Annotated in this window: 43 protein-coding genes (1 of these 43 running past the window's edge); 28 read left to right on the plus strand and 15 right to left on the minus strand. The window is 67.3% G+C overall.

What is annotated here, in order from left to right; all coding sequences use genetic code 11:
• Positions 1-108: 108 nt before the first annotated feature.
• Positions 109-732: an arsenate reductase/protein-tyrosine-phosphatase family protein gene (locus ABD088_RS17275; RefSeq protein ID WP_372710394.1), complete on the minus strand. Its 624-nt coding sequence runs from the start codon at positions 730-732 to the stop codon at positions 109-111.
• Between the two features lie 138 nt (positions 733-870).
• On the opposite strand from ABD088_RS17275, the gene ABD088_RS13270 reads away from it, so the two are divergent.
• Entirely contained in the window at positions 871-2,031 is a 1,161-nt protein-coding gene (locus ABD088_RS13270) for a glycosyltransferase (protein WP_343902429.1), read from the plus strand.
• 3 nt (positions 2,032-2,034) lie between these two features.
• On the opposite strand, the gene ABD088_RS13275 is transcribed toward ABD088_RS13270, so the two are convergent.
• The 9 genes from ABD088_RS13275 to ABD088_RS13315 form a co-directional block, all read right to left on the minus strand.
• A complete protein-coding gene (locus ABD088_RS13275; RefSeq protein WP_343902430.1) occupies positions 2,035-2,349 on the minus strand; it encodes a winged helix-turn-helix domain-containing protein in 315 nt (104 codons plus the stop codon).
• Positions 2,346-3,032 carry a hypothetical protein gene (locus tag ABD088_RS13280; protein WP_343902431.1) on the minus strand — a complete coding sequence of 229 codons (687 nt, stop codon included), beginning with the start codon at positions 3,030-3,032 and terminating at the stop codon, positions 2,346-2,348. The genes ABD088_RS13275 and ABD088_RS13280 overlap by 4 nt, the downstream gene beginning before the upstream one ends.
• A 106-nt stretch (positions 3,033-3,138) precedes the next feature.
• The gene (locus ABD088_RS13285) at positions 3,139-3,783 is read right to left on the minus strand and encodes a Maf family protein (RefSeq protein ID WP_343902543.1); all 645 of its coding nucleotides are present in this window, start codon (positions 3,781-3,783) and stop codon (positions 3,139-3,141) included.
• A 73-nt stretch (positions 3,784-3,856) separates the two neighbouring features.
• The gene (locus ABD088_RS13290; protein ID WP_343902432.1) at positions 3,857-7,423 is read right to left on the minus strand and encodes an MMPL family transporter; all 3,567 of its coding nucleotides are present in this window, start codon (positions 7,421-7,423) and stop codon (positions 3,857-3,859) included.
• Positions 7,424-7,426: 3 nt separating this feature from the next.
• A complete protein-coding gene (locus ABD088_RS13295) occupies positions 7,427-8,092 on the minus strand; it encodes a TetR family transcriptional regulator (protein ID WP_343902433.1) in 666 nt (221 codons plus the stop codon).
• 135 nt (positions 8,093-8,227) lie between these two features.
• On the minus strand, positions 8,228-9,658 hold the full coding sequence (locus tag ABD088_RS13300; protein ID WP_343902434.1) for a dicarboxylate/amino acid:cation symporter: 1,431 nt from the start codon (positions 9,656-9,658) through the stop codon (positions 8,228-8,230).
• A gap of 254 nt (positions 9,659-9,912) precedes the next feature.
• Positions 9,913-11,604, minus strand: a complete 1,692-nt coding sequence (locus tag ABD088_RS13305) for a DUF885 domain-containing protein (RefSeq protein WP_343902435.1) — start codon at positions 11,602-11,604, stop codon at positions 9,913-9,915.
• A 65-nt stretch (positions 11,605-11,669) separates the two neighbouring features.
• Positions 11,670-11,936, minus strand: a complete 267-nt coding sequence (locus ABD088_RS13310; protein ID WP_343902436.1) for an acyl-CoA carboxylase subunit epsilon — start codon at positions 11,934-11,936, stop codon at positions 11,670-11,672.
• On the minus strand, positions 11,933-13,546 hold the full coding sequence (locus tag ABD088_RS13315; protein WP_343902437.1) for an acyl-CoA carboxylase subunit beta: 1,614 nt from the start codon (positions 13,544-13,546) through the stop codon (positions 11,933-11,935). Before ABD088_RS13315 ends, ABD088_RS13310 begins: the two co-directional genes overlap by 4 nt.
• Before the next feature lie 197 nt (positions 13,547-13,743).
• Here ABD088_RS13315 and ABD088_RS13320 point away from each other — a divergent pair, with 197 nt between their 5' ends.
• The 19 genes from ABD088_RS13320 to ABD088_RS13410 all read left to right on the plus strand — a co-directional run bounded on the left by ABD088_RS13320 (position 13,744) and on the right by ABD088_RS13410 (position 46,349).
• A complete protein-coding gene (locus ABD088_RS13320; RefSeq protein ID WP_343902438.1) occupies positions 13,744-14,619 on the plus strand; it encodes an SDR family oxidoreductase in 876 nt (291 codons plus the stop codon).
• Between the two features lie 66 nt (positions 14,620-14,685).
• Positions 14,686-15,564, plus strand: a complete 879-nt coding sequence (locus ABD088_RS13325; RefSeq protein WP_343902439.1) for a biotin--[acetyl-CoA-carboxylase] ligase — start codon at positions 14,686-14,688, stop codon at positions 15,562-15,564.
• Between the two features lie 38 nt (positions 15,565-15,602).
• On the plus strand, positions 15,603-16,187 hold the full coding sequence (locus ABD088_RS13330; protein ID WP_343902440.1) for a PH domain-containing protein: 585 nt from the start codon (positions 15,603-15,605) through the stop codon (positions 16,185-16,187).
• The gene (locus ABD088_RS13335) at positions 16,168-17,493 is read left to right on the plus strand and encodes an adenylate/guanylate cyclase domain-containing protein (protein WP_343902441.1); all 1,326 of its coding nucleotides are present in this window, start codon (positions 16,168-16,170) and stop codon (positions 17,491-17,493) included. Before ABD088_RS13330 ends, ABD088_RS13335 begins: the two co-directional genes overlap by 20 nt.
• A 117-nt stretch (positions 17,494-17,610) precedes the next feature.
• The gene (locus ABD088_RS13340) at positions 17,611-23,727 is read left to right on the plus strand and encodes an Ig-like domain-containing protein (RefSeq protein ID WP_343902442.1); all 6,117 of its coding nucleotides are present in this window, start codon (positions 17,611-17,613) and stop codon (positions 23,725-23,727) included.
• A 193-nt stretch (positions 23,728-23,920) separates the two neighbouring features.
• On the plus strand, positions 23,921-30,016 hold the full coding sequence (locus ABD088_RS13345) for an Ig-like domain-containing protein (protein ID WP_343902443.1): 6,096 nt from the start codon (positions 23,921-23,923) through the stop codon (positions 30,014-30,016).
• A gap of 54 nt (positions 30,017-30,070) precedes the next feature.
• Positions 30,071-31,054: an AAA family ATPase gene (locus tag ABD088_RS13350; RefSeq protein WP_343902444.1), complete on the plus strand. Its 984-nt coding sequence runs from the start codon at positions 30,071-30,073 to the stop codon at positions 31,052-31,054.
• Positions 31,055-31,081: 27 nt separating this feature from the next.
• Positions 31,082-32,485, plus strand: a complete 1,404-nt coding sequence (locus ABD088_RS13355) for a DUF58 domain-containing protein (RefSeq protein ID WP_343902445.1) — start codon at positions 31,082-31,084, stop codon at positions 32,483-32,485.
• Positions 32,482-34,878: a transglutaminase TgpA family protein gene (locus tag ABD088_RS13360; protein WP_343902446.1), complete on the plus strand. Its 2,397-nt coding sequence runs from the start codon at positions 32,482-32,484 to the stop codon at positions 34,876-34,878. Before ABD088_RS13355 ends, ABD088_RS13360 begins: the two co-directional genes overlap by 4 nt.
• A 3-nt stretch (positions 34,879-34,881) precedes the next feature.
• The gene (locus ABD088_RS13365) at positions 34,882-36,054 is read left to right on the plus strand and encodes an RDD family protein (RefSeq protein WP_343902447.1); all 1,173 of its coding nucleotides are present in this window, start codon (positions 34,882-34,884) and stop codon (positions 36,052-36,054) included.
• Entirely contained in the window at positions 36,051-36,887 is an 837-nt protein-coding gene (locus tag ABD088_RS13370; protein ID WP_343902448.1) for a PP2C family protein-serine/threonine phosphatase, read from the plus strand. The genes ABD088_RS13365 and ABD088_RS13370 overlap by 4 nt, the downstream gene beginning before the upstream one ends.
• Positions 36,884-38,683 carry an FHA domain-containing protein gene (locus tag ABD088_RS13375; protein ID WP_343902449.1) on the plus strand — a complete coding sequence of 600 codons (1,800 nt, stop codon included), beginning with the start codon at positions 36,884-36,886 and terminating at the stop codon, positions 38,681-38,683. Before ABD088_RS13370 ends, ABD088_RS13375 begins: the two co-directional genes overlap by 4 nt.
• A complete protein-coding gene (locus ABD088_RS13380; protein WP_343902450.1) occupies positions 38,680-40,389 on the plus strand; it encodes a serine/threonine-protein kinase in 1,710 nt (569 codons plus the stop codon). The genes ABD088_RS13375 and ABD088_RS13380 overlap by 4 nt, the downstream gene beginning before the upstream one ends.
• Before the next feature lie 56 nt (positions 40,390-40,445).
• On the plus strand, positions 40,446-41,147 hold the full coding sequence (locus ABD088_RS13385) for a hypothetical protein (RefSeq protein WP_343902451.1): 702 nt from the start codon (positions 40,446-40,448) through the stop codon (positions 41,145-41,147).
• A gap of 29 nt (positions 41,148-41,176) precedes the next feature.
• A complete protein-coding gene (locus tag ABD088_RS13390) occupies positions 41,177-41,812 on the plus strand; it encodes an HAD family hydrolase (protein ID WP_343902452.1) in 636 nt (211 codons plus the stop codon).
• A 68-nt stretch (positions 41,813-41,880) separates the two neighbouring features.
• A complete protein-coding gene (locus tag ABD088_RS13395) occupies positions 41,881-42,510 on the plus strand; it encodes a TetR/AcrR family transcriptional regulator (protein WP_343902453.1) in 630 nt (209 codons plus the stop codon).
• Positions 42,507-43,163: a VC0807 family protein gene (locus ABD088_RS13400; protein WP_343902454.1), complete on the plus strand. Its 657-nt coding sequence runs from the start codon at positions 42,507-42,509 to the stop codon at positions 43,161-43,163. Before ABD088_RS13395 ends, ABD088_RS13400 begins: the two co-directional genes overlap by 4 nt.
• Before the next feature lie 4 nt (positions 43,164-43,167).
• The gene (ligA, locus tag ABD088_RS13405) at positions 43,168-45,516 is read left to right on the plus strand and encodes an NAD-dependent DNA ligase LigA (RefSeq protein WP_372710402.1); all 2,349 of its coding nucleotides are present in this window, start codon (positions 43,168-43,170) and stop codon (positions 45,514-45,516) included.
• Complete coding sequence (locus ABD088_RS13410) at positions 45,513-46,349, plus strand: inositol monophosphatase family protein (protein ID WP_343902455.1); 837 nt, start codon at positions 45,513-45,515, stop codon at positions 46,347-46,349. The genes ligA and ABD088_RS13410 overlap by 4 nt, the downstream gene beginning before the upstream one ends.
• A gap of 27 nt (positions 46,350-46,376) precedes the next feature.
• Here the strand turns inward: ABD088_RS13410 and ABD088_RS13415 are convergent, their stop codons facing one another.
• Positions 46,377-47,192, minus strand: coding sequence for a sulfite exporter TauE/SafE family protein (locus ABD088_RS13415; protein WP_343902456.1), 816 nt, complete (start codon positions 47,190-47,192; stop codon positions 46,377-46,379).
• 119 nt (positions 47,193-47,311) lie between these two features.
• Here ABD088_RS13415 and ABD088_RS13420 point away from each other — a divergent pair, with 119 nt between their 5' ends.
• The 6 genes from ABD088_RS13420 to ABD088_RS13445 all read left to right on the plus strand — a co-directional run bounded on the left by ABD088_RS13420 (position 47,312) and on the right by ABD088_RS13445 (position 53,125).
• The gene (locus ABD088_RS13420; RefSeq protein ID WP_343902457.1) at positions 47,312-47,836 is read left to right on the plus strand and encodes a GNAT family N-acetyltransferase; all 525 of its coding nucleotides are present in this window, start codon (positions 47,312-47,314) and stop codon (positions 47,834-47,836) included.
• 86 nt (positions 47,837-47,922) lie between these two features.
• Positions 47,923-48,219 (plus strand): Asp-tRNA(Asn)/Glu-tRNA(Gln) amidotransferase subunit GatC, encoded by a 297-nt coding sequence (gatC, locus tag ABD088_RS13425; RefSeq protein ID WP_343902458.1) that lies wholly within the window; start codon positions 47,923-47,925, stop codon positions 48,217-48,219.
• Between the two features lie 3 nt (positions 48,220-48,222).
• Positions 48,223-49,770, plus strand: a complete 1,548-nt coding sequence (gene gatA / locus ABD088_RS13430) for an Asp-tRNA(Asn)/Glu-tRNA(Gln) amidotransferase subunit GatA (protein ID WP_343902459.1) — start codon at positions 48,223-48,225, stop codon at positions 49,768-49,770.
• A 1-nt stretch (position 49,771) separates the two neighbouring features.
• Positions 49,772-51,283: an Asp-tRNA(Asn)/Glu-tRNA(Gln) amidotransferase subunit GatB gene (gene gatB / locus ABD088_RS13435; RefSeq protein ID WP_343902460.1), complete on the plus strand. Its 1,512-nt coding sequence runs from the start codon at positions 49,772-49,774 to the stop codon at positions 51,281-51,283.
• A gap of 106 nt (positions 51,284-51,389) precedes the next feature.
• Complete coding sequence (locus ABD088_RS13440; RefSeq protein ID WP_343902461.1) at positions 51,390-52,298, plus strand: aminoglycoside phosphotransferase family protein; 909 nt, start codon at positions 51,390-51,392, stop codon at positions 52,296-52,298.
• A gap of 65 nt (positions 52,299-52,363) precedes the next feature.
• A complete protein-coding gene (locus ABD088_RS13445; RefSeq protein ID WP_343902462.1) occupies positions 52,364-53,125 on the plus strand; it encodes a type 1 glutamine amidotransferase domain-containing protein in 762 nt (253 codons plus the stop codon).
• Here the strand turns inward: ABD088_RS13445 and ABD088_RS13450 are convergent.
• A complete protein-coding gene (locus ABD088_RS13450; protein WP_343902463.1) occupies positions 53,122-54,033 on the minus strand; it encodes a LysR family transcriptional regulator in 912 nt (303 codons plus the stop codon). The two genes, ABD088_RS13445 and ABD088_RS13450, sit on opposite strands and share 4 nt — an antisense overlap.
• A gap of 129 nt (positions 54,034-54,162) precedes the next feature.
• On the opposite strand from ABD088_RS13450, the gene tdh reads away from it, so the two are divergent.
• The gene (gene tdh / locus ABD088_RS13455; protein WP_343902464.1) at positions 54,163-55,212 is read left to right on the plus strand and encodes an L-threonine 3-dehydrogenase; all 1,050 of its coding nucleotides are present in this window, start codon (positions 54,163-54,165) and stop codon (positions 55,210-55,212) included.
• Between the two features lie 23 nt (positions 55,213-55,235).
• Positions 55,236-56,435: a glycine C-acetyltransferase gene (locus ABD088_RS13460; protein WP_343902465.1), complete on the plus strand. Its 1,200-nt coding sequence runs from the start codon at positions 55,236-55,238 to the stop codon at positions 56,433-56,435.
• Positions 56,436-56,493: 58 nt separating this feature from the next.
• On the opposite strand, the gene ABD088_RS13465 is transcribed toward ABD088_RS13460, so the two are convergent.
• The 3 genes from ABD088_RS13465 to ABD088_RS13475 form a co-directional block, all read right to left on the minus strand.
• Positions 56,494-56,751, minus strand: a complete 258-nt coding sequence (locus ABD088_RS13465; protein ID WP_343902545.1) for a Txe/YoeB family addiction module toxin — start codon at positions 56,749-56,751, stop codon at positions 56,494-56,496.
• Positions 56,748-57,029: a type II toxin-antitoxin system Phd/YefM family antitoxin gene (locus ABD088_RS13470; protein ID WP_343902466.1), complete on the minus strand. Its 282-nt coding sequence runs from the start codon at positions 57,027-57,029 to the stop codon at positions 56,748-56,750. The genes ABD088_RS13465 and ABD088_RS13470 overlap by 4 nt, the downstream gene beginning before the upstream one ends.
• A gap of 115 nt (positions 57,030-57,144) precedes the next feature.
• Positions 57,145-57,671, minus strand: the end of a protein-coding gene (locus ABD088_RS13475) for an efflux RND transporter permease subunit (RefSeq protein WP_343902467.1). It continues 2,794 nt past the right edge of the window; only the last 527 of its 3,321 coding nucleotides appear in the window; its start codon lies off the right edge, out of view; it ends in the stop codon at positions 57,145-57,147.

The raw sequence follows: 57,671 nt of genomic DNA on the forward strand, positions 1-57,671 counted from the left end.
TATTTGGGCGGCGGGGCTGCTAACGGTCCAGTCGTGGTGAGCATCGATGACCTCAAAGTCCAATCTTGAAACTATCCACATGTCGTCTGCCACCCGAACCGGGATCGATCAGTCGTGCAGTAAGTTCCAATGTCCAAGACTTGTACCAAGCTGATTGCCGACGTCTAGCGCCTTGCTAACAGTGCCTGTGTGCCGGCGGGGGCGCTGGATGCCATGCGTATCGGCCAAGTCCATTGGCGGAGCATCCGTGCCGCCAAACCAGCGTTTTCGGGGGGCAGGGGTGGGAAGTGTTCCGCGCCGATGGCTGAGAACAGAACTTGGCCCGTCGTGAGTGAGGATTGAGGTTTCTTGATCTTCGAGGCGGCTCGCGGCGAGCAGCTTCGACTCGATGAGAGTGAACGTCCTATCCCGAATTTCGGGGTACTTCTGGACTAATGCTCCGCGGATAGAACTCGTGGCCGTCAAAATGAGTTCGAAGTCTGAGACATTGAAAAAATTTATGGGGCGGGAAACAAATGAATCAACATAGTCTGCACCGCCCGGGAAGTCGCGTATTCGAACTGCAGCTGACGAGCAGATTCCTTCTCCGCTTGATGCTCGGATCCCGGCGCTTTGTACACTGAGGAACGGGAACTGGGAGAGGGCGAAACCAGCCGTAGGAGAGCGGCAAATATTTGCCGTGCAGACGACTAGGGTAGATATAGGCCCTCGGCCAGATTGATGCCTGCTCACTTTTCGCCTCCACCAGCACTACCCCGATTGTATAGAGCTGTACCTACAGCCTATCTGGAGTCGTCGGCGCCGCACAGTGGGTGACATATTTCCAGGATGGGCTAAGCCCTCATACATGAGGACACCGCAAGGAGAACGATGAAGAAGCAAGACAACGCAATGAGGAAATGCCTGATCGTGCACCCTGGTGCGGAGCTCTACGGGTCTGACCGAGTTGTGTTGGAGAGTGCCATTGGCTTGCTGGAAGAGGGAGCAAGCGTTGTCGTGTGTATCCCCGCAAAGGGGCCGCTGCACCAACTCTTGAGAGCTGAAGGGGCAACGACAGTCCGTGGCCCGTCGTTAGTGCTTCGCAAGATGCTTCTGCGCCCGCGAAACTGGCCTTCATTGGTCCGAGACGCTGCTGTGGGTCTCGTAGCTGGTATCCGTGTCGTCTATCAGTACCGCCCGGACGTAATTCTGGTCAATACGATTACCTTGCCTATGTGGCCTTTGTTGGCACGGGTCCTTGGTATTCCCGTCGTGACTCATATCCATGAGGCGGAGGCATCTGCTAGTCGCAGGGTGCGTAAGGCCATATATGCTCCGCACCTCCTTTCGCACAAGGTGGTGCTCAACAGCGATTTCAGCACCCGAGTGCTAGCCGATTGTTTCCCGGCTTTGGCTGCTAGAAGTTCTGTCGTATACAACGGGGTGCCGGGGCCGGCCGAGCGAACCGCTCCGCGTCCAGACTTGAACGGTGAGCTTCGAGTGTTGTTCCTCGGCCGCCTGTCGGAGCGGAAGGGGCCTCACGTGGCGGTCCGGGCAATTCATGAGCTCAAGCAGCGAGGCATTCGCGCACACCTAACTATTGCCGGTGCAGCTTTTGAAGGCAAAGAGCAGTTTGCTGACGAATTGCGCAACCTGGTTAGTACCCTGGGCATACAAGGCGACGTATCTTTTACGGGATTTACGCCGGACATTTGGCCGCTATTGGACGACGCCGATGCTCTCGTAGTTCCTTCGACGGTGGACGAGCCCTTCGGCAATACCGCAGTCGAGGGAATCCTTGCGGGCCGGCCGGTCGTCGTCAGCAACACGAGTGGTCTCCGGGAGGCTGCTCGGGGGTATGAATCGGCCATTTATGTCGAGCCCAACGATGACCAGGGCATCGCCGACGCCCTGGAGCGGGTCTACCGGGAGTGGGAGTACTTCTCGACGCACGCAGCCACCGACGCGATTGCCGCTGAAGAAAAGCACTCGCTGGCGACCTACCGGAAGAAGATCGCGGATATCGTGCTCAACGCCGCTGATCAGCCATAGGGGTCAGGTTCCAGCGATCTCGCGAAGCGCCGCCAGGTGCTGCTCCCAGATTTCCCGGCCCGTTGGAGTCAGCGAGAACCAGGTCCGGGGACGCTTGCCGACGAAGCCCTTGCGGATCTTCACGATGCCGGCTTCCTCGAGCTGGGAGGCCTGGCGGCTTAATACCGAATCGCTGACCTGGAGATGGTCGCGGATGACCCCGAACTCGGATTCGTCAGTACCGGCAATCGCCGCGACCATCGAGAAGCGGACGGGGTGGGCCAGCTGGTCGGAGAGCTTGAGCCGGGGATGCTCATCGTGTGGCTCCGGGGCGCTCATGCGCGGGCCTCGAGCCAGGCGCCGACCACTGAATTGATGGTGATGGCCGTGGCGATCACGATGGCGAACCAGAGCTGCCCCGTGAGCAGGGTGCTGGCGAGCAGGATGCCGATGACCCAGAGGCCCGCCCAGATCATCATGAACGTCATCCAGCGTCGTCCGAACCCACGCTTGGTGGATCGTCCGAAGACCATCATGAAGGCCATGAAGATCCCCAGCCAGATGAGCATGGCAACCAGGGGCAAGGCCACCAGAGATTCGTCGAACCTGCCGACGAACCAGAACGCCAGCATGCTCAGTGAGGTGATCGCGCCCAAGCCCAGGAGCATGGCAATGTGTGGCCAGCCGGCTCCGGAGCGCGCTGCCGATTCCAGGCGGCTTGCTTCGTTCAGGAGTTCACGTGCCGCCTGGGCGGACGGCTGCGCTTCCCCGGCCTCCCGCGCGACGACGATTCCAGTGTCCTGCGTTCCGATCGCACTAGTGGAGCGCTTGCGGGCAGTGGCCGCGGTGGAGGCCCACACGGCGCCGAGGATCACTGTCATGCTGCTGGCCATGACGGTGAGCTGCGGCTTGCCCATGGCGAGGCCGGTGATGAAGAGTGCGGCCATGCAGGCGATGCCCAGCGCGTAGCCGATCCAGGCGTAACGCTGGCCGTTGATCCGGGGCTCCGCGGTTGCCTGCATGGCGACTCCTTGCTGATTGAGGGAAGTCGCTGGATGCGACGACCACCACTTCAGCATAGAAAGTACTTTCCAGATTGGCAAGTACTTTCCAGTGGGACTGTCCGGGTCAGGCCCAGAGGTCCATGATCGTCAGGTCCGCCGAGGCCAACAGGGTCCGCAACGTGCTGACCGACAGGCCCACCACGGTGTGCGGATCACCCTCGATGCCCGTGATGAACGCCGAGCCGCGCCCATCGATGGTGAACCCGCCGGCGCAGGGGAGTGGTTCGCCGGTGGCGACGTAGGCCTCGATCTCCGCGTCGGTCACCTCGGCGAAGGTGACCGAGGCGGAGGCGACGGTGCCCAGCGTGGCACCAGTGCCGCCGTCGTCCTCCTCCGTGCTTCGGTTGTCCACCAGCCAGTGGCCGGTGTGCAGGATGCCGGTGCGCCCGCGCATGGACTGCCACCGTTCGATGGCGACCTCGGGGGTGTAGGGCTTGCCGTAGGGGACGCCGTCGAGTTCGAAGACCGAGTCGCAACCCAGGACGACGGCGCCGTCCGTCGCCTCCAGGGAGGCGACGGCTTCGGCCTTGGTCCGGGCGAGCAGCAGGGCCATCGACTGCGGGTCCAGCTCGCCGCCGAGGCGCTCGGTGGCCTCGGCGACTGCTGCCTCCTCATCGACCGCCGAGACGATGGCCTCGAAGCCGATCCCCGCGTCGGCCAGGATCCTGGCACGTCCGGGGGACTGCGAGGCCAGGACCAGCAGTGGCAGTTCCTCCGCGGAGCCGGAATCGGCGGTGGAGGTGTCGACGTCGGCCGGGGCAGTGTGGTGGGCGCTCATGGAACTACCGTAATGCGTCCTGGCGTTCGTCCGGATCGTGGGCGTCACCGAAGGGGAACCAGGCGTTGGAATCCTCGGCCTCGACGGCTCCGGCTTCCGGCTCCCCGCGGTGGGCTCCGTGGCCGGGGCCCCCGGCGTCGGGGCCAGCATTTCCGTCCGGGCCTCCGTGGGGTCCTCCGTTGCTCGGGCCCGCACCGCCGGCGGGTCCGCCGGTCGATCCGGCTGCGCCACCGGTGGACAGGGCCGCGATTTTCGATCCCTCGACGTCGACGTCCGGCAGGAGCCGATCCAGCCACTTCGGGATGTACCAGGCGTGGCGTCCGAGCAGGTGCATGATCGCCGGGGTGATGGTCATGCGGACCACGAACGCGTCCAGGATCACGCCGATGGCCAGCGAGAAGCCGATCGCCCGGATCATCGTCAGGTGGGAGAAGATGAAGCCGGCGAACACGCTGGTCATGATCAGTGCCGCGGCGGTCACCACCGGTGCGGAATGGGCGAACCCGGAGCGGACTGCGGAACGCGCCTTGCCCCCATGGACAAACGATTCACGCATGCCCGAGACCAGGAAGACCTGGTAGTCCATCGCCAAACCGAACAGGATGCCGGTGAGCAGGATGGGCAGGAAGCTCATGATGGGGCCAGGCGTCTCCACGCCGAACAGCCCCGAGAGCCAGCCCCACTGGTAGACCGCCACGGTGGCGCCGAAGGATGCGACGAGCGAGAGCAGGAACCCTGCGGTGGCCAGCAGCGGCACGACGATCGACCGGAAGACCAGCAGCAGCAGGATCAGCGACAGCCCGACGACGATGCCCAGGTAGAGCGGCACCACTTCCGAAATGCGTTCGGAGACGTCGATCTGCGCGGTCACCTGGCCGGTCAAGGCCAGATGGGAGCCCGTCTCGGATTCGATCTGCGGCGACGCGTTGCGGATGTCGGCGACGACCTGTTCGGTCGCCTGGCTCGCGGGGCCGTCCTGGGGCACGATCTGCAGCACACCCAGGGTGTGTGCGTCGTTGTTGCCCACGGGGACCGCTGCGACGACCCCGTTGATGTCGCGCAGCTGGTCGGCGATATCCAGTGTCTTGGCCTCGGCCTGTTGGGCGTTGAGCCCCTGGGGCAGGTCGGCAACCGCGATGATGGGGCCGTTGTAGCCGGCGCCGAACTTCTCGCTGAGCAGGTCATACGCCTGGTGGGCGCTGGAGTCGACCGGCTCGGCGCTGCCATCGGGCAGGGCGGTGCGCAATTGCAGGGCCGGCAGGGCCATGATGCCCAGCAGGAGGACCCCGACCACGCCCATGAGAACCGGGCGCCGGGTGACGAAGGCGCCCCATCCGCGGTTGCCCGCGGCGTTCGGGTGGGCGGCGGAGTCGGTGCTCTCGGCGGCATGCCCCGCAGCGGTGCCGGCTGCCGAGGCATCCGTCGCCGTGTTCGCGGCGGCCTTGCGCCAGGCCCGCTTGCTGACGAGCTTGGTCCCGATGAACCCCAGCAGCGCCGGGGTCAGGGTGATGGCGATCAGCACGGCCATGGCGACCGTGAAGGCAGCGGAGAGCCCCAGGATCGAGAGGAAGGGCAGGCCCGGGACCGCCAACGCCGAGAGGGCGATGATGACCGTCAGGCCGGCGAAGACCACGGCGTTGCCGCTGGTTCCCGTCGCCCGGCCGATGGATTCCTCCATGTCCATGCCGTCCAGCAGCTGGCGGCGGTGGCGGTGCACGATGAACAGCGAATAGTCGATGCCCACGGCCAGGCCCAGCATCAGGGCCAGGGCCGGGGTGATGGAGGCCATTTCGATCACGCTGGACAGGGCCAGCGTGCCGCCCACACCGGCACCCACGCCCAGCACTGCCATCACCAAGGGCAGGCCGGCGGCGACCAGGGTGCCGAGCATGACCATGAGCACGACGGCGGCAATCACCAGGCCGATGATCTCCGCTGAGCCGAAGATGGAGGAGATGTCCTGGACGATGTCCTTGGAGTAATCGACCTTCAGCCCCGTCGACGTGGCGGCTCCGGCAATGTCCTGGATCTTCTGGCGGACCTCGGGAGTCAGGGCATCGGCTGAGCCGACGAAGCTGACGTTGACCGCTGCGGTGGTCCCGTCCTGGGAGACGAAACGCATGCCCTCGGTCGACTGGGCCTTGCGGGCACCCAGGGCCAGGTCCTTCTGCCCGTCCTCGAGCTTCTTCTCGGAGTCCTTGAGTTTCTGTTCGGACGCGGGCAGCTTGTCCTGGGCTGCCTTGAGTTCCTTCTCCCCGGCATCGAGCTTGGCCTTGTTTTGGTCGATCTCCTGCTGGCCGGCGGTGAGCTTGGCCTCGTTGGCGGCGATCTCACGCGCCCCGGAGTCGATCTTGGCCTGTCCGGCGGCGAGCTGCGCTGCGCCGGCGTTGAGCTTCTTCTCGTTGGCGGCGATCTTGGCGCGCCCGGAGTCGAGCTGTTTCTTGGAGGCCTTGAGTTTCTTCTCGCCGGCCGCCAGTTCGGGTTTCTTGGCGGCCAGGGTCTTCTTGCCCTGGGCCAGTTGGGCGGCCCCGGAATCGAGCTGCTTCTTGGAGGCGTTGAGCTTCTCCACCCCGGCGGATGCCTGGTCGAGCCCGGCCTGGCCCTTCTTCAGCTCGGCGCGCTGCGCGTCGACCTGCTTTTGGGTCATGGGTGCCGGGAGTCCTGCGTCCAGGAGCTTCTGGACGTCATCGAGCTGCTGGTTGCCCTGGTCGATGTCCCGCTGTTTGGAGGAGATCGCGCCGGGAACCTGGGACAGCGAGGAGACGCCGAACTTCTGGGCCAGCGCGGCCGCGCCGGCATCGTATTGCTCCTGGCCGGAGGCGATCTTCTGCTCGTTGGCCTGCAGATCCTTCTCGCCCTGGGCGAGTTGGGACTTGCCGGAAGCGATCTTGGCGGCTCCGGCATCGTACTGCTGTTGCCCGGCGGCCAGCTGGTTCTTGGCGGCCTGCAGCTTCTGGCGGCCGTCGGCGATCTGGGCGCTTGGTGCGGCCAGCTTCTGCTTGCCCTCGGCAAGCTGGGCCTTGGCGTCGGCCAGCTGCTTCTTGCCGTCGTCGATCTTGGCCTGGGCCTTCTTCAGCTCGGCGCGCCCGTCAGTGATCTTCTTTTGATTTGCGGTGATCTTCTTCTTGCCGTCGGCCAGTTGCTTCTTGCCGTCTTCGAGCTTTTGGCGGCCGTCGGCGAGTTTCTCGTCGCCCTTCTTGACCTGGACGGCTGCGTTGTCGAGCTGCTTCTGCGTGGTGAAGGGGTTCGAGGCCTCCCGCACGTCCTTCAACCCCTTGAGGTCGTGGAGCGAGTCGCCGATGGCCTCCTTCTGGGCGGTGGTGAAACGCGATCCGTCGGCCGTCTGGTAGACGATCGAGCCGCTGCCGCCGGAGAATTCGGGCATCTCGGCCTTCAGCTTGTCCAGGGCCCGTTGGGTCTCGGTGCCGGGGATGGAGAAGCTGTTGCTCAGCGTGCCCATGAAGGCGCCGGCCGACGCGCCGATGGCCAGCAGGGCCACGAGCCACGCGGACACGAAGATCCAGCGGCGGCGGTAGGCCATGCGGCCGAGCTTGTAGAGGAAGGTGGCCATGGATCAGGCCTCTCGGGTCGTGGCCGGGACGGCCGGGACGTTCAGGGTGGGGAAACCGTCGCGCAACTGGGCCAGCGCGGTGGTCAGGTTTTCCTGCAGGATGGCCAGCGAGGCGTCGGACAGGTCGCCGGCGGCGTTGACGATCCAGTACTCGAAGGCGGCGCGGCCGGCCCCGATGATGGAGTTGGCGAACACCGAGGCGGTGAGCGGATCGGTACCGGGCAACCGGTCGACGATGGCCTGGACCAACCGGGCAGCGCAGTCGTTCCACGATTCCAGCTGGAGCCGGTCGAGCTGGGGGTTGGAGTGGGCGGCGGCGACCAGTTCGGCCAGGGGCGCCAGCAGGCTCCGGTCCGCCAGCCCGTTGAGGGCGTTGACCGCTGCCGCCATGATGGGCAGCTCGCGGGGCTGCTCGGCGAAGATGTCCAGCACGTGCTCCACGAACGCGTCCGTCGGATCGTTCAGCGCGGACTCGAGGGTGGGGAAGTAGTTGAAGAACGTCCGCCGCGATACCCCCGCGGCCTCGGCGATCCGATCGGCGGTGACGGCCTCCGGGCCCTGCTCCAGGAGCAGACGGTGCGCGGCATCGACGATGGCGGTCCGTGTGGCCGTCTTGTTGATTTCGCGACGGGACGCGGGGGCGGAGGGAGGATCTGGCAGTGGACTCACCCGAATTACACTAGGTGCAACTTTGCACTCTGTGCAAACGCTGGGAATCGGGGCGGGGGCTCCGGATCTGGCAGGGCGCACGAGAGCGGGGCCCCTACCGAAGACGGTAGGAGCCCCGCTGCCGAGAGGAGCGGGTCAGCGCGTGGCGGGCACCGCGTCCTCGGCGACGGCCGCCGGGGCGCCGTCGACAGTGGTGGTATCGGCTGCCGCCTCGTCCTGGGCGGCGGCGAACTCGTCGGCGAACGGGTTGCCGTTGCGCGGTGCGTTGTAGAGCTCCAGGTCCAGGATGCCCTCGCGCTTGGCGACGATCACCGGGACCAGCGCCTGGCCGGCGACGTTGACCGCGGTGCGGCCCATGTCGATGATCGGGTCCACGGCCAGCAGCAGGCCCACGCCGGCCAGGGGCAGGCCCAGCGTGGACAGCGTCAGGGTCAGCATCACCACGGCGCCGGTGGTTCCCGCGGTGGCGGCGGACCCCAGCACGGAGACGATCGCGATGAGGATGTACTGCGTGACATCGAGCTGGATGCCGAAGAACTGGGCAACGAAGATCGCAGCCACTGCCGGGTAGATCGCGGCGCAACCGTCCATCTTGGTGGTGGCCCCCAGCGGCACGGCGAAGGAGGCGTAGCCGCGCGGCACCCCGAGGTTGCGTTCGGTCACTCGCTGGGTCAACGGCAGCGTGCCGATGGAGGAGCGGGAGACGAAGCCCAGCTGCACTGCCGGCCACACGCCGGAGTAGTAGGAGCGCACATTCAGCCCGTGGGCACGTACCAGGATCGGGTAGACCACGAACAGCACCAGGGCGAGCCCGACGTAGATCGCCACGACGAACTTGCCCAGCGCTCCCATGGTGTCCCAGCCGTAGGACGCGGTGGCGTTGCCGATCAGGCCCACGGTGCCCAGCGGCGCCAGGCGGATGATCCACCACAGGACCTTCTGGATGATGGAGAGCAGCGAGGCGCTCAGGTCCAGGAACGGCTTGGCTGCCGAGCCGACCTTCAACGCGGCGACGCCCACCGCCACGGCGATGACCAGGATCTGGAGCACATTGAAATCGATGCTGGTGTCCGCGACACCGTCGGTGATCTTCGTGCTGGACTCCAGGCCCAGGAAGTTCTGCGGGATCAGCCCGGTGAGGAAGGCCCACCAGTCGCCGGTCTTGCCGCTGTAGTCGGCCGGGGCGGACTGCCCGGTGTTGGCCCCGGGCTGGAAGATGGTGCCCAGGCCCATGCCGATCAGCACGGCGATCAGCGCGGTGATGCCGAACCAGAGGATGGTCCGCCACGCCAGACGGGCCGCGTTGGTGACCTGGGCCAGGTTGGCGATCGAGGCGACCACGGCGAAGAAGATCAGCGGGATGACCGCGGCGCGCAGCAGCGAGACGTAGCTGGAGCCGATGGTGTCCAGCGTGACGCCGAGCGCGTTCGGGGCGTCCTCGGTGCTGCCGGTGTACTTGGCGACCAGACCCAGGACGACGCCGAGGATCAGCCCGGCGACGATCTGGGGCCCGAAGGCGGTGGCCCAGCGGGGAAGTTTGCGGTGGGGTGCGGTTGATGTGCTCACCGGACGACGGTAGGGCGGCAAACTACACCGGAGGGAGTCGTTGTTGCGCTTTATGACGCGCGGGTGTCGGGGCCTCTCTCCCCGGCCTCCCGCGCATCCCGTGCGCCCCAAGGGATGCGCCGGGGCATTCCCGATCCGCAGGTGGCCTATCTCTCACGCCAGCGACGCATTCCCGGAAGCACGACGCCGGTGTCTCCCTGACCGGGGTGGATCGGGAGGCACCGGCGGGTGGTGGTGCTGGTGTGCTGGTCGGGTCAGCCGGCGGGCAGCAGGGCCCGGCGCAGCGTATCCAGGCCGACGGAGCCCATGTTCAGCGCCTGGGTGTGGAAGGCGCGCAGGTTGAAGTCATCGCCCTCGGCCTCGCGGCGGGCGTCGCGGATCTGCTCCCAGAGCCGCTGGCCCACCTTGTAGGACGGGGCCTGGCCCGGCCAGCCGAGGTAGCGGGTGAACTCGAACTTGCGCTGGCCCTCGGAGATGTCCAGGTGCTTGGACAGGAAGTCATACCCCTTCTCCGGGGTCCACGGGCCGGAGCCCCAGCGTTCGGGCATGTCCAGTTCCAGGTGCACGCCGATGTCGAACACCACGCGGGCCGCGCGCATCCGCTGCATGTCCAGCATCCCCATATGGTCGCCCGGATCGGCCAGGTAGCCCAGGTCCAGCATCAGGCGTTCGGCGTAGAGCGCCCAGCCTTCTCCATGGCCGGAAACCCAGCAGGCGTTGCGGCGCCAGTTGTTCAGGGTGTCCTTGCGGTAGGTGGCGGTGCCGACCTGCAGGTGGTGGCCTGGCACGCCCTCGTGGTAGACGGTGGTGGTCTCGGCCCAGGTGGTGAACTCGTCCTCGCCGGCCGGAACGGACCACCACATGCGCCCGGGGCGACTGAAGTCGTCCGAGGGGCCGGTGTAGTAGATGCCGCCTTCCTGGGTGGGGGCGATCATGCATTCAAGCTGGCGCATGGCATCGGGGATGTCGAAGTGCACCCCGGCCAGATCTGCGACGGCTCGGTCGGCCTTTTCCTGCATCCAGGCCTTCAACTCGTCGGTGCCCTTGAGCTGGCGGGCCGCATCGGCGTTGAGGATCTCCTTTGCTTCGGCAATCGAGGCACCGGGCTTGACCTTCTCGGCGACCTGTTCCTGTTCGGCGATCAGCCGGTCCAGTTCGGCCACGCCCCACGCGTAGGTCTCGTCCAGGTCCACGGCTGCACCGATGAAGCGGCGTGAGCACAGCGAGTAGTACTCCCGGCCCACGGCATCCTTTTCCGGGGCGACGGGCAGCAGCTCGGTTTCCAGGAAGTCGGCCAGCCGGGTGTAGGCGGCCGCCGCGTCGGCGGCGTTCCTGGCCAGGTCCTTTTTCAGGGAATCGTCGAGCGTGCCGTCGGCCGGAGCTGCGTTGGCCGCCAGGGAGGTGAAGAAGCCGCCGTCCTTGGCATAGTCACGAGCCTGTTCGATGACGATGCGTACCTGTCGTATCGCCGCGACGTGGCCCGCATCCCGGCTGGTGCGCAGTGAGTCGATGTAGCCGTCGAGGGCGGCACCGACGTTGGCGAGGCGACCGGCGATATGCCCCCACTGTTCCGCAGTGTCGGTGGGCATCAGGTCGAAGATCGCACGGATGTCCTGGGCCGGGCAGGCGATGTTGTTCAGCTCGGTGATCCCGGTGGCGTGCAGCTCCAGGTCCAGCCCGAGGCGTTCTCGCATGGCATCCAGGGTGATGGCGTCCACGTCGTCGACCGGTTCCAGGCCCTCGAGGGCCTCAAGGGTTTCACGCGCCGCAGCTGCGTAGGCATCCTGCCCGGCGGGGGAGTAGTCGGAATACTCGGTCTCGTGGCCGGGGATGCCCAGCGAGGTGGCGAAGTCCGGGGCGAGCTCGAGCAGGCGGTCGAAGAAGCGGTCGGCGACGGCGTCGATGGCGCTCGGGGTCCGGGTGGTCTCAGGTGTGGCGTTGGTCATAGTGACCAGACTAGCCGCTTGTGAAGTCCTTGTTGAAGGGTTTTGCCTCGCGGAAATGCCCCGGTTTAGAACCGGCCGCTGCGCCAGGCGCCGGGATGCCCCGAGAGCTGGCGGCGACGCCGGGCCTGGGAACGCAGCGCGTCACGGCGTGAGCCGCCGGTGCCGGTGTCATCCGGGGTGTCCGACGCCCCACCGGACATCGCCGCCAGGACTGCTGTCAGGGCAGCGATCTCCTCGGCATCGGGGTTGCCCTTGACCACGGTGAACAGCGCCGGCGCGGTGCCCGCCGAGGAGGCACCGCCGTCGTGCTGGGTTTCCTGCGTCCCGGTCACAGCGGGATGTTCCCGTGCTTCTTGGCCGGCAGCGAGGCGTGCTTGTCGCGCAGGGCGCGCAGGCCGCGGACGATCTGCGTGCGGGTGTCCGCCGGGGCGATGACCGCGTCGATGTAGCCGAGTTCGGCCGCCTGGTAGGGGTTGAGCAGTTCGGCCTCGTAGCCCTCGATGATCTCGGTGCGGCGGGCCTCGACGTCCCCGCCGGCCTCGGCGATGGCCGCCAGGTCGCGGCGGTAGAGGATGTTGACCGCACCCTGGGCGCCCATGACGCCGATCTGGGCGGTGGGCCAGGCGAGGTTCAGGTCGGCGCCGAGCTTCTTGGAACCCATGACGATGTAGGCGCCGCCATAGGCCTTGCGGGTGATGACGGTCAGCTTCGGCACGGTGGCCTCGGCGTAGGCGAAGAGCAGCTTGGCGCCGCGGCGGATGATGCCCTGGAACTCCTGGTCCTTGCCCGGCAGGAAACCGGGGACGTCCACGAGGGTGAGGATCGGGATGCCGAACGCGTCGCAGTGGCGTACGAAGCGTGCCGCCTTCTCCGAGGCGGCGATGTCCAGGGTGCCGGCGAACTGCAGGGGCTGGTTGGCCACGATGCCGATGCTGCGGCCCTCGACGCGGGCGTAGCCGATCATCACGTTGGGCGCGTAGAGCGACTGCATCTCCAGGAAGGCGCCGTCGTCGACGATGTGCTCGATGACCGTGCGCATGTCATAGGGCTGGTTGGCCGAATCCGGGATCAGCGCGTCCAGGTCCAGGTCGGCCGCGGTGACCTCCAGCTCCTCCTCGAATTCCACGGGGGGTGCCTCGGTGAGGTTGTTCGAGGGCAGGTAGTCCAGCAGCTCCCTCACGAAGTCGATCGCGTCGGACTCGTCGGAGGCCAGGTAGGTGGCGGTGCCGGTGTTGGCGTTGTGCTGCCGGGCGCCGCCGAGCGTCTCCATGTCGACCTCCTCGCCCGTGACGGTCTTGATGACGTCGGGGCCGGTGATGAACATGTGGCTGGTCTTGTCCACCATGACCACGAAGTCGGTCAGGGCGGGGGAGTAGGCCGCACCGCCGGCGCAGGGGCCCAGGATGATGGAGATCTGCGGGACGACGCCGGAGGCGTGGACGTTGTTGCGGAAGATGTCCGCGAACATCGCCAGCGAGGCGACGCCCTCCTGGATGCGCGCGCCGCCGCCGTCGTTGATGCCCACGACCGGGCAGCCGTTGCGCAACGCGAATTCCTGGACCTTGACGATCTTCTCGCCGTTGACCTTGCTCAGTGAGCCGCCGTAGACGGTGAAGTCCTGCGAGTAGACGGCCACCAGGCGGCCGTCGACCGTGCCGTGGCCGGAGACGACGCCGTCGCCGAGGGGGTGCTTGGCATCCATGCCGAAGGCGGTGGTGCGGTGTACTGCCAGGGCGTCGAATTCGACGAAGGAGCCCTCATCCAGCAGCATCCCGATGCGCTCGCGGGCGGTGTTCTTGCCGCGCGCGTGCTGCTTCTCGATGGCCGCTTCTCCCGAGGGGGCCTGCGACAGCGATTGCCGGCGCCGGAAGTCGGCGATCTTGCCCGCGGTGGTGGACACGTCGATCTGTTCGTCCACGTTCTGGAGGCCGGTCTCGCTCATGCGGGAGACTCCCGTCTGTTTGAAAATAGTAGGAATGGCACAACCAACGTGCCCGCATGGCCAGTCTAGTGACGCGGACCGCCGGGTTGGCTGTAGGAACCCTACAAAGTCGCCGGGTCCAGATGGGCGGGATACGGTCAGAAATCCGATGTTACTCACGGGTAACATTTGTTCCCGACTTCCCGTAGGCTGGTGCCATGACCGAGTCTCCAGCACCCCAGAACCCTTCCGTCGACGCAGCCGCTGAGGCCCGCCCCTTCGCCGGGCGCACTGTCCTGATGAGTGGCGGCAGCCGGGGCATTGGCCTGGCCATTGCCCTGCAGCTGGCCGCCGGCGGGGCGAACATCGCCTTGATGGCCAAGACGGCCACGGCCCACCCCTCACTGGAGGGGACCGTCTACACCGCGGCCGAGCAGATCCGCGCACTGGGTGTGAAGGCCCTGCCGATCGTCGGGGACGTGCGCAACGACGAGGACGTCCAGGGCGCCGTCGAGGCGACCGTGGCCGAGTTCGGCGGCATCGACATCGTGGTGAACAACGCCTCGGCGATCGACCTCTCCACGACGGACGCCGTGTCGATGAAGCGCTACGACCTGATGCAGGACATCAACGTCCGCGGGACCTTCCTGCTCTCCAAGCTGAGCCTGGATGCCCTGCGCGCCTCCGACAACCCCCACATCCTCACGTTGTCCCCGCCACTGAACCTGGACCCGAAATGGGCCGGAGCCAACCTGGCCTACACAATGGCCAAGTACGGGATGTCGCTGACCACGCTGGGACTGGCCGAGGAACTGCGCGGCGACGGCATCGCCGTGAACTCGCTGTGGCCGGCCACGATCATCAACACCGCGGCCATCCGCAACCTGCCCGGCGGCGAGAAGATCATCGGCGGGGCACGCAAGGACTCGATCGTCTCCGACGCTGCGGCCGTCATCCTGGCCCGCCCGGCGGCCGAGTGCACCGGCAACTTCTTCATCGACGAGGACGTGCTGCGCTCCGAGGGCATCACCGACTTCACCAGTTACAGCATGGGAGCACCGGAGGACCAGCTGTTCCCCGACATGTTCCTCTAAAGGGACGGTCGGCGGCCCGGGGCCTTGCCATGTCACCGGGTGGGCCCACGGGCTAGGGTTGAATCCATGAACGATTCCCCCCTGGTGCGCGCCCCACTCGATGCCGCAACCCTGCGCCGCGACCTCGTCGAGCCGGGAACCATCCACCGGCTGGACGTCGTGGAATCGACGGGATCGACCAATACCGACCTGGCGGCTGCCTTCGCCGCGGGCCCCGGGCAGTGGAAAGAGGTCAGCGTCCTGGCCACCGACTTCCAATCTGCAGGGCGGGGGCGCCTGGAGCGGACCTGGCAGGCGCCGCCGTGCAGTTCGCTGGCGGTCAGCATCCTGTTGCGCCCGGCTCCCGGTGGTGCCCCTGCCCCGGCTGACACCTACGGCTGGCTCTCCATGCTGTGCGCAACCGCCCTGGCCACCGCACTGCGCGAGAGCGCCGGGGTGCACGCCGAATTGAAGTGGCCCAATGATGTGATCGTCGCGGGCCGCAAGGTCGCCGGCGTCCTGGCGCAGCTGGTGCCCGCGCCCAAGGGGCCACCCGCCGTCGTCGTCGGTGCCGGCGTCAACGTCACGCTCGAACGCGACGAACTCCCCGTTCCCACGGCCACCTCGCTGCTGCTCGAGCAGGCGACCACCGTGGACACCACAGTGCTGCTGACCGCCTACCTGCGCGCAGTGGCCCGCCTCTACTCGGGTTTCCTGCGCGCCGGCGGCCGCGCCGACGCGCCAATCGACGGCGGCGACAGCCTGCGCGAGCGGGTCGCCGCGCTGATGGCCACCCTCGGCGCGCCGGTCCGGGCGGAACTGCCCGGAGGCACCTCCCTGGAGGGCACCGCCGTCGGACTCGAATCCGACGGGGCCCTGAGCGTGCGGGCCGCCGACGGCACGACCACTGCAGTCCGCGCCGGCGATGTGGTCCATCTGCGCCGCACCGACGGCCGCTACGCCTGAGCCCCGGGCCAACCGGTCAGCCGGCACGCCTAGAATTGATGGAAACGGATCGGAAGGACACAATGCGGCTGCGCCTGGCGGAGGACGAGTGGGTGATCGTCAAGACCCGTGCGCACCGCCGTGTCCTGAACCGTCCAGCTGTCCTCTTCATCGGCATCGCCGCGCTGGCCGCCTTCGCCATGGGCACGCTCACCCGCGAGGACCTGCCGCAGGCGGTGCTGGACACCGTGCCGCTGCTGCAGGTGGTGGTCCCGATCGTGGCTGCTGTCCTGGTGCTGGCCTGGTGTCTGATCCCGTTGTTGCGCTGGCGCCGGACCATCGTCTTCTTGACCAGCCAACGGGTGGTGGTGCGCCGCGGGCTCGCGGCGAAGAACCAGTGGGAACTGCCGCTGGCCTTCGTCAGGACGCTGCGCACCAGCCAGAAACTGCTGGAGCGTGGAAGCGGCTCCGGGGCGCTGGTGCTGGAGACGCCGAACGGGCCGGTCCGGCTGCCGCATCTGCCGCAGGTGGAGCGCTTCCGGTGGCTGGTGGTGACGGCCATTGAGCGTTTACCCAGATCCATGGGGTTCGATGGTGTAGATATGGGAACAGAGGAACGTGTGGATGGGATTGGACATGGATGATGGGCAGGCAGCCGGTGAGCAGGAAGCGGACAACCCCGCGACCCCCGGCCAGGAGCCCACACCCCGGACCGCCTCCCTGCCGATCGTGACCCCCGCTCCGTCCGCCGGCGGCACGGAATCCGAAACCTCGGATCACGACGCCGCTGACCGGGCCCGCCTCGCCGATCCCGAACCGCAGCGCACCAGCACCGGCTCGCTGCCGGCGCTGAGCCCGGACGCCGGCCCGGAAACCCGTGCCCTGCCGCTGGTCCAGGCGCTCGAACGCGAAAAGGTCAAGGAATCCGCCCAGGGCCTGGAGATGTTGCTGCTGGGGTCCAAGCGCACCATGCGCCGCCGCGATGTGGCCGCCGCCGCCGGGATCTCACTGCTCAGCGCCCGCAAACTCTGGCGCGCCCTCGGCTTCCCCAACCTGGGCGATGACGATGTCGCCTTCACCGAGAACGACCTCGACGCGATCCAGACCATCCTGGGCAATGTGCGCTCCTCCAACCTGACCGAAGAGGCCGCCGTCTCGATCACCCGGTCCATCGGACAGATGACCGATCGCATGGTCGTCTGGCAGATCGAGGCACTCGTGGAGGACATGGTCCAGAACCAGGGCGTCAGCGACCCCGAGGCCCGCCGTCGGCTGGTGGATCGCCTGCCGGACCTGATCGATCCGCTGGAGAAGCTGCTGGTCTACTCGTGGCGCCGGCAGCTCAACTCAGCGGTACACCGCCTCGGCGTCCGGGCCGAATCCGGGCTGGCCTCCAGCGAGGAGGGACGCGACGGCAGCGAGGACGACGCCCCGTTGCCCCTGGCCCGTGCCGTCGGATTCGCCGACCTGGTCTCCTACACCTCACTGTCCCGCCGCATGAACGAACGCACGCTGGCACAGATGGTGCAACGCTTCGAGAACAAGTGCGCCGAAATCATCTCCGTCGGCGGCGGGCGCCTGGTCAAGACCATCGGCGACGAAGTGCTCTTCATCGCGGAGACGCCCCAGGCCGGCGCGCAGATCTCGCTGTCCCTGGCCACCGAATTCGCGAACGACGACTTCCTGCCCAAGGCCCGCGTCTCGGTGGTCTGGGGCCGGATCCTCTCCCGCCTGGGCGATGTCTACGGACCCACGGTCAACCTGGCGTCCCGGCTGACGGCGCTCGCCGACCCCGGGACGGTCTGGACCGACTCGGTCACGGCCGGCACCCTCGAGGGGGATCCCCGCTTCGTGCTGAGCCCACAGCCCACCACGCAGGTACGCGGCTTCGGCGACATCAACCCCGTGGTCCTCTCCATGGGCGAGGGCGAAGGCCTGATCCTCGACTAGCCCCTGCACGCCGGCGGACCGTCCCCGGCGTTTCATCCATCCTCTAGACTGGGTGTTGGCCCAATTCTGCGTCCTTTGGGGGGCACGGAATCAGACGGTGGATGAGGACCATAGAACATGTCCCGATGGGGAACACGCCCAGGCAAGAGCACGGGCTTCAAGGCAGCTGCCGTCTCGGTCGTCTCGGCATTGGCCATCACCGGGGCGATCATCTACCCGGGTTTCAAGACCGCGGATGTGGATCTGAACGACGGCGGCGTGTGGGTGGTCAACAAGACGCTGAACAAGGTGGGCCACCTCAACTACCAGTCCAAGGTGCTCGACGGCGGGATCCTCACCCCTCTTCCGGACTACGACCTCGAGCAGAACGCCAACCAGGTCTTCGTGCGCAACATGGAACAGGGAGCCCTGACGACGATCGATCCGGCCATGGTCCAGTTTGCCGACGACAACGCCTTGCCGGCCAACTCTTCCTTCTCGCACGGGACAGGAGTCGTCTCCGTCGCCGATGCCGATCACGGCATCGTCTACGCCACCGGGACCGACGAGCTCGGAAGCTTTGCCTCCCAGGACACCCCGCCATTGATCGACGCCCAGGGCAAGGTCCTCACGGCCGTGGGCGAGGACGACCGGGTGTGGGCCGTGGACGTTGATGCGCAGGACTTCATCAGCTGGACCCGGCAGCCTGACGGATCGTTCCGGGAGAAATCGAAGAAGCATGTCGACGCGATCCCCGGTGGGGCCAAACTCCAGTTGACCGTCGTGGGGGAGACGGCGGTCCTCTTCGACGAGGGCGCCGGCACCGTGATCACCTCGGACGGCAAGACCTCCACCGTCGTGGACCCCGCCGGCGGGAAGCTGCAGGCCCCCGGACCGGACGCCGGCCACGCGGCCATCGCCCTGGGCAACAAGCTGGCCAACGTCTCCCTGGGAGGTGGCGAGGCGGACTACGTGGCCCTGAAGACCAGCGGAACACCCATCCAGCCGGTACGGGTCGGTGACTGCACCTACGCCGCCTGGCAGGGGAGCGGGGAGTACCTGCGTGATTGCGCAGACGACGGGCAGGACGTCTCCCAGACGGTTCCGGAAATGCCCAGCACCGCTGAATTGAAATTCCGGGTCAATCGTGACGTCGTCGTGCTCAATGACGTGGCGTCCGGCCAGGTGTGGCTGGTCAACGAAGGCATGCAGATCGTCAGCAACTGGAGCGATCTGGAACCGCCGAAGGGCAAGGGCGAGGCGAAGAAGGAGGACTCCAAGGAGATCACCGACGCCATCGAGCTTCCGAACCGGACCAAGGACAACAAGAAGCCCATCACCAAGCCCGATGACTTCGGCGTCCGGGCCGGGCGCACCACTGCGTTGCCGGTCCTGTTCAACGATGTGGACCCCGACGGCGACCTCCTCACGGCGGACCTGCAGGGAAAACAACCGTCCGTCGGGACCCTGCAGCAGATCCATGACGGCACGGGCTTCCAGCTCGTCGTGCCCGCGGACGCCTCCGGCCGCACCTCGTTCACCTATGAGGCGAACGATGGCCGTGGCGGCCGGGCGACGGGCACCGCCGGCATCCGGGTGGTTCCGGAGGGGGAAAACCAGAAGCCCACCCAGGAACGCGTGACGACGCTGCGCGTCCAGCAGGGCGAATCCGTCACCCAGGATGTGTTGAGCGACTGGAAGGACCCGGACGGTGATGACCTCCAGCTCCTCGGCGCCTCCAGCGAGGACCAGGACGTCGTCCGCGTCCGGCCCGACGGGGCGCTGACGTTCCAGGACAACGGCAAGAAGGTGGGCCGCAAGGAGCTCACCGTCCAGGTGTCCGACGGCCGCGAAGGAGCCCAAGGCCGCATCGTGGTGGAGACGCTGGCCAAATCCGCCACGCCGCCGGTGACCGCCACCGACCATGTGACCGCGAACGTCGGGGAGGAAGTGACCTTCTCGCCGTTGGAGAACGATGCCGATCCCAGCGGGACGGAATTGCGGTTGGCCAACGTCGAATCGGTGACCGGAGTGGAGCTGAAGAGCAACTCGGATACCGGCACCGTCACCATCCGTGGCCAACGGACCGGGACGTTCTACGCGAAGTACGTCGCCACCAATGGGCCAGCCAGTGCCCCGGGGCTGATCCGCATCGACGTAAAGGACCCCGAGCAGAATTCGGGAAACCCGGTCGCGGTCCGCGACGTGGCCTTGCTTCCCGCTGGCCAGGACGTCCTGGTCAATGTCCTGGGCAACGACTCCGACCCGGCAGGCGGGGTCCTGGTCCTCACCGGTGCCGACGTCCCCGACGATGCCCCCTTCACGGTCTCCGTGGAACGCAACAGCTTTGTCCGCGTCACCGACGTGCGCGGACTGACCGAACCAACCAAGGTCAAATACACCGTCTCCAACGGCAACGGCGCCTCCACCGGCGAGATCAATGTGATCCCGGTGCCTGCGCCCCCGAAACTGGATCCACCGCGGCCCAACCCGGATGACGTCGTCGTCCGGGCCGGAGACGTCGCCACGGTCGACGTGCTGGAGAACGACATCCACCCCAATGGGGCCGAGCTGACCCTGCGGCCGGGGCTGAAGGAAGCGGACAACCTGGGCGAGGGGTCGCTGGTCAGCGTCGCCGACGACACCGTGCGCTTCCGCTCCGGCGAATTCGACGGCAAACCACGGACGGTATCGGCCGTCTACACCGTGGCAGGCCCCGACGGCCAAGAAGCCAACGCGCGGATCAACTTCCACGTCCAGCCCGTGGACCTGGAATCGAATGCGCCGCCGTCTCCCGAACAGGTGACGGGCCGGGTCTTTGCCGGTGGGAGCACCGCCATCCAGATCCCGTTGGGCGGCATCGACCCGGACGGCGACTCCGTCACCCTGGTGCAACTGGGCGAGGCTCCGAAACTGGGATCGGCCAAGGTCAAGGGCTCGTCCATCGAGTACACGGCCAGCAACACCGCCTCCGGCACCGATGTGTTCTCCTACGTCGTCGAAGACCGGCTGGGCGCCCGTGCCACCGGCACTGTCATGGTCGGCATTGCCCCGTTGTCGTCGGAGAACAACCCGCCGACCGCGGTCAACGACTCCATCACAGTGCGCCCCGACCGCCCGGTTGCGGTTGATGTGATGTCCAACGACTCCGATCCGGACGGAGACCGCACCACGCTCGTCGACGATCTCCGTGCCTCCGATGGCGTCGATGCCCAGGTCGTCAACGGACGCATCCAGGTGACCTCGCCCAAGGAAAAGGGATCGTTGTCGATCCGCTACAACATCAGTGACGGCCGGGGCGGAACGGCTAGTGCCACGTTGACCGTCGAGGCCGATCCGGAAGCCAAGCTCCTGGCCCCGATCGCGCGCGACGACCGCGCCTCCCTGCAGGAGACGGTCGGCAAGGACGAGGTCACCCTCCCGATCCTGGAGAACGACGAGGACCCGGATGGGCGGGTCGATGACCTCAAGGTGGCCCTGCCGGATAAACCGGGCTCGGCCAGCATCACCGGTGACAACCAGCTCAAGGTCAAGGTGGGGGACAAGTCCCAGGTCATCGCCTACACGATCACCGACCAGGATGAGCTGGAATCCACGGCGTTCGCCATCGTTCCCGGTGCCGGCGGGGCGCGTCCGGTGCTGCGCAGCGACAAACCCCAGGAGATCATGGCCGGGGAGACCCTGGCGCTGGATCTCGGCGAGTTGGTCAAGGTCCGCGACGGACACCAGCCGCGGCTGACCGAGGAGGACAAGGTCACCTCCGTGCCGGAGAACGACGGCGAACTGGTCAAATCGGCCACGGCCCTGACCTTCACGGCGGACAAGGAATACTCGGGTCCGGCCTCCGTCACGGTCGAGGTCACGGACGGTTCCGGCCCGGACGATCGGGATGGACTCACCAGCGTGCTCTCGATTCCGATCAAGGTGCTGCCGCGGCCGGAAGACAACAAGCCGCCGACGATCCAATCCAACTCCCTGGACGTCGCCCAGGGTGAAGATGCTGCACGTCTTGACCTGCGCCAGATCGCCAGCGACCCGGACCCCGACGACGCGGGGAAACTCGCGTTCTCCGTGGGCGAGTCGAACATCGATGGGGTGGGCGTGAAGCTGGTGGATGGCCACATCCTGACGGCCGAAGCCGATGCCAAGACCCCGAAGGGGACCCAAGGAGCCGTCAAGGTATCCGTGACCGACGGGGAGAACGACCCGGTCTCGGCCAATATCGCGATCAATGTCCTGGCTTCCACCCGTGAGAAGCCCGTCGCCAATGATGACACCGTCGACGAGGCCCAGCAGGGCCGCACGGAAGTCGTCGATGTGCTGGCCAACGACCACAACCCGTACGCCGATGAAGGGCCGCTGGAGCTCATCGGTGTCACCGGGCAGCAGGGGGACGGCGGCGCCGAGATCCGCGGTGGAAAGGTCGCCGTCACCCCCGCGAAGGACTTCGTCGGGACGCTGACCGTCCAGTACACGATCGGCGATGTGACAGGGGACCCCGACCGGCAGGCCACCGGCAACGTCACCCTCAACGTCAAGGGCAAACCCGATGCCCCCGGCCTGCCGCTGGTGGAGTCGACCGGCGATGGGAAGGTAGCGCTGAGCTGGGATGCGCCGTCGAACAACGGCGCCCCCGTCGAGTCCTACACCGTGGCCGGTGACGGTGTGAAGCAGACCTGCCAGACGACGACCTGCACCATCACTGGCCTAAAGAACGACCACGTGTACAACTTCACCGTGACCGCCACCAATGCCGTGGGTGAATCCGAGGCGTCTGCGGCATCCGCCGATGCCCGGCCCGACGTTGAACCGGAACAGCCGGGGGCACCGACGGGCACCTCGGGCGATGAACAGGCCAGCGTGAAGTGGGCCGCGCCGGTCAGCCGCGGTTCAGCGGTCACCAGTTACAACCTGGAGATCTCACCTGCACCGGCCACCGGCGTCAGCCAGGTTTCCGGGGTGACCGGGACCGGCCACACGTGGAAGGGCCTGAAGAACGGCGTCGCCTACCAGTTCAGGGTCCAGGCCGTGAACAAGGCGGACAAGCCCTCGCCATGGAGCACCTACTCCGCGTCGGTGATCCCGGCCGGCAAGCCGTTCAAGCCGACGGCGCCCGTCGCCGTCCGCTCCCAGTCCAACGTCAATGGCGGGGTCGTCAACGTGGACTGGAAGGCACCGAACAACAATGGTGCGGCCATCCAGGGCTATACGCTCAAGGTCCATGAGGGGGGATCCGTGGTGCGGACCGTCTCTTCCACCGCGACGCAGCAGGCAGTCACCGGGCTGAAGACCACCGGCTCCTACACCTTCTCCGTCGTGGCGAAGAACAAAGTGGGCACTTCCCCCGAGAGCGGCCGGTCGACGGCAGTCACCCCCTACGGTCGCCCCAAGGCGACCGGCAAGCCAACGGCCAAGGCCACCGGCGCCAACAACAAGGTCCAACTGAATTTCTCCAAGCCAGGAGCCAACGGCTCGGCCATCACCGGGTACCAGTACTCCACTGACGGCGGAGCCTGGAAGTCCATCGGTGGGTCCGGGGCGGTCATCGCCACGGACAAGAACGGATCGCCACACTCGTGGCGGGTGCGTGCCCTCAACGCGGCAGGGGCCGGTGATCCCAGCCGCGCCTCCAACTCCACGAGCTCCTATGGCCCGCTACGCGATGGAGGTGGCAGGAAGTCCTCCAGCACCACCAAGTCCGTCGCCTTCAATTGGAACGGCAACGTGGGCGCCTATGACAACGGACGCAAGACCACGCTCAAGGCTTCCATCAACGGCGGGGTGGGATCGGTCAATGCCTCGAAGGGCAGCTACACGGCCGGCGGGCTGGATCCCGACCGGGAGCAAAAGCTGACCCTGACCATCACGGCAACGGATGCGGCGGGACAGAAGAACAGCTGGTCGGTTTCCGGGACGTCGAAGAAGCAAACACCCGCGCCGAACCCGAGCACCAAGATCGTCGCCGGAAAACCGTCAACGGGTTGCGGAACGGAATGCACGCAGATCGACGTGGACGTGCACGGCTACACCCGGAACTATGCCGGGACGTGGACGGCCACGTGCTACGGGGATGGCGGACGTCGCAAGATCAACGAGAACACCACTTTGGTGGAAATCGGCGGCAGTGGGAAGAAGCGGGCTCCGCTGAATTGCAAGAACGCGAAGAACGAAAACCTTCCCCTGAGCATCAAAATGACCAAGGGTGGCCTCACGGAGTGGTCCAACGAGGATTGGACCTGGCCGTACGCTGACTAGGAGCGGGCATCTCCGGGATCCACTGGTCGGACGAGTATCTGGGGGAAACCTGTGTGTTTGCTGGTGTGGGACTCGGCGTATGGGGAGTTCTCCCCATGTCGCCGAGTTCATCCATCCACTAGAATCACTGATGGCCGGTTCTGCGTCCCGTTGGGGGGCACGGACGAACGCGACTTGATGAGGAAACCAGAACATGTCCCGATGGGGAGCGAGCCCGGGCAAAAGCACGGGCTTCAAGGCGGCAGCGGTATCGGTCGTCTCAGCCCTCGCCATCACCGGGGCCATCATCTACCCGGGTTTCAAGACCGCTGACGTCGATCTGAACGACGGCGGCGTCTGGGTGGTCAACAAGACCCTCAACAAGGTGGGCCACCTCAACTACCAGTCCAAGGTGCTCGACGGCGGCGTGCTGACCCCGCTGCCCAGCTACGACCTGGAACAAAACGCCGACAAGGTCTTCGTCCGCAACCTCGAACAGGGCGCCCTGACGACCATCGACCCGGCCATGGTCCAGTTCGCCGATGACAACGCGCTCCCGGCCAACTCGTCGTTCTCCTACGGTTCCGACGTGGTCTCCGTCGCCGACGCCGACCACGGCATCGTCTACGCCACCGCCACCGAGGAGCTCGGCAGCTTCGCCTCGCAGGATTCCCCGCCGTTGATCGATGCCAAGGGCAAGGTCCTCACCGCGGTCGGCAAGGACGACAGGGTCTGGGCGGTCGACGTGGACGCCCAGGAATTCATCAGCTGGACGCGTCAGGACGACGGCAGCTTCTCGGAGGAATCGCGCAAGCACGTCGACTCCATCCCCAGCGGAGCCAAACTCCAGCTCACCGTGGTCGGTGACACGGCAGTCCTCTTTGACGAGGGTGCCGGCACGGTCATCACCTCGGACGGCAAGACCTCCACCGTGGTGGACCCCAACGGGGGCAAGCTCCAGGCCACCGGTCCGCAGGCCGACCATGTGGCCATCGCCCTGGGCAACAAGCTGGCCAACGTTCCGCTGAAGGGTGGGGAGGCGGAATACCTTCCGCTGAAATCGAGTGGGACGCCGATCCAGCCGGTACGCGTGGGGGATTGCACCTATGCCGCGTGGCAGGGAAGTGCCGAGTACCTGCGGGACTGCGAGGACGACGGCCAGGACGTTTCCCAAAAAGTCCCGGAGATGCCCAGCACCGCGGAGCTCGAATTCCGGGTCAATCGTGACGTCGTCGTGCTCAATGACGTGACCTCCGGGCAGGTCTGGTTGGTCAACGACGGCATGCAGATCGTCAGCAACTGGAGCGATCTGGAGCCGCCGAAGGGCAAGGGCGAGGCGAAGAAGGAGGACTCCAAGGAGATCACCGACGCCATCGAACTGCCCAACCGGACCAAGGACAACAAGAAGCCCATCACCAAACCCGATACCTTCGGCGTCCGGGCCGGGCGCACCACTGCCTTGCCCGTCCTGTTCAACGACGTGGATCCGGATGGTGACCTGCTGACCGCGTCGCTGGAGGGCAAGCAGCCCTCGATCGGCACCCTGCAGCAAATCCACGATGGCACCGGCTTCCAACTGGTGGTGCCCGACGATGCGACCGGGCGGACCTCGTTCGCCTACAAGGCCGACGACGGCCGCGGCGGCCAGGACACCGGCACGGCCAGCGTTCGGGTGGTGCCCAAGGGGGAGAACCACAAGCCGACGCAGGAGCGGGTGACGACCCTGCGCGTGCAGCAGGGCGAGTCCGTCACGCAGGACATCCTCAGCGACTGGAAGGATCCCGACGGGGATGACTTGCAGCTGCTCGGCGGGTCCAGCGAGGACAAGGACGTCGTCCGGGTCCGTCCCGATGGTGCACTGACCTTCCAGGACAACGGCAAGAAGGTGGGCCGCAAGGAGCTCACCGTCCAGGTGTCCGATGGTCGCGAAGGAGCCCAGGGCCGCGTGATCGTGGAGGTCCTGGCCAAGTCGGCGACGCCTCCGGTGACCGCTACGGACCACGTGACCGCGAACATCGGCGAGGAAGTGACGTTCTCCCCGTTGGAGAACGACACCGATCCCAGCGGCACCGAACTGCGGCTGGCCAACGTCGAATCGGTGAATGGCCTGGACCTGAAGGGCAATTCCGATACGGGAACCGTCACCATCAAGGGCCAACGCACCGGAACGTTCTATGCCAAGTACGTGGCGACCAATGGTCCAGCCAGTGCACCCGGGTTGATCCGCATCGACGTGAAGGATCCCGAGCAGAACTCCGGCAATCCCGTTGCAGTGCGCGACGTCGCCCTGCTGCCGGCCGGCCAGGATGTCCTGGTCAACGTGCTGGGCAACGACTCCGACCCGGCCGGTGGTGTCCTGGTGCTCACCGGTGCCGACGTTCCGAAGGATGCGCCGTTCACGGTCTCCGTGGAACGCAATAGTTTTGTCCGCGTCACCGACGTCAGGGGACTGACCGAGCCGACGAAGGTGAAGTACACGGTCTCGAACGGCAATGGGGTCTCCACCGGTGAGATCAATGTGATCCCCGTTCCCGCTCCGCCGAAGCTGGATCCTCCGCGCCCGAACCCCGACGACGTGGTGGTGCGCGCCGGAGACGTGGCCACGGTGAACGTGCTCGACAACGATGTGCACCCCAACGGGGCAGAACTGACGTTGCGGCCCGAGCTGAAGGAAGCGGACGGCCTCGGCGACGGATCGCTGGTCAGCGTCGCCGATGACACCGTGCGCTTCCGCGCCGGTGAATTCGACGGCAAGCCCCACACGGTATCCGCGGTGTACACGGTGGCGGGACCCGATGGCCAAGAGGCCAACGCGCGGGTGAACTTCCACGTCCAGCCCGTCGACCTGGCCTCCAACGCCCCACCCTCGCCCGAGCAGGTCACCGGCCGTGTCTTCGCCGGTGGCACCACTGCCATCCAGGTCCCGCTGGGCGGCATCGACCCGGACGGCGACTCCGTGACCCTGGTCCAGCTCGGCGGTGCCCCGAAGCTCGGCTCGGCCAAGGTCAAGGGCTCATCCATCGAGTACACGGCCAGCAACACCGCCTCGGGAACCGATGTGTTCTCCTACGTCGTCGAGGACCGGTTGGGCGCCCGCGCCACCGGCACCGTCATGGTCGGCGTGGCCCCGTTGGCCTCAACCAACAATCCGCCAGTAGCGGTCAACGACTCCATTACCGTGCGTCCCGACCGTCCCGTCTCCGTCGATGTCATGTCCAACGACACCGACTCCGACGGGGACCGGATCACCCTGGTCGATGACCTGCGCGCCTCCGACGGCGTCGATGCGAAGGTCGTCAACGGCCGCATCCAGGTCACCTCGCCCAAGCAAAAGGGCTCGCTGTCCATCCGCTACAACATCAGTGATGGCCGGGGCGGATCCGCCAGTGCCACGCTGACCGTGGAAGCCGATCCGGAAGCCAAGCTGTTGGCCCCGATTGCCCGCGATGACCGGGCCTCGTTGCAGGAGACTGTCGGCAAGGACACCGTCACGCTGCCCATCCTCGAAAATGACGAGGACCCGGACGGGCGGGTCGATGACCTGAAGATCTCGCTGCCGGACAAGCCGGGTTCTGCCAGCGTGACCGGCAACAACCAACTCAAGGTCAAGGTCGGGGACAAGTCCCAGGTCATCGCCTACACGATCACCGACCAGGACGATCTGAAGTCCACGGCCTTCGCCATCGTGCCCGGCGCCGGCGGTGCCCGACCGCTGCTGCGCAGCGACAAGGCCCACGAGATCATGGCGGGGGAGACCCTCAAGCTCGACCTCGGGGACCTCGTCCAGGTCCGCGACGGCCACAAGCCCCGGCTGACCGACGAGAACAAGGTCAAGTCGGTTCCCGACAACGACGGCGAACTGGTCAAGTCGGCCACGGAACTCACGTTCAAGTCGGACAAGAAGTACTCCGGACCCGCGTCCGTCACCGTGGAGGTCACCGATGGTTCGGGACCCGATGACCGCGACGGGCTCACCAGCGTGCTCTCGATCCCGATCAAGGTGCTGCCGCGGCCGGAAGACAACAAGCCGCCGACCATCCAATCCAACTCCCTCGATGTCGCCCAGGGTGAAGATGCTGCACGTCTTGACCTGAAGCAGATTGCCAGCGATCCCGATGCGGACGACGCCGGAAAGCTCAAGTTCTCCGTCGGGGACCAGAACGTCGAGGGGGTCAAGGTCGGACTGACCGATGGCCACATCCTCACCGCCCAGGCGGACGCGGAAACGCCCAAGGGGACGAAGGGAACCGTGAAGGTTTCCGTGACCGATGGCCACAGCGATCCGGTCTCGGCCAACATTGCCCTGAACGTGCTCGCTTCCACGCGCGAACTGCCCGTGGCCGTCGCGGACTCCGTCCCCGAGGCCCATCAGGGCCGGACCGAGGTAGTGGATGTGCTGGCCAATGACCACAACCCGTACCCGGAAAAGGGCCCGCTGAAGATTGTCGGCGTCACCGGTCAGCAGGGTGACGGCGGTGCAGAGATTCGCGGAGACAAGCTCGCCATCACGCCCGACAGCAAATTCGTCGGCACGATGACGGTGCAGTACACGATTGGTGATGTGACCAAGGACGTCGACCGCCAGGTCAACGGCACCGTCACGCTGAACGTGAAGGGCAAGCCGGACGCCCCGGGTCTGCCCCTGGTCGAGTCAACGGGTGATTCCAAGGCGGTGATCAGTTGGGATGCTCCGTCGAATAACGGTGCACCCATCGAGTCCTACACCGTGGCCGGCGACGGTGTGAAGCAGACCTGCCAGACGACGACCTGCACGATCGCCGGGTTGAAAAACGACCACGTCTACAACTTCACGGTCACCGCGACCAACGCTGTCGGCGAATCCGAGGCGTCCGCTGCTTCGGCCGATGCCCGCCCCGACGTGGAACCCGAGCAACCGGGAGCACCGACGGGTACGTCGGGCGACGAACAGGCCAGCGTGAAGTGGGCCGCACCGGTCAGCCGCGGTTCAGCGGTCACCAGCTACAACCTGGAGATCTCTCCTGCACCGGCCACCGGCGTCAGCCAGGTGTCCGGGGTGACCGGCACCAGCCACACGTGGAAGGGCCTGAAGAACGGCGTCTCCTACCAGTTCAGGGTCCAGGCAGTGAACAAGGCGGACAAGCCCTCGCCATGGAGCTCGTACTCGGCATCGGTGATTCCCGCCGGCAAGCCCTTCCAGCCCGCGGCACCGGTCGCGACACGTGCCCAATCCGCGGTCAACGGTGGCGTCGCCAACGTCAACTGGAGCGCGCCTGGCGACAACGGTGCGCCCATCCAGGGCTACACGCTCAAGGTCCTTGAAGGCGGCTCGACGGTCCGCTCGATCTCTACTTCCGCAGGAGAGACACAACAGACCGTTACCGGGCTGAAAACGACGGGCTCCTACAGTTTCTCTGTGGTCGCCAAGAACAAGGTCGGTACCTCGCCCGAGAGTGGCAGGTCCACCGCGGTGACCCCCTACGGCCGACCGAAAGCGATCGGCAAGCCAACGGCCAAGGCCACCGGCGCCAACAACAAGGTCCAACTGAATTTCTCCAAGCCAGGAGCCAATGGCTCGGCCATCACCGGGTACCAGTACTCCACGGACGGTGGAGCCTGGCAGGCCATTTCCGGCCCGGGCGCCGTCATCACCACGAATGCCAACGGTGCCTCCCACTCTTGGCGGGTTCGTGCACTCAATGCTGCCGGAGCCGGCGATCCCAGCTCGGGATCTAATTCCACCAGCTCCTACGGTCCCCTCAAGGATCCCGGCGGCCGCTCCTCGAGTCACAACGACGATTCGGCGACCTTCAACTGGGTTGCGGACAAGGCACAGTATGAAAACGGGCGCGGGGCAACGGTCTCTGTTTCCGGCGACACCTCGTCCAATAGCGGTCACAAGGTCTTCGGCGGCATCGGGTACTCGGCGACGCGGTCGGTGACGATCACAGTGACCGACACCGTGGGCCACAAGGAGTCCTGGACGATGAAGGAAACGACCAACCCCAAACCCAAACCCAACCCCTCGGTGAAGTTGTCTTCCGGCGACTACGTTGAAAAGGGCGATTGCGACATCAAGTGCTACTACCTTGCCGTGACGCTGAACGATTTCACCGGCGACTACGCGGGCGAGTGGAACGCAAACTGCTACAACAATGGACGCAAACACCAGTTCAACACCTATTCCCCGACCGTCTCCTCGGGCACATCGGGCGCCCAGCAATTGACCTGCTATCACGGTGCAGGCGACGCGATGCCACTCACGGTCAAACTCACCAAGGGGAATATGACGATCTGGTCGGACGATGTCTCGACGTGGCCGACCCAATAGGCTCAAGCCCCATCACCTCCACGCTTGCCCACCACGACCCAAGGAACACACACGATGACGACGAAGATGACCAACGACCAGGCCGAATGGTTTGCCGGCACCTTTGAAAAGTTGGTGGCCAATGTCGGCCAGGCAGTGCTCGGCAAGGAGGACGTGATCAAGCTGATCCTCACGGCCATGCTCTCCGAGGGGCATGTGCTGCTGGAGGACGCCCCCGGAACCGGCAAGACCATGCTGGCCCGGTCCCTCTCGGCCACCGTGCAGGGCTCCAACTCGCGCATCCAGTTCACCCCCGACCTGTTGCCGTCCGACGTCACCGGCATCACCATCTACGACCAGAAGACCCAGCTCTTCGAGTTCCACCAGGGCCCGATCTTCGCGAACATCGTCCTGGCCGATGAGATCAACCGCGCCTCACCCAAGACCCAGTCGGCACTGCTGGAGGTCATGGAGGAGGCGCGCGTCAGCGTCGACGGCAAGACCTACACGCAGGATCGACCGTTCATGGTCATTGCCACGCAGAACCCCATCGAGCAGGCGGGTACCTACCGCCTGCCCGAGGCCCAGCTGGACCGCTTCCTGATCAAGACCTCCATCGGCTACCCGGACCGCGAATCCACGGTGCGCCTGCTCTCCGGCGCCTCGACTCGTGACCGGTCGCTGGCGTTGAAGCCGATCATCACCACCGGCGCCATCGCGGACATGGCCGATCTGGCCACCACCACCCACGTGGACGACGCGGTCCTGCACTACATTGCCGAGCTGACCGAACAGACCCGCGAGGCACCGGAAACGCGTCTGGGCGTCTCGGTCCGTGGTGCCCTGGCCATGGTCCGCGCCGCGAAGGTCTGGGCCGCCTCCGAGGGCCGCAACTACGTGCTGCCGGACGACGTCAAGGAACTGGCACCCTTCGTGTGGACGCACCGGTTCGTCATGGACCCGGAGGCCGAGTTCTCCGGTGCCACCCCCGAATCGGTGCTCGGCCGCGTCCTGGCCGAGACCGCAGCACCCCAGCAGCGCTCCGGCGCCACCGCCTAGGCCCGGCCGGAAGGTATCCACCCCAGCATGAGCACCCCCACGCAGGAGAGCGGTCGGCGTTCCGCCACCGCCCGGGACCGGCCCCGACGCCGGAACCTCGGATCCCTGGGCGCCTCGTCGGCGGCCTGGGTCAAGCGGCGTACCCGCCGCCGGCCCGCCTCGACCCAGCGCTCCCGTCTGCACCCCACCTCGTTGACGGCAGAGTTCGTGAAGCTCATCCGCCTGGAGGTCCAGCCGGCAGGGCAGCGCGTGTCCTCCTGGGTGGGAACCCGGATCGAACCGGCCACCGAGATCGTCAGCCCCCTGGGCTGGCTGCTGGCCGCCGTCGTACTCGTCCTGGCGGTGCTCGGAGGAATCTTCGGCTGGCAGGAGGCGAAGATCGCCGCCCTGCTCGGCGCCCTGTTGCTGCTGCTGGCCATCGCGTTCATCCTGGGCCGCTCGGTCTACCGGGTGACCCTTGACCTGAACCGCACCCGGGTGGCCGTGGGGGACCGGGCCGTCGGCGGCATGGAAGTGCAGAATGCCTCCTCCAAGGCCCTGCTGCCCGTCTCCATGGAACTGCCGGTCGGCGCCTCCACCGCGTTCTTCAGGATCCCTCGGCTGGCCCCGGAGGGAACCCACGACGAACTCTTCACCATCCCCACGCACCGCCGTGCGGTCATCCAGGTCGGCCCGGTCCGCTCCATCCGCCAGGATCCCTTCGGCCTGCTGCGCCGGCAGGTGAAATGGACCGACGCCCAGGACCTGTACGTCCACCCGCGCACCACCGCCCTGGGCGGCACCAGTTCCGGGTTCATCCGCGACCTGGAGGGCCAGCCCACCCGCGACCTGTCCTCCTCGGACGTCTCCTTCCACGCACTGCGCGACTACGTGCCCGGCGATGACCGCCGGCACATCCACTGGAAGACCACCGCCCGCACCGGGGAGCTGATGGTCCGCCAATTCGAGGAGACCCGCCGCTCCCATCTGGCCATCGCCCTGTCCTCGAACACCGGCGAGTACACCTCGGAGGAGGACTTCGAGCTGGCCGTCTCGGTCGCCGCCTCCATCGGGCTGCAGGCGGTGCGCGAACAACGCAACCTCTCGGTCCTCACCCAGGCCGGCCCCCTGCGCACCGAGACCGGACGGAACCTGCTCGATGACCTGACCCGCGTGCAGGGCAAGCCCCGCCGCAGCGACCTGGTGGACCTCTCCCGCACCACCGCCGACTCGGTCCCCAACGCCTCGGTGTTCTTCCTGGTCACCGGTCCGGTCGCCACCCCGTCCGAGCTCCGCCGGGCCAGCACCCACGTCCCCGTCGGGGTCAGGGCGTTCGCCATCCGCTGCGCCGCCGGCGTGGCCCCGGCCCGCGCCACCATCGGGGACCTGACGGTCCTCACGGTCGGCGACCTGGCCGAACTTCCCCTCATCCTGCACCAGGTGGCCTCGTGAACCAGCCGACCCGGAGCCTGCGCTCCCACCTGCCCACCGCACGCCGCGCCATCGACGCCGCCGTCCTGCTGGCCTGCCTGATCCTGGGCGTGCTCGGTCTGCACGCTGCCTTTGGCGGCAACACCCGTTACCTCATCGCCGGGATCGGCGGCGCCGTGCTGGGCCTGGCGTTGGCGTATTCGATCGTCCGCTACCGGCTGGCGTTCCTGCCGGCCGCCGGGATCGGCATCGGGATCTACCTGCTGCTGGGCACCGCCCTGGCCACCCCCGCCGAGGCCATCGCCGGCTTCGTGCCCACTCTCGAATCCCTGCGCACCCTGCTCGCCGGCGTCGTGCTCTCCTGGAAGGACGTGCTCACCGTCGCCCCGCCCGTGGGCATCCGCGGCGGCATGCTGGTGGTGCCGTTCCTCAGCGCCTACGCCACCGCCGTGGTGGCCGGGCTGCTGGCCTGGCGGCTGCGCTCACCGTTCTGGAGCACCATCCCGGTGCTGGCGATGTTCATCGTCGGCATCGTCTTCGGCACCCGCGAGGTCCCCTTGCCGCTGGTGCGCGGACTGCTGCTGGTCATGGCGCTGGTCTGCTGGCTGGCCTGGCGCCGCCAGGTGGACCGGGCCGTGGGCCCCGAAATGCAGTCACTGCACGACGGCGGTGCCTCCTCGCTGGCGCGGGCCGGCCTCCTGCGCCGGGTCGGGATGGGGGCGATCGTGCTCGTGGTGGCCGGTGGACTGACGGCCCTTGCCGCACCGGCACTGCAGTCCGGTGAACAGCGCCAGGTGCTGCGCGACGCCGTCGTGCCCCCGATCGACCTCTACGACTACCCGAGCCCGCTGATGCGTTTCCGCACCTACGTCAAGGACAAGACGGAGGAACCGCTGCTCTCGGTCTCCGGACTGCCGGAGGGCCAGCGCGTCAGGCTCGCCGCCCTGGACACCTACGACGGGCTGGTCTACAACGTGGACCCGCGCTCGGGCGGGAACTTCACCCCCGTCGGCGACGCATCCAACGTCAACGCCTCCTCCGCCGATGACCCGCGGCGCCCGCACGGCACGCTGGACATCACCATCGAAGGGTACGACGGCGTCTGGGTCCCCGGTGGCGGGAAACTGCTGGGACTGGATGTGGAGGGGGAGCCCACCGGCGATCTCTCCCGCTCGCTGTTCTACAACGACGACGCCGAAACCGCGCTGTCCACCACCGGGTTGCGGCGCGGGGACCGATACACCGCGGACGTCGAGTTCCCGGTGCAGATCGACAGGAAGCAGCTCCAGGCGTTCGACCTCTCCAAGATCACCATGCCGCGGCTGGCCAACGTCCCGCAGGTGGTCTCCGGCAAGGCGGCAGACATGGCCGGCGACGGGGACACCGGAGTGGAACGGGCGGCGGCGATGGAAGGCATCCTGCACGAGACCGGCTACTTCTCCAACGGCAAGGAGAACGAGGTGCCGAGCCTGTCCGGGCACGGCGCCGCCCGGATCGCCGCCCTGCTGGACGCCGACGCGATGATCGGCGACGACGAGCAGTACGCGGTCGCCATGGCGCTGATGGCCCGCGACCAGGGCATGCCGGCCCGCGTGGTGATGGGTTTCTACCCGGAAAAGTACAACCCGTCGGGCACCGTGCAGCTCACGGGCGCGGACGTGCACGCCTGGGTGGAAATCAACTTCGAGAACGTCGGCTGGGTGGCCTTCACCCCGACGCCGGACAAGGACAAGGAACCGACGCCGCCGCAGCAGGAACCGCAGTCGGTGCCGCAGCCGCAGGTGCTGCAGCCGCCGCCCCCGCCGCAGGATGATGCGAAGCTTCCCCCGGAAACCGCTCCGGACCCGCAGGACGCCGACGACACGAAGGACGGCTTCTGGGCCTTCTGGGGGCCGATCCTGACGGTCATCGGCTACATCGCGATCCCCGTGGCGATCCTGTTGCTGCCGCTGCTGGTCATTGCCCTGCTGAAGCTGCGCCGCAGGAAGCGCCGCCAGCAGAGCGGCCGGCCCGGGGACCGGGTCAGCGGGGGCTGGAACGAGGTCATCTCCCTGGCCACCGACCTGGGTGCGCGTCCGTCGCCGCAGGGCACCCGCCGGGAGAACGCGAGATCACTCGGGGGCGATTTCCCCGACACCGCCGACAGTTCCGTGCTGCTGGCCCGCCGGGCTGACGCAGCGGTCTTCGGACACGAGGAACCGACCGAGGCCCAGGTGGCCGACTACTGGCACCAGGTGGACGAACACCTCACCGGGATGAGTTCATCGGTAGGATTCTGGGGGCGCCTGCGCGGAAAGTACTCGCCGAGGTCCCTGGTCCTCGACGCGAACGCCCGGCTCAGTGCCCGCCGGGCGCAGCGGGTGGATCGACGCAGTGCAGTCCGTAGAGTAGAGACAAACGAGGAAAAGGAGTAGCCGGTGGCCCAGAACCTGAACCTGGTCAACGCCGTGGCCGCGAAGCGCCTGGTGGCCGGACTACTGGACATCGTGCCGGTGGTGCTCGCCTGGATGGTCTTCTATGCGGCGAACCTGGACACGCTGCGTTCCAGCGCCTACCTCTCCCCGTCGGACCTGATCTCGGAGATGGCGACCTCCTACATGCTGCTGGCCGTGTTCGTGCTGGCCTACGCGGTGGCCGTGTGGGGCTGGGAAGCGAACACCGGCAAGACGCCGGGCAACCTGGCCCTGGGGCTGCGCACCAGCGATGAGGACGGTTTCGCCCCCGGCTGGGGGAAGGTCTTCATCCGCCGGCTGCTGGTCGGGCTGGCCGGCATTGTCCCGGTGGTGGGCCCCATCATCATGCTGCTCTCCAACCTGTGGGACCCCCAGCACCAACGCCAGGGCTGGCATGACAAGGCGGCCCACACCCTGGTCGTCGACGTGAACCAGGGCCGCAACCCGATCACCACCGGGGGACTGTTCGGCCCGTCGGCCTTTGCCCCCGGCGGCATGACCGCCCCCGGGCAGCCCGGCCACCCCGGCTACGTCGCCCCCGAACGCCAGTGGCCTGCCCTGGACGCCGAGCTGGCCGGAGGCCCCATCACCGGCGTGCCCTCGGCCTCCGGTGGGCCGGCGCACCAGGCACACGAGCCGGCCCCCGAGGCACCCGTCGCCGAGCCGGCCACCGCGGCACCCCAGCCCGCCGGCGCCAGCGCGGCACCGGCGTCGTCCCCGGCACCGGCACTGGACCGCGAGGCAGCTGCAGCCGAGGACGAGGCAGGACACACCCAGTTGCGCACCGCCACGGGCACCCCGGCTGCTGCCGGCGCACGGCTGCGCTTTGACGACGGACAGGTCCTCACGCTGGGCACCACGGCGCTGGTGGGACGCAACCCTTCGGCCCAGGACGGCGAGGAGGTCGACGAGCTGGTGAACTACGCAGACATGGGCCGTTCGGTGTCCAAGACGCACCTGCACCTGGCAGCCGACAGCTCGGGAGTCTGGGTAACCGACCGCAACTCGACGAACGGCTCCGGCATCTCCGGGCCGGACGGCACCCTGCGCCCGCTGGCTGCCGGGCAGTCCCAGCACGCAGCACACGGGGAAACCGTGCACTTCGGCGATCGTTCGTTCACGGTCGGCCCCGCATGAGCGGGGTGAGGGTCGGAACCACCGGCGAGCAGTTCTCCCTGGATTACGGGTTTGCCACGGACCGCGGCCTGCGCCGGCCGCTGAACGAGGACGCCCTGCTGGCCGAACGCCACCTCTTCGCGATCGCCGACGGCATGGGCGGACATGAGGCCGGCGAGGTCGCCAGCAGCATCTGCGTGACGACGTTCGCCCGCGGCCAGGAGGCTGCCGGGGAATGGCTGACCCCCGAACACCTGCAGCAGTTCATGGTCGACGCCGACCGGGCCATCCGTGAAGCCGCCGGCTCACGGGCCGGCACCACCGTCTCGGGTGCCGCGCTGGTCCGCCAGGGCGACGCCCCCTACTGGCTGGTGTTCAACGTCGGGGATTCACGGACCTACCTGCTCTCGGAGGACGAGTTCCGGCAGGTCACCGTGGACCACTCGGAAGTCCAGGAGATGGTCGACCGCGGCGAGATCACCGCCGAACAGGCCCTGACCCACCCCCGCCGCAATGTCATCACCCGGGCCCTGGGCACCGGCGAGGACAGCGACGCCGACTTCTGGATGCTCCCGGCCCGCCCGGGGGACCGGCTGCTGATCTGCTCGGACGGGCTGACCAACGAGGTCTCCGACGCGGCGATCCGCGACGTGATGATGTCCCGGACGCCACCGCAGATCGCCGTCGACGACCTGCTGCAGGCCGCCCTGCGCTCGGGAGGCCGCGACAACATCACCCTGGTCATCGTCGACGTCAAGCTCGAACACGAGGACGACCAGTTCACCGATACCGCGCCCCGTGCGCAGATCGAAGACGGCATGACCAAACCCCGCCCGGAGGGGAGCGCGGAATGAACACACGGATCACCTACCTGCCGGGGCCCTGGCTGGCCCTGGTGCGCAACGGACACCTGGTCCTGCTGCCCGAAGGAACCAGCGCCGGGCATGTGGACGAGCTGTGGGCCGCCCTCGCCGACGCACCCGCCGTCGAGACGCTGCTCTCCGCGGTGCTCTCCGCCCGGGGGCTGGCGTTGACCGGGATGGACCCCTTCGGCATCGTCAGTCTCGACACCGACGTGCACACCATCCTGCGCGGCCCCGTTTCCCTCGCCGGTGAGGGCCGTGAGCTGAGCACGCACGTCAACGGCCACGGTGTCACCACCTGGATGGAACGGCGCATCCCGCGCCAGGAAAGCCTGGAGATCGCCCTCGACGATGTCCTGCGCAAGCACGACGGCGATGCAGGCCACTGGTTGCCGATCACCGAAGGCGTCGTGCCCTTTGGCCGGTTGCACGTTGACCTGCTGGAGGAGCCCACCGCGGACATCGAACCCTTGTCCGCGCCGCAGCCCATCATCCGGCAGGCCGGTTCCGAACAGCCGGCCGCCGCCGGAGCCGCGGTCGCCGCTGCGCCCGTGGCCGGGGTTGCGGTCGCTCAGGAGGCGGAGGCGGAGTCCGAGCCCGAGCCCGAGCCCGCGGTGGAACCGGAAGCGGAGCCGGCATCCGAGCCAGTTCAACCGGAACCCCAGACAGCGCCTGAACCCGAGCCGGTCGAGCCGGAGTCCCCGGCGGAGGCGGAACCCGAAGTCGAGGCTGAACCAGAGCCCGAACCCCAGCCAGAGCCCGAACCAGAGCCAGCTGCGGAGCCGACGGAGCCTGAGGCGGCTACCGCCAGGGAACCGGAGCCCGGCGCCGACGCCGAAACCTTGACCGAAGAAGCCCAGCAGTCCGTGGATGAGCCGGCCGATGACCCGGTGTCCGCCGACGATGCGGACGACGCCAACACGATCCTGTCCCACTCCAGCTCCACTGCGGCCCCCGGCGTTCCCGCCGTCTCCGCGGACGAGGCCGAGCTGCCAGAGAACACAGCCGAGTCCGTCTCCGATGACACGATCGCCGGTCCACACCCCGGCGACGAGGACGAGCCCGACGCGGAAGCCCTCATCGACGCCGTGCCCTGGTTGGCAGCAGCCCGCGCCCAGGCGCGTGCCGACGCCGCCGCGGAGCAGGATCTCGACGACTTGCCGACCATTAGTTCCGCACCACGGTCGGCCTCCACGCCGGAATCCGCAGCAGCTCCCGCAGTGGGCCCGCTCGGGGACCACGACGGTGACACGGTGATGCGCTCGGACCTGCCGACCCAGATCCTGCCCGTCGCGCCGTCCCCGGGCTCCGAACCGCCGGCCTCCACCGGACCCCAGGTCCTGGGGCGGATGTGCCCCGCGGGGCATGCCAACCCGCCCACCTCCTCCACCTGCGCGCACTGCGGCGAGCCGTTGGGGGACGAGCCCCGTGAGGTGCAGCGCCCCTCGCTCGGCCGCATGGTCATCTCCGGAGGCGAAGCCGTGGAACTGGACCGCCCAGCGGTCATCGGCCGGCAGCCCAGTGTCAGCCGTTCCGCGAGCGGTTCGATGCCGCGCGTCGTCCAGGTCAAGAGCCCCAGTGGTGACATTTCCCGGTCCCACCTGGAGGTCCAGCTCGAGGGCTGGCACGTCATGCTGGTGGACCTGAAGGCCACCAACGGAACCATGCTGGTGCGTGCCGGGATGCCACCCCGCCGCCTGGGCCAGGGCGAAAAGCTCATGCTGCTCGACGGCGATGTCGCCGACCTCGGTGACGGTGTGTCGCTGAAGTTCGAGGGCCTTCTGTGAGCGGTAAGCGTCCGCCGGCACCACCGCCGGCGATCGAGGGGTACGAATACCTGAACCTGCTCGGTTCCGGTGGCTTCTCGGACGTGTACCTGTACCAGCAGGATCGGCCCCGCCGTAAGGTCGCCGTGAAGGTGCTGCTCTCGGACCTGAAGACCGAGAGCGCGCGCCGCCGGTTCGAATCCGAAGCCAACCTGATGGCGCAGCTGTCGTCGCACCCCTACATCGTGACGATCTTCGAGGCGGACATCACCGCCGAGGGCCACTCCTACCTGGCCATGGAGTACTGCTCCCGGCCCAGCCTGGATGTGCGGTACCGTCGCGCCCGGCTGGGCGTCGACGAGGCCCTCTCCGTGGGCATCCAGGTCGCCTCGGCCGTGGAGACCGCCCACCGGGCGGGAATCGTCCACCGCGACATCAAGCCGGCCAACATCCTGGTCACCGACTACAACCGTCCGGCCCTCACCGATTTCGGAATTTCCGGAACCACCGACGCCCTCGATGACGAGGCCGGGCTGTCGATCCCGTGGTCCCCACCCGAGGCCTTCGCCGGGGGAGCACCCAACGGGGTCAAGATGGACGTCTGGTCCCTCGGCGCCACCGTCTACACCTTGCTGGCGGGCCGCTCGCCGTTCGTGCGTGCCGGCGCCGACAACTCCCAGCGCGAGCTCATTTCCCGCATCACCACCTCGCCGCTGCCCCCGCTGAACCGCCCCGACGTGCCGGCGGCGTTGGAACAGACACTGGCCACCAGCATGGCGAAGAACCCCGCTGCACGTTTCGAATCCGCACGGGACCTGGCGCTGGCCTTCCAACGCGTCCAAGCCGAGCTGGGCCTGTCGGTCACCGCGTTCGAGGTGATGGAGGACCCCGCCCCGCGGGAGGACCTCGAGGACGGGAACGACGGCGAGGCCACCCGGGTGCGCCAGGTCGTCTCCATTGACCCGGAGGCAAGCACCGGTTCCGGCAGGACCTCCGGAGCACCCTGGGCCGAACCCGACGGGGAACCCACGGTGCTGCGCCCCGCACGCGGGCCCGCCACCGGGCAACCCCCGGCACCAGCCACACCGGCTGCCGCAGCCGATCCCGGCACAGATGACGCCACGATCATGCGCGGACGGTTGCCGGACGGTTCACTGGCCGGTTCCCGCAAGCGCCCCTCCGAGGCGGCACAGCCCCGCAGCTCCCAGCCCCCGACGTTCGCCCCGGGAGAGGAAAGCGGAGCGCCCGGGTGGGTCCCGCCCGTTCCGCCCAGCACCCGGACCGCAGCGCCGGCGGGCCAACGATTCCCCACCGGCCTGGTGGCGGGCATCGGGGCAGTGCTGGCGATCATCATCGCCGGGATCTTCGTGGTCGCCGCCCTCAACCGGGGAGTGGACGCCGACGAGGTCTCCACCGGCGCCCCGCCGAGCCAGGGTCCGGCCGATCCCTTGCTCGGCGCCGAGGGAGTCGTTCCGCAGGTGAAGGGATTCAGCTCCAAATCCGTAGGGAAGCAGACGGCGTTCAGCTGGAAGAATCCCGAGCCGCGTCCGGGGGACAAGTACTACTGGGCGCCGGTGACGGCTACCGATCAGGGCGAAAACCGTAAAGTCGAGAAGCCGACGGCGACCACTGACACCGTGAAGGGCGAACCAACCTGCATCCAGGTCGTGCTGGTGCGTGAGAGCGGCAAGGCCTCGGATGCCAGCCGGTATTGCGCCAAGCGTTAGTCTGGGTTTTGGATCATCCATGGGAGACAAGTGAGCAGTACAGGGGGGTATGGCACGTGTCCGAAGTAAACATTGATTTTTGCGGTGAATGGTTTCCTGTCACCGACGACCAGGTCTTCACCATCGGCCGTGAGGGCGACCTGGAGATCGACGACAACCCCTACCTGCATCGTCGTTTCCTCACCATCGCCCGCTACGACAACATGTGGTGGCTCTCCAATGTCGGTTCACGGGTGGCCGCCACCATTGCCGATGCCACCGGTGGCATGCAGGCATGGGTCGCCCCTGGCTCCCGCATTCCCCTGGTGTTCGGCCAGACCAATGTCATCTTCACCGCTGGCCCCACCACCTACGAATTCTCGGTCCACCTGGCCACTCCGGCGTTCCGGCAGGAATGGACCGCGGACGACGGCGATGGGCAGACGACCATCGGCCCGGTCGTGTTGACCGATGCCCAACGGGCACTCGTCGTGGCCCTCGCCGAACCGATGTTGCGCCGCGACGGCAACGGGCTCAGCTCCATCCCCACCTCCGCCAAGGCCGCCAGCCGCCTGGGGTGGCCGCTCACCAAATTCAACCGCAAGCTGGACAACGTCTGCGACAAGCTGGATAAGTCCGGGGTTGCCGGCCTGCGCGGGGGCGCAGGAAAACTCGCCACCAACCGTCGTGCGCGGCTGGTGGAACACGCGGTCACCTCGCATATGGTCGTCCCGGCTGACCTGCACCTGTTGGACGCCGAACTCAACGCCGACGACTGAAGGACTGGCCCGGATAGGAGGTGCAGGGGATGCGACGATTCGTCGTGTTCGATTTGGATGGAGTCGTCCGTGAATTCCGATCCGAGGCCGCCAACGACATCATCGAAACTCGCCTGGGACTAGCGCCCGGGACGGTGGACGATCTGGCTTTCGGCGGCCCCGAACTGATGGCCGCGGTGACCGGACAGATCACCTTTGAGCAGTGGGCGGCCTCGATCGTCGAACGCCTCGTGATTCTCAGCCCGGACCGGAGGGCTGTGGTCAGTGAATTTGCGCGCTGGACCCATTACCGGGGTGACCTGGTTCCGGAAACGGTGGACCTGCTGGACGAGCTGAACGAGCAGGGGCATCCCGTCTTCGCCTTCACCAACGGCACATCGCTCATACCCCGGGAAATGCGGGGGCATGGGTTGGAGCACCGCTTCCGAGCGGTGGTGAATTCCGCTGACCTCGGATTCAAGAAACCCGATCCGCGGGCCTTTGGCGGCGCACACCAGGTGATCGAATCCCACGTGTCGCGCGCAGTCGGCCGGAGTGAAATCATCTTCGTCGACGACCGGCTGGACAACGTCGAGGCGGCCCGCGCCTTCGGCTGGCAAGCCGTCCACTTCGGGTCGGTGGAGGACACCGTGATAGTCCGCTCCCTTGCAGGCCTCCCCGACTGAGGGTTGAGGGACGCCGGTCGATGAGGCAGCCCATGGTCAAAACTGACTGCGGGGACTAAAATTTGGCCATGCGGTCAAATATTGCCACCACCCAACCCTCTGGACGGACCTTCATCGAAGCAGCCCGACGTTCCCAGATCATCCAGGCCGCCATCGACACCGTCGGTGAGCTGGGGTATGCCCGTGCTTCCTTGGCAGAAATTGCCCGACGGGCGGGCATCAGCAAGGGGGTCATTTCCTACCACTTCGCGGGGAAGGACGACCTCACCGAACAGATCGTTCTGGAACTGTATACACGCGCGGGAGCCAGCATCGGCGAGCGTGTCGATGTCGCGGGTTCCGCGGCAGTGGCATTGTGCGGCTACGTCGAGGCAAATCTGGCTTTCGTTGCCCAGAATCCGCAACAGGTGCGCGTGCTGGTGGATATTTTCATGAACTTCCGCCGCCCCGACGGGTCGCCTCACATCGATTCGGACGGCCAGGACGGTCTGCTCGAGCACCTGGGATCCCTGCTGCGCCAGGGGCAGGAGTCCGGCGAATTCCGGCCCTTTGCCATCCGCCCGATGGCCATCATCATCCGTTCCGCCATCGATGCCGCCTCCGGCCAGCTGGTGCTCGACCCGAAGTTCGACGTTAAAACCTACGCCGCCGAGCTCACGGCCACACTGGAATTGGCGACACGAAGGGACACACCGTGAACCAGACGCGCAATGCCGGCGGACGGCGAACCGGCCCCCGGGCCTCCCTGGTGCTGATGCTGGTGGAGGTCATCGTCCCCCTCGCGTTGTTCTACGGACTGCGTGGAGTGGGCGTGGGCCAATGGGCGGCGCTGCTCATCAGCGGCGCTGCACCACTCGTGGTGCTGGCCTACCGGTGGGGCACCAGCCGGCGGATCGAGGCATCCTCCCTATTCACCCTCAGCATCCTGCTGGCCGGCACCGCCATCGGATTGCTCACCGGGGATCCCCGCCTGCTGGTCGCCCGCGAAAGCTACCTGACCGGAATCGTCGGCCTCTGGATGATCGGAACGCTCTGGGCGCCGCGTCCCTTCATCCTGATCGCCACGCTTCCCCTCTTGCCGGGCGCCACAGCCAGCTCCTGGGAAGACGGGTGGGCCCACGACCCGGTCTTCAAACGCGTCATGCGTTCGATGACCCTGGCCTGGGGGTGCGCCTTCCTGATCGACGCCGTGGCACGGATCGTCATGGCCTACACCCTGCCCCTGGACATCGTTCCCCTGGCCGGAGCCGCCCTGCTGGTGGTCTTGCTGATCGCCGTCGTGCAATTCAGCAAGGCCTACGCACGCCGGGCCGCCGCGGCTCCCACTCGTCGGATCGGTGGGGCAAGATAGTGGGGTGACGAACAGCGAGCAGAAGAACTCCCCGGACCACACCACCTCGACGTCCAGCGAAGGTGCCACGACATCGGCTGGCGAGGAAGTGATCCCTGCCGACGCGGTGCGCGATGAGTACCAGCGACTCATCGACGAGGTGCGCCGCTACCGGATGGCGTACTACGTCGAGGACAGCCCCCTGGTGTCCGACGCCGAGTTCGACGTCCTGTTCCGTCGGCTCGAGGAGATCGAACAACTCCACCCCGAGATCGTCTCGAATGACTCGCCCACCCAAGAGGTCGGCGGCGAGGTGTCCGCGGCCTTCTCCCCAGTGAAACACCTGACGCAGATGTACTCACTGGAGGACGTGTTCTCCCTCGAGGAACTCACCGCCTGGCTGGAACGGGCCACCGCAAATGCCGGGATCAGGGCGGCCAAGCATCAGCTGCGCTGGCTCTGCGAGGTCAAGATCGATGGCCTGGCCATCAACTTGCTTTACCGGGACGGCAAGCTGGTCCGGGCGGCCACCCGCGGGGACGGCACCACCGGCGAGGACGTCACCCACAACGTGCTGACCATCCAGGACATCCCCACGGAACTGGCGGGTGGGAACTGGCCCACGGAGGTGGAGATCCGCGGCGAGATTTTCTTCCCCTCGCAGAAGTTCCGCGAATTCAACGAGGCCCTGCTCGAGGCCGGCAAGCCCGAGCTGGCCAACCCGCGCAATGCGGCGGCCGGTTCCCTGCGCCAAAAAGATCCCGCCGAGACGGCCAAACGCCCGCTGGGCATGTTCGTCCACGGGTTCGGTGTCCGCGAGGGCCTGGACGCGGCGTCCCAGTCGGAAACCTATGAGCTGCTCAAGGCCTGGGGGCTGCCGGTCACCCCGTACTCGCAGGTCGTGGACTCCATCGACGACGTGCTGGCCTACATCGAGAAATACGGGGCCGACCGCCACTCGCTGATCCACGACATCGACGGGATCGTCATCAAGGCCGACGCCTTCGCCATCCAGCGCGCCCTCGGCTACACCTCGCGGGTCCCGCGCTGGTCGGTGGCCTACAAGTACCCGCCCGAGGAAGTCCACACCACGTTGTTGGACATCCGGGTCAACGTCGGGCGCACCGGGCGGGTGACCCCCTATGGGGTGATGGAGCCGGTCAAGGTGGCCGGGTCAACGGTCGAGATGGCGACCCTGCACAACCAGGACGTCGTCAAGGCCAAGGGCGTGTTGATCGGGGACACCATCATCCTGCGCAAGGCCGGGGACGTCATCCCGGAGATCGTCGGTCCGGTACTGCCCCTGCGGGAGGGGCGCGAGGACGAGCTGCGCGAATTCGTGATGCCCACACACTGCCCCTCGTGTGGGGAACCGCTGGCTCCGGCCAAGGAGGGCGACATCGACATCCGGTGCCTCAACGCCCAATCCTGCCCCGCCCAGCTGACCGAGCGCATCGCCCACCTGGGAGGACGCGGCGCGTTCGACGTCGAGGCGTTGGGCGAGGAAGCGGCCCTGGCCCTGACCGTGGGACCGGGACCGGATCCGGCAGGTGTGGGTGGCATCGCCCAGCCGTCGGGCCCCGGGCCGATCACCAACGAGGCCCAGATCTTCGACCTGGCTGCCGGCCACGCGGATGACACGTTGCGCGATGCGCTCGCCGAGGTCAAGGTCTGGCGCGAGATCCGCCGCAAGGGCGAGGGCACCGGGGAATTCGAGCTGGTCCCGTACTTCTGGAGCAAGGGGACCGAGAAGAAGCCGTCGGCGCCGACCACCAACACGAAGAAGCTCTTCAACGAGCTGGAAAAGGCCAAGGTCCAGCCCCTCTGGCGGGTGCTGGTCGCCCTGTCCATCCGCCACGTCGGCCCGACCGCCTCGCGCGCGCTGGCCACCCACTACGGGTCCATGGCAGCGATCCGCCAGGCGGTCACCGCGGAGGATGCGGTGGAGAAGCTCGCCGACGTCGACGGGGTCGGCCCCATCATCGCCGAGGCGCTCATCGAATGGTTCGGCGTCGACTGGCACCTGGCCATCCTTCAGGCGTGGGCCAGCGAGAACGTCCGCATGGAGGACGAGTCCCACGGCCAGAGAGAACGCACGCTCGAAGGGCTGACCATCGTGGTCACCGGCTCCCTCGAGGGCTTCAGCCGCGACGAGGCCAAGGAAGCGATCATCACCCGCGGCGGCAAGGCGTCCGGTTCGGTGTCCAAGAAGACCAGCTATGTGGTCGCCGGCGAAGCCGCCGGCTCCAAACTGGACAAGGCGGAATCCCTGGGCGTGCCAGTGCTCGACGAGGACGGGTTCCGCGCCCTGCTGGCCGACGGCCCCGCACCGGAACCCGACCAGGAAACCACTACCGAAGGAGACCCGGCATGAGCCAGAACGCCACAGCCACACCCGATCTGACCGCCGAGCTTTTGGCCACTGCGCGCCGTGCCGCGGCCGCCGGAGCCACAGTGTTGGCGGCACGCCACGGGGTCCACATCCAGGCGGACACCAAATCCGCGGCGGGGGACTGGGTCACCGACTACGATCGCCGCGCCGAGCAGGCCGTCCGCGAGGTCATCACCGCCGAACGCCCCCGCGACGCCATCACCGGCGAGGAATACGGCAACACCACGCCCGCCGATGCCAGCCCGTACCGCTGGTCCATCGACCCGCTCGACGGGACGGCCAACTTCGTACGCGGCATCGTCTACTACGCGACCTCGGTGGCCGTCGCCGGCCCCGCGCCCGAGGGCACCGGCGAGCAAGTCTGGCTGGCTGGCGTCGTGCAGGCGCCCGCCCTGGGGAGCACCTGGTGGGCTTCCCGCGGTGCCGGAGCCTGGCTGGGTGGCACCACGACGGGAGACGACGCCGGTGCACGCCGGCTGGACGGGCCCGTGGCAGGGGCTGCGGGAACGCTGGTCGCCACCGGGTTCGGCTATGACGCCGAACGCCGCGACTTCCAGGTCGCTGCACTGGCCGGGCTCATGCCGGGTTTCGCGAATGTGCGCCGCATCGGCTCGGCGGCACTTGATTTGTGCATGGTCGCCGACGGCACCCTGGACGCCTACGCCGAATACGGCACCGGCGAGCACGACTGGTCGGCCGGGGCACTGATTGCCGAGGAGGCCGGTTGCCCGGTGCTGCGTCCTGACACCGATCCGGGGTGGCAGGCCGCCGGATACCTGGACTTCGACCAGCTGCCCACGCCGCCGGCCGGCTGAGGGCGGATCAGATCGGGTCGGGCCGGATCAGTCCGGACGGATGACCAGCATCGACACCAGCACGACCACGAGCAGGGCGATGAAGGCGATGGCGTGGACACGGTCGGGCATTTTGCCCACCAGCCGCTTGGCCACGGCGATGGTCGGCAACGACCCGGCCAGCAGCCCGGCCGTTGCCAGCAGGTCGATGTAGCCCAGACGGCCGGAGGCCAGCGGCGCCGCGGCCTCCGGCACCGCCAGTGCATACACGGCGGCTCCCACGATCGAGACCGGAACGGACAACGGGTTGGCCATGGCCGCCGAGGTGGCCATTGGCAAGCCCAACCGGCGCAGCAACGGAACCGTCATGATGCTGCCCCCGACACCCAGGAAGCTGGCGACGGCTCCGATCCCGAGCCCTCCGAGCCGGGTGGTCGCCGGGCCCAGCCGGCGTTCCGGGGCACCGGGCTGCCGGGAGATGAAGCCGCGGCGCACCAGCGAGTCGACGATGGTGATGGCCAGGTAGGCGATGAACAGCACGTGCAGCACCCCGTCGGGGACCCGCGTGGCGATGATGGCGCCGACCAGCGCGCCGACGCCGATATAGGCGGCCAGCGGGAAGAGCAGGTCGGTCCGCAGCCGACCCGACCGCCAATGGGCCAGGGACGCCGAGAGCGAGTTGACGATCATCACCGCGGTGGAGGTCGCCACCGCCACGAGCATCGCCTCATCGCCGGATCCCGAGGCCACGGTCACCGCGTAGATCACCGGGACGATCACGAAGCCGCCGCCGAAACCGAACAGCACCGTCGTCAGTCCGGTGAGGATACCGAACGCGGCGAAGGTCAACAGGGCGGCAAGCATGTTCCGATCCTAGGGGGGAAGTGCCGCGGGACCGTGGGCGCCCCGGTACCTGTGACGTCCGGCATCGCGCAGGGCGAATGGGGGGACGCCGTGTGGATCGGGTGGCAAAATAGATCCCGATGACTTCCTCCGCAACGCACCCGCCGTCCCCGATCACCATCCGCCAGGCCACGGCGGCGGACTATCCAGAGATTGCCCGGATCACCGTCGACTCGTATTTGTCGGCCGGCCATTTCGATGATCCCGACCACCCCTACCTGCAGGTGGTCCAACAGGTCGCCGAGCGGCACGCCGCGGCGGAGATCCTCGTCGCGGAGCGCGGCGGCACCGTCATCGGGGCAGTGACCCTGGTCCGAGCGGGCAACCCCTATGCCGATATCGCCCTGGAAAACGAGCTGGAGTTCCGCATGCTGGTGGTGGACCCCGCAGTCCAGCGCTCCGGTGCCGGGCGGGCGATGATGGTGGAGATCATCAACCGCGGACGCGACATGGACGGGGTGGACGCCATCTCGCTGACCACCGGCAGCACGTGGATGGCCGCCCAGGCCCTCTACACGCACCTGGGGTTCCACAACGTAGCGGAGCGCGACTGGTTCGTTCCGGATACCGACATCCTGCTCAAGGTCTACGTCCTGCCGCTGTGAGTCAGCGGCAACCGGAGGGCAAACGCCTGCCGGTCCTGAACTAGACTGGTGGGGAAAACCCACCACCCATGAATTCGGGGAGATACATGCCTGCCATCAGTCGTGAGGACGTTGCCCACTTGGCGCAACTGGCCCACCTGGAGATGAGCGAGACCGAGCTGGAGAAAATGGCCGGCGAACTCGGTGTCATCGTCGACGCGATCAAGTCCGTGAGCGAGGCCGCCGGTGACGACGTCCCGGCCACCAGCCATCCGCTGCCGCTGGTCAACGTGATGCGCGAGGACGTGGTCGGGCAGACCCTGACCCAGGAAGAGGCCCTGCAGAACGCGCCCGACGCCGAAGACGGCCGCTTCAAGGTCCCGGCCATCCTGGAAGGGGAGTAGGACATGAACGAGATCATCAAGCTCTCCGCGGCCGAACTGGCCGCCAAGCTCCGTGACGGCTCCGTCACCTCCACGCAGGCAGTGCAGGCCCACCTGGACCGCATCGCTGCAGTGGATGGCGGGGACCGCGGTGTCCACGCCTTCCTGCACCTGAACGCCGAGGAGGCGCTCGCCGTCGCCGCGGAGGTCGACGCGATCCGCGCCGCCGGAGGCGCCGAGGCCGAGGCCCTGCACCCGCTGGCCGGCGTGCCCATCGCCATCAAGGACCTCATCGTCACCAAGGGCCAGCCCACCACGGCCGGCTCCAAGTTCCTCGAGGGCTGGATGAGCCCCTACGACGCCACGGTGATCGAGAAGATCCGTGCCGCCAAGCTCCCCATGCTCGGCAAGACCAACCTCGACGAATTCGCGATGGGCTCCTCCACCGAGCACTCGGCCTACGGCAACACCCGCAACCCCTGGAACCTGGACCGGATCCCCGGCGGCTCCGGCGGCGGTTCCGCCGCGGCAGTGGCGGCCTTCGAGGCCCCGCTGGCCCTGGGCACCGACACCGGCGGATCCATCCGCCAGCCGGGCGCCGTCACCGGAACGGTCGGCGTGAAGCCCACCTACGGCGGCGTCTCGCGCTACGGTGCCATCGCCATGGCCTCCTCGCTGGACCAGATCGGCCCGGTGACCCGCACGGTGGCCGACTCGGCACTGCTGCACGAACTCATCGGTGGCCATGACCCGAAGGACTCCACGTCCATCGACGGTCCGGTCCCGGAACTGGTGGCTGCCGCCGCACAGGGCGCCACCGGCGACCTGACCGGCGTCCGCGTCGGCGTCATCCGCGAGCTGCAGGGCGAGGGATACGACGCCGGTGTCCAGGCACGCTTCGATGAATCCCTGGAGCTGCTGCGCGGCGCCGGGGCGCAGATCGTCGAGGTCTCCTGCCCGAACTTCGAGTACGCGCTGGGTGCCTACTACCTGATCATGCCCTCCGAGGTCTCCTCGAACCTGGCCAAGTTCGACGGCGTCCGCTACGGCAACCGCGTGCTGCCGGCCGACGGCCCGATGACCATCGAACGCGTCATGGCCGCCACCCGGTCCGCCGGGTTCGGCGACGAGGTCAAGCGCCGCATCATCCTGGGCACCTACGCGCTCTCCGCGGGGTACTACGACGCCTACTACGGTTCGGCGCAGAAGGTCCGTACGCTCATCCAGCGTGACTTCGACGCAGCATTCGCGCAGGCCGACGTGCTGATCTCCCCGACCTCCCCGGTCGTGGCCTTCGAACTCGGGTCGAAGCTGGATGACCCGCTGGCGATGTACCTCAACGACGTCGCCACGATCCCCGCCAACCTCGCAGGCATCCCGGGCATCACCGTCCCCGGTGGTCTCTCCGAGGACCTGCCGGTGGGCATCCAGTTCCTGGCTCCCGCCCACGAGGACGCCCGCCTGTACCGGGCCGGCGCCGCGCTGGAGAAGCTGCTGGAGGACCGCTGGGGCGGACCGCTGATCAACCAGGCCCCCGAACTGGCCGAATCGTCCAAGGAAGGTGTCGCCTGAGATGGCCCACGCAACGGAAGAACTCGTCGACTTCGATGAGGCCCTGGACCGCTACGACCCGGCCCTCGGCTTCGAGGTCCACGTCGAGCTGAACACCGCCACCAAGATGTTCTCCGACGCCCCGAATGCCTTCGGAGACGTCCCGAACACCAACGTCACCCCCGTGGATCTGGGCCTGCCCGGCGTCCTTCCGGTGGTGAACAAGAAGGCGGTGGAGTACTCCATCAAGATCGGCTTGGCACTGAACTGCCAGATCGCCGAATATTGCCGCTTCGCCCGGAAGAACTACTTCTACCCGGACACCCCGAAGAACTTCCAGACCTCGCAGTACGACGAGCCGATCGCCTTCGACGGCTACCTGGACATCGAGCTCTCCGACGGGGAGGTCTTCCGTGTGGAGATCGAGCGCGCCCACATGGAGGAGGACGCCGGAAAGCTGACCCACATGGGCACTTCCGGCCGCATCCAGGGCGCCGACTTCTCGCTGGTGGACTACAACCGTGCCGGCGTTCCGCTGGTGGAGATCGTCACCAAGCCGATCCTCGGTGCCGGCAAGCGCGCTCCCGAACTGGCCAAGGCCTACGTGGCGGCAATCCGCGAGATCGTGAAGAACCTCGATGTCTCGGACGCCAAGATGGAACGCGGCAACGTCCGCTGCGATGCCAACGTCTCGCTGATGCCCAAGGGCACCACGACGCTGGGCACCCGTTCGGAAACGAAGAACGTGAACTCGCTGCGCGCCGTCGAGCATGCAGTGCGTTTCGAGATCGAACGCCACGCAGCCGTCCTGGACGCGGGCAACAAGGTCGTCCAGGAGACGCGGCACTGGCACGAGGACACCCGGACCACGACCTCGGGCCGCCCGAAGTCCGACGCCGATGACTACCGCTACTTCCCCGAGCCGGACCTGGTGCCGATCGTGACCACCCGCGAATGGGTCGAGGAACTGCGGGCCCAGCTGCCCGAGCCGCCGGCCGAGCGCCGCAAGCGCCTGCAGGCTGACTGGGGATACGCCGACGCCGAATTCCGCGACGTCGTCAACGCCGGTTTCCTGGACGCCATCGAGGAGACCATTGCCGCCGGCGCCAGCCCGGCAGTGGCCCGCAAGTGGTGGATGGGCGAGATCTCCCGTCTGGCGAAGAACGCCGACGTCGAGCCGCTGGACCTCGGCGTGACGCCGGCGACGATCATCGAGCTGAACTCGCTGATCGAGGCCAAGAAGATCAACGACAAGATCGCCCGCCAGGTGCTCGAATTCGCCGTCGCCGGCGAGGGAACCCCGTCGGAGATCGTCGAGAAGCGCTCGCTCGCCGTCGTGAACGATGATTCCGCGCTCGGTGCCGCGATCGACGAGGCCATGGCCTCCATGCCCGACGTCGTCGCCAAGATCAAGGACGGCAAGGTCCAGGCCATCGGTGCCCTGATCGGCCCGGTCATGAAGGCCACCCGCGGCCAGGCCGACGCCGGTCGGGTCCGCGAGATCGTGCTGGAGAAGCTCGGCGTGCAGGGCTGAACCACCACTGTTTCCAGCGGCTGTGACTAGCCGTGGAACCTACCCAGGGCGGGCGGATCACACGATCCGCCCGCCCTGCGGCGTCTCGGGGTTGTAGCGTGAAGCCATGACCGGTGAGCAGCACAGCCCATCCGCGGGATCCGGGGTCCCGGCGCATGATGTGGACATCGACGACGCCCTGGTCCGGTCCCTGCTCACCGACCAGCACCCCGACCTGGCCGGGCTGCGGCTGCAGCGCGCCGCCAACGGCTGGGACAACGTGGTCTACCGCCTCGGGGACGACGTGGCTCTGCGGCTTCCACGTCGGGCAACAGCCCACCAGCTGCTCCTCAACGAACTGCGCTGGCTGCCCTTCCTGGCACCCCGCCTACCCCAGCCCATCCCGGCAGCGGCCCGCCGTGGCAGGCCCGCCGTGGGGTATCCCTACCACTGGGCCATCGTGCCCTGGTTCGACGGTGACAGTGCGGCCCTGCGACCGCCCGGAGACCGGGACGCCTACGCCCCCGATCTCGGCCGCTTCCTGCGCTCCCTCCACGTGCCGGCCCCCGCCGATGCCCCGCGCAACCCCGTCCGCGGCGTCCCCTTGGCTACTCGGGGCACGGCCTTCACCGGGCGCCTCGCCGCAGCCGGCATGCCCGTGGAAGGGCCCTGGCAGGAGATCTTCCGCGAAGGCGCCGACGCGCTGCTCTATCAGGGGCCGCCGGTGTGGCTGCACGGTGACCCGCATCCGCACAACATCATCGTGGAGCAGGGGAAGGGGCCGGCACGGATTTCCGCCGTCGTCGACTTCGGTGACATCACAGCAGGAGACCCAGCGAGCGACCTGGCCGTGGCGTGGCTCCACTTCTCGGCAGCCGGGCGCGAGGCCTTCCGCGCAGAACTGCGGTACGACGACGACACCTGGCTCCGCGCCCGCGGTTGGGCGGTCCACTATGCGGTGCTGATGGCCCAGCTTCCGCCGGGGGATCCACTGCACGACGCGGGGGTGCACGGGCTGCGTGAACTCGCTCCGTGAGAACCCGCCGTGCAGAGGACGGCCGTTTGTTCTAGGCTGAAACGTACCTACGAAAGGAATAATTCGTGAAGAAGATCCTGATGGTACTGACCAGCGTCGACAAGATCGGCGACGAGGCAACCGGCTACAACGTAGCCGAAGCAGCACACCCGTGGAAGGTGTTCAAGGACTCCGGGCACTTCGTGGACTTCGCCTCCATCCAGGGCGGTCAGCCCCCACGCGACACCGTGGACACCGAGGACCCCATCCAGGTGTCCTTCACCGAAGATGAGACCACCCGTGCCGGGCTCTACAACACGGCCCGCGTCGACGTGGTCAACCCGGACCAGTACGACGCCGTCTTCCTGGTCGGCGGACACGGAACCATGTGGGACTTCCCCGACAGCGAAGGCCTGCAAAAGCTCGTGGGCAGCGTCTACGACTCCGGCGGTGTCGTCGGCGCGGTCTGCCACGGCCCCGCGGGGCTGGTGAACGTGGAACTCTCCAACGGCTTCCGCCTGGTCGAGGGACGCAAGGTCGCAGCGTTCACCAACGACGAGGAAGTGGCCGCCGGCAAGGACAAGGTCATCCCCTTCTTCCTGGCCGACAAGCTCGAGGAACAGGGCGCAACGCACGTCCAGGCCGACGTCTTCGAGGAGAAGGTCCAGGTGGACGAACGCCTCGTGACCGGCCAGAACCCGGCCTCCGCCGCCGGCGTGGCCAAGGAAATGGAAAAGCTCCTGGCCGAGGTCATCCACCAGGAAAAGGCCGAGGAGGAGTCCGAGTCCGAGGCCTTGCGCGCCGAGAAGGACGCGGAAAAGGCAGCCGCCGCCGAGGGCGAGGACTAGCCCTCGGCCGCCAGTTCGGCCATCGTGTCGCGCAGGGCTCCGGCAACGCGTTGCACGGAGACCCGGCGCATCGACTCCGGCCGCGCCAGCAGGTCGATGCGGCGCCGATTGGCCACCCCCTCCAGCGGCAGGAGCACGACGCCGGGGCCCACCAGGGCCCCGGCCGTGTACCGCGGGATGATGCCCAGCACGTTGCCGGTGCCGACCAGCTCGGCGACGGTGGCGTAGTCGTTGATCCGGTGGATGATGTCCGGAGCCCCGCCGGACACCGCCGAAATGGCCCCCAGGATGTCGGCGGGGGAGTAGCCCTCGCGGCTGATGGCCCAGCGCTCGCCCCTCAGGTCCTCCGGGCCGACCGCCCGGTGACCGGCCAGCCGATGTCCTGCCGAAACGGCGATATCCAGGGGCTCGTGGGCCAACGGCACCACGCTGACCTGGTTCGCCGGCCAGGCAGGGGTGTGGTCCATCCGGTGGGCCAGGACCAGGTCGTAGCGCGAGGTCAACGCCGGGAAGTCATGCTGGGCCACATCCTCGTCGGAGAACAACGGCTGTGGGCCGTGCGCCTCCTTCAGCCGCGCCAACAGCGGGGCGAACAGGGACTGGCCCACCGAGTGGAAACCGGCGAGCGTCACCGGGGCATCGGCGTCGTTCTGGTAGTTGCCGATGGCCGCCCGCGCATCGGCGAGCGAGGCGACGACGGCGGCACCGGCGTCGGCCAGGATCCGCCCCGCCTCCGTCAGCACCAGGGTCCTGCCCTCCTTGCGGGTCAGTGGAACGTCGACCCCGCGCTGGAGCAGGGCCAGCTGCTGCGAGACCGCCGACGGCGTCACGAACATCGCCTCGGCGACCGCCCGCACGCTGCCGAGGTCGCCGAGTTCGCGCAGGATCTGCAACTGGTGGACTTCCATTAGTCCATCCTAAATCGTCGCTTGAGATACTCGTGCATCATCTAAACTGTTAATGGGGGCCCAGCGGTGCCAGACTGGGTGCAGACGCGGCGAGCGCTGCCGCCCGCCCGCAGCCCAGCAGAGGAACCCATGAAGGCACTGTACAAATCCGGCCCCCACGCCGGACTCAAACTGGTCGACCGCCCCGAGCCGGTGACCGGCCCGCACGAGGTCAAGATCCGGGTCATGACCGCCGGCATCTGCGGCACCGACCTGCACATCCTCGCGTACGACGACGCCGCGCAGGCCATGATCAACGCACCGCTGGTTCCCGGGCACGAGTTCTACGGCGAGGTCGTCGAGGTCGGCGAACTGGCCACCCACGTCGCCATCGGCGACCGGGTCTCCGGCGAGGGCCACGTGGTGTGCGGCATGTGCCGCAACTGCCGCGCCGGGCGACGCCAGATGTGCATCAACACCGTCTCCGTCGGAGTCCAGCGCGACGGGGCGTTCGCCGAATACGTCGTCATCCCCGAAACCAACGTCTGGGTCCACCGCGACGAGACCATCACCCCTGAACTGGGGGCCATCTTCGACCCGTTCGGCAACGCAGTGCACACGGCGCTGGCCTACCCGCTGGTCGGGGAGGACGTGCTGATCACCGGCGCCGGACCCATCGGGTTGATGGCCGCAGAGGTCGCCCGCCATGCCGGGGCCCGCAAGATCGTCATCACCGACGTCTCGGCGCCGCGCCTGGAGCTCGCCCGCACCATGGGCGTGGACCTGGCCATCGACGTCTCGGCCTCGCGCATTCGTGAATCCCAACGCGAAATGGGCATGGTCGAGGGCTTCGACATTGGACTGGAGATGTCGGGGCACGCCTCCGCCCTGCCGGAAATGATCGACAACATGAACCACGGCGGAAAGATCGCCATGCTGGGGTTGCCGAGCACGCCGATCGACATCAACTGGGGCAAGGTCGTCACGCACATGCTCACGCTCAAGGGCATCTACGGCCGGGAAATGTACGAGACCTGGTACGCCATGTCGGCCATGCTCGCCTCCAACGCGCAGCTGCGCGACCGCATCTCCTCCATCGTCACCGACCGGCTGCCGGCCACCGAATGGGAAGCCGGCTTCGAGGCCGCCCGCGCCGGACAGGGCGGCAAGGTCGTCCTGGACTGGACCGTCTTCAACTAACTGCAGGCCCGAAAGGCATCACCATGTACTCCACCCTGAAGGACCAGCTCACCGCCGATCTGGCAGCGATCACGGATGCCGGCACGTTCAAACACGAACGCCGCATCGACTCCGCCCAGTCCAGCCACATCGCCGCCGGCGCCCTCGGGCAACCGGCACGTGACGTGCTGAACTTCTGCGCCAACAACTATCTGGGCCTGGCCGATGACCCGCGCCTGATCGAGGCCGCGAAGACCGCCCTGGACGAACGCGGCTTCGGCATGGCCTCGGTGCGCTTCATCTGCGGCACCCAGGACCTGCATCTGGAGCTGGAGGCGCGCGTCTCCGGGTTCCTGGGCACCGAGGACACCATCCTGTTCTCCAGCTGCTTCGACGCCAACGGCGGTGTCTTCGAATCGCTCTTCGGCCCCGAGGACGCGATCATCTCCGACGCGCTGAACCACGCCTCCATCATCGATGGCATCCGCCTGTCCAAGGCCCAGCGCTTCCGCTACGCCAACCAGGACATGGAGGACCTGCGGGCGCAACTCACCGCGGCACGGGACATGAACGACGGCGGTGGGCCGCGTCGGTCGATCATCGTCACCGATGGGGTCTTCTCCATGGACGGCTACCTCGCCCCGCTCGCAGCCATCTGCGATCTGGCCGATGAATTCGGCGCCCTGGTCATGGTCGACGACTCCCACGCCGTCGGCTTCATGGGAGCCACCGGTGCCGGCACCCCCGAGCACGCGGGCGTCTCGGACCGGGTGGACATCTACACCGGGACGTTCGGCAAGGCCCTGGGCGGTGCCTCCGGCGGCTACGTCTCGGGGCGCTCCGAGATCGTGGCGCTGCTGCGGCAGAAAGCCCGTCCCTACCTGTTCTCCAACTCGCTGGCCCCCGCCATCGTCGCGGCCACGCTGAAGGCGCTGGAACTGGTCGTCGAATCCGGGGAACTGCGCACGAAGCTGTTCGAGAACGCGGCACTGTTCCGTCGCCGGATGACCGACGAAGGCTTCGAGCTGCTCGACGGCGAACACGCCATCATCCCGGTCATGTTCGGTGATGCTGCCATGGCGGCGACAGTTGCCGATGCGATGCTCGAACATGGCGTCTACGTCACGGCGTTCAGCTTCCCGGTGGTTCCCCGCGATGCAGCCCGGATCCGCGTCCAGCTCTCCGCAGCCCACTCGGCGGAGGACATCGAGGCCTGCGTGCAGGCGTTCGTCGCGGCCCGGTAACCTCCGGTCCGGGGCCCGCGCCCTCACCAACGCCGAGGCCACTGTCGCGTGACACGCGTCAGTAGTGGTACTTGTAGGCGGCGATGAGAAGGTCGTGACCGTCGACGCGGTAGACCAGCCGGTGCTCTTGATCGATCCGCCGCGACCCGTAACCATGCAGAGCGTGCTTCAGGGGCTCCGGTTTTCCGGTGCCCTGGTTCCCGTGGCGTTGCACGTCCTGGATGAGCGGGTTGATCCTTGTGAGTACTCGACGGTCCTCGGTCTGCCACGTCACGTAGTCGACCCACGCGGTGTCGGACCAGATCAGCACGGCTATCCGACGTCCGGAAGGGCATGGGTGGTTCCCCGCCCCGATTCCAGCTGCTCGATGGAATCCATGAGCCGGCGGGCGCTCGCGGGACTGCGTAGCAAGTGCGCGGTTTCCACGAGGGAATCGTCTGCGGATGGGGCGACCATGACGACCGGCTCGTGGCCCGCGCGGGTGATGACCACTTCTTCGAGATCATCGACCACGGAGTCCAGCGTCGCAGCATAGTTGGCCCTTGATGCCGAGTAGCCCACCGTTTTCAGGACACATCCTTTCGCGGACAACATGTTGTACGCCAAGGCGTGCGTCGGTAGTGCCGAGGGCCGACGCTTCGCTGTATTCGTCACCCACGCACGAAGGGCCGATCCGCTGCTGCGGATCGGCCCTTCGCCGGGGGAGTGGCTACGCGTTCGTCGCCGTGTGCGGCGGCAAGTCAGGCTCCACCGGTGCGGCGTGTGCGCCATGCCCGGCGTTTCGGGACGCCTTGCGCTGTTCACGCTTTTCCTTGCGGCCTTCCACCAACCGGTACAGCACCGGAACCAGGATCAGCGTCAGGGCCGTCGAGGAGACCAGCCCGCCGATGACCACGATCGCCAGGTCCTGCGAGATGAACCCGCTGGAACCGGTGACACCGAGCGCCATTGGGGTCAGCGCGAAGATCGTTGCCAGCGCGGTCATCAGGATCGGGCGCAGACGTTGCCTGGCCCCGTTCATGACCGCCTCCTGCACGCTCTGGCCCTGTCTGCGGTATTGATTGACCAGGTCGATCAGCACAATGGCATTGGTGACCACGATCCCGATCAGCATCAGCAGGCCGATCAGCGAGGCCACCCCCATGGGCTTGCCGGAGATGAGCATCAGCAGGATGGCGCCAGTGGCCGCGAACGGGATGGAGACCAGCAGGATCAGCGGCTGGATGAGCGAGCGGA

It is taken from the genome of Arthrobacter rhombi (assembly GCF_039526245.1).
GTDB lineage: Bacteria > Actinomycetota > Actinomycetes > Actinomycetales > Micrococcaceae > Arthrobacter_H > Arthrobacter_H rhombi.

Coding starts and splice junctions, on each gene's coding strand:
- ABD088_RS13270 (WP_343902429.1), top strand. CDS start 871: ATGAAGAAGCAAGACAACGCAATGAGGAAATGCCTGATCGTGCACCCT.
- ABD088_RS13275 (WP_343902430.1), bottom strand. CDS start 2,349: ATGAGCGCCCCGGAGCCACACGATGAGCATCCCCGGCTCAAGCTCTCC.
- ABD088_RS13280 (WP_343902431.1), bottom strand. CDS start 3,032: ATGCAGGCAACCGCGGAGCCCCGGATCAACGGCCAGCGTTACGCCTGG.
- ABD088_RS13290 (WP_343902432.1), bottom strand. CDS start 7,423: ATGGCCACCTTCCTCTACAAGCTCGGCCGCATGGCCTACCGCCGCCGC.
- ABD088_RS13305 (WP_343902435.1), bottom strand. CDS start 11,604: ATGACCAACGCCACACCTGAGACCACCCGGACCCCGAGCGCCATCGAC.
- ABD088_RS13315 (WP_343902437.1), bottom strand. CDS start 13,546: ATGAGCGAGACCGGCCTCCAGAACGTGGACGAACAGATCGACGTGTCC.
- ABD088_RS13320 (WP_343902438.1), top strand. CDS start 13,744: ATGACCGAGTCTCCAGCACCCCAGAACCCTTCCGTCGACGCAGCCGCT.
- ABD088_RS13325 (WP_343902439.1), top strand. CDS start 14,686: ATGAACGATTCCCCCCTGGTGCGCGCCCCACTCGATGCCGCAACCCTG.
- ABD088_RS13330 (WP_343902440.1), top strand. CDS start 15,603: ATGGAAACGGATCGGAAGGACACAATGCGGCTGCGCCTGGCGGAGGAC.
- ABD088_RS13335 (WP_343902441.1), top strand. CDS start 16,168: ATGGGATTGGACATGGATGATGGGCAGGCAGCCGGTGAGCAGGAAGCG.
- ABD088_RS13340 (WP_343902442.1), top strand. CDS start 17,611: ATGTCCCGATGGGGAACACGCCCAGGCAAGAGCACGGGCTTCAAGGCA.
- ABD088_RS13345 (WP_343902443.1), top strand. CDS start 23,921: ATGTCCCGATGGGGAGCGAGCCCGGGCAAAAGCACGGGCTTCAAGGCG.
- ABD088_RS13350 (WP_343902444.1), top strand. CDS start 30,071: ATGACGACGAAGATGACCAACGACCAGGCCGAATGGTTTGCCGGCACC.
- ABD088_RS13355 (WP_343902445.1), top strand. CDS start 31,082: ATGAGCACCCCCACGCAGGAGAGCGGTCGGCGTTCCGCCACCGCCCGG.
- ABD088_RS13370 (WP_343902448.1), top strand. CDS start 36,051: ATGAGCGGGGTGAGGGTCGGAACCACCGGCGAGCAGTTCTCCCTGGAT.
- ABD088_RS13375 (WP_343902449.1), top strand. CDS start 36,884: ATGAACACACGGATCACCTACCTGCCGGGGCCCTGGCTGGCCCTGGTG.
- ABD088_RS13390 (WP_343902452.1), top strand. CDS start 41,177: ATGCGACGATTCGTCGTGTTCGATTTGGATGGAGTCGTCCGTGAATTC.
- ABD088_RS13395 (WP_343902453.1), top strand. CDS start 41,881: ATGCGGTCAAATATTGCCACCACCCAACCCTCTGGACGGACCTTCATC.
- ABD088_RS13410 (WP_343902455.1), top strand. CDS start 45,513: ATGAGCCAGAACGCCACAGCCACACCCGATCTGACCGCCGAGCTTTTG.
- ABD088_RS13415 (WP_343902456.1), bottom strand. CDS start 47,192: ATGCTTGCCGCCCTGTTGACCTTCGCCGCGTTCGGTATCCTCACCGGA.
- ABD088_RS13420 (WP_343902457.1), top strand. CDS start 47,312: ATGACTTCCTCCGCAACGCACCCGCCGTCCCCGATCACCATCCGCCAG.
- gatC (WP_343902458.1), top strand. CDS start 47,923: ATGCCTGCCATCAGTCGTGAGGACGTTGCCCACTTGGCGCAACTGGCC.
- gatA (WP_343902459.1), top strand. CDS start 48,223: ATGAACGAGATCATCAAGCTCTCCGCGGCCGAACTGGCCGCCAAGCTC.
- gatB (WP_343902460.1), top strand. CDS start 49,772: ATGGCCCACGCAACGGAAGAACTCGTCGACTTCGATGAGGCCCTGGAC.
- ABD088_RS13440 (WP_343902461.1), top strand. CDS start 51,390: ATGACCGGTGAGCAGCACAGCCCATCCGCGGGATCCGGGGTCCCGGCG.
- ABD088_RS13450 (WP_343902463.1), bottom strand. CDS start 54,033: ATGGAAGTCCACCAGTTGCAGATCCTGCGCGAACTCGGCGACCTCGGC.
- tdh (WP_343902464.1), top strand. CDS start 54,163: ATGAAGGCACTGTACAAATCCGGCCCCCACGCCGGACTCAAACTGGTC.
- ABD088_RS13460 (WP_343902465.1), top strand. CDS start 55,236: ATGTACTCCACCCTGAAGGACCAGCTCACCGCCGATCTGGCAGCGATC.
- ABD088_RS13470 (WP_343902466.1), bottom strand. CDS start 57,029: ATGTTGTCCGCGAAAGGATGTGTCCTGAAAACGGTGGGCTACTCGGCA.